Here is a 48,951-nt window from a genome sequence, read left to right on the forward strand (position 1 = left end):
GGTCTCTCCCCGGCCCGCCCCTTCTTGCGGCCGCCTCGGCGGTCGCCGCGCTTCTTGCTTCGGCGGTCGCCGCGGTTATCACTGCGGCGGTCGCTTCGGCGGCTGTGCCTCAGCTGCCGGAGGAGCTCGTGCCGGCCGCCTTCACCTGCGTCAGGTCGTACAGCGTCGTCGAACCCACCGTCACCTTCACGAACCGGCCCTCGACCCAGGACGTGATCTTCGAAGCGGTGCCGCTGCCGGAACCGCCGGGTCCCGTGCCACCGCCCATGCCACCGCCTGCGACGAAGTAGTGGATCTTCCCTTCCGTCACGTCCTTCTTGAACTGCGCGAGCGTGGGGGAGGGATCGCTGCCGTTGAAGCCACCGATCGCCATGACCGGCTTCTCGGTCGCGAGCTGGTAACTCGCGGCGTTCTGCGAGCCGATGGCTGCGGCCATCCAGGTGTAATCGTCCGCGTGGGCGCTGATCCTGGCCTTGACCTTGGCGCTGACCTGCTGACCGTCGAGCAGCCCGCCCATGCCACCGCCCCTGCCGCCGCCCGGGAAGCCGCCCTCGGCCATGCCACCCGCACCACGGCCCGCCCGGCCCTGGCCGTTCTGCGCCTGACCCTGCCCCTGACCCTGGCCGTTCTGGGTCTGGCCCTGCCCCTGGCCCTGCTGACCGGTCGGCGGCTGACCCTGCTGTCCGCCGGGACCACCGCCCGGGGCCTGACCGTTCCCCCCGGTCCGGCTATCCCCCCCGGCCTGGCCGTTCGTACCCGGCCGGCCGTTCATACCGGCTCCGCCGACCATCCCGCCGCCCTTCCCGTTCGGCAGCTTCCCCATCCGCGGGCCGCCCCCGCCGGGGCCGCCGCCCATGCCGCCCATCCGGCTCGCCCCCGCCGGGCCCGCCGTCACGATCGAGCCGGTGTGCGGGGTGGCCAGCGTGGAGACCGTGTACGCGAACGGCGCGGCCAGCGAGGCCACCAGCCCCACACCCGCGGCGCCCAGCGCCAGCCGGCGGTTCAGCCGGCCCGCCAACGCCAGGCCGAGCGCGGCGGCGAGCCCCGCGACCAGCACCGCCCAGCGCAGCCAGGGCAGATAGTCGGGCGTCCGGCCCAGCAGCACATACGCCCAGACGGCGGTCGCCGCGACCACGACACCCAGCACCGCCGACCAACCGAACCGGCCGCGCTCCTCCCAGAGCACCGAGACGCCCATTCCGACGAGTGCGGCGATGTACGGCGCCAGGGCCACCGTGTAGTACTGGTGGAAGATCCCGGCCATGAAGCTGAAGATCAGCAGGGTCATCAGCAGGGAGCCGCCCCACGCCAGGAACGCCCCGCGCGCGGTCTCCGTACGCTTCGCCCGCCAGGTGATGACGACGCCGGCCACCAGCAGGATCAGCGCGGCGGGCAGCAGCCACGAGATCTGGCTGCCGATCTCGGAGTTGAACATCCGGTCGAGACCGGTCTCACCCCAGCCGCCCATCCCCCGGCCGCCACCACCGCCACCGCCACCGCCACCGACGCTTCCGGTCTCGTCGCCGCTGATCCGGCCGAGCCCGTTGTAGCCGAAGGTCAGCTCCAGGAACGAGTTGTTCTGCGAGCCGCCGATGTACGGACGTGAGGACGCGGGCCACAGTTCGACGATCGCCGTCCACCAGCCGCCCGCGACGACCACCGCCACCGCGGACAGCCCGATCTGGGCCAGCCGCCTGCGTACCGTCGTGGGCGCGAACACCGCGTACACGACAGCCAGCGGCGGCAGGATCAGGAAGGCCTGAAGCGTCTTGGCCAGGAAGGCGAAACCGATCGCCACACCCGCCCACACCAGCCACTTGGTCCGGCCGTCCTCCAGCGCCCGCAGCACGAGGTAGACGGTGACCGTCATCAGCAGCGCCAGCAGAGCGTCCGGGTTGTTGAAGCGGAACATCAGCGCCGCCACCGGAGTCGTCGCCAGCGCACCCGCCGCGATGAGCCCGGCCGCCGCACTGAACCGGCGCCTGACCGCCGCGTACAGCACCGCGACCGTCCCCACCCCCATCAGCGCCTGCGGGACCAGGACCGACCAGGAACTCAGCCCGAAGATCCGCACCGAGAGCGCCATCGGCCAGAGGGCGGCCGGGGGTTTGTCGACCGTGATGGCGTTCGCCGAGTCGAGCGAGCCGAAGAAGAGGGCCTTCCAGCTCTCCCCTCCGGCCTGGACCGCCGCGGAGTAGAAGGAGTTGGCGTATCCGGACGCGCTGAGGTCCCAGAGGTACGCGACGAGTGTGAGCAGCAGCAGCCCGAGGAACGCGGGGCGCGCCCAGCGCGGGTCATCGGGGCGTCCGCGCCACAGCCGGACCAGGCGCGGAGACATGGCCGGCGGCGCGGCGGTGGTCGGGATCTGGTGAATGCCGGTGGTGGTCATCGTGCGGTCCTCGGGTCGTCGGTGCGCCGCTCGGGGAACACCCAGGCGCGGAAGAGCAGGAAACGCAGCACCGTCGCTGCGAGATTGGCCGCGATCAGCACGGCGAGTTCGGTGCCGTGCGAGGGGGCGTCGGACGCTGCGCCGAGCGCGGCGAGCGACCCGCTGGTGAGGGCGAGGCCGATCGCGAACACGACCAGCCCCTGGGCCTGATGGCGTACCGCGCTGTCGCGCCCGCTCACCCCGAACGTGAGCTTCCGGTTGGCGGCGGTGTTGATCAGCGCCGAGACCAGCAGAGCGCCCGCGTTGGCGATCTGGGGGCTCACGCCCGTACGGAACAGCGAGTAGAGCAGCAGATAGAGCAGGGTGGAGACCGCGCCGACGACGCAGAAACCGACCAGCTGGCGGGCCAGCCCGCCCGGTACACCCGGCAGTTCGCGGTCGCGGGGGTCTTCCCCGAAGGGGCGCGCAAGGCGGTCGAGCGGGAGCGCGCCGACTCCCAGCGCGCGCCCCACCCGCCAGACGCCCTTGAGGTCGTCGACGGCCGTCCGCACGATGCGCACGGTGGACTCCGGATCGTCGACCCAGTCGACGGGAACCTCATGGATCCGCAGCCCGGCCCGCTCGGCGACCACCAGCATCTCGGTGTCGAAGAACCACCCGGTGTCCTCGACCATCGGCAGCAACCGCTGCGCGACATCCCGGCGGATGGCCTTGAACCCGCACTGGGCGTCGCTGAACCGGGCGGAGAGCGACGAGCGCAGGATCAGGTTGTACGCGCGGGAGATGAACTCGCGCTTGGGGCCCCGCACCACCCGCGAACTCCTCGCCAGCCGGGAGCCGATGGCCAGATCCGAGTGGCCGGAGATCAGCGGGGCGACCAGGGGCAGCAGCGCGTTGAGCCCGGTGGAGAGATCGACGTCCATATAGGCGAGCACGGGAGATTCGGACGCGGACCACACACTCCGCAGCGCCCGGCCGCGCCCTTTCTGGTCGAGCCGGACGGTCCGCACCTCGTCCAGCGTGGCCGCGAGTCCGGCGGCCACATCGGGCGTCCGGTCGGTACTTGCGTTGTCGGCGATCGTGATGCGGAAGCTGTACGGGAACGTGCCGGCGAGATGGTCACGGAGCCGCAGCACACATGGTTCGAGGTCCTTCTCCTCGTTGTACACGGGGATCACCACATCGAGCACGGGCGCGTCGGGCACGGGCGCATCGGCCGCCGTCACGGGGAGGTGCTCCCGCGCAGGCAGGGCGCCTGGAGAAGTATCGGTTCGCATACCGACGACACTCGCCAGCCGCGCTGTCATCCCTGTGTGCTCAGCCTGTGGTGGGACTGTGAGTCGGGGGGTGTGAGGGTGGGGCGGCGGGGGGGCTGTGAGTTTGGGGGTGGGACGGCGAGGGGCTGTGAGTCGGGGGGACGGACAGCGGGGGTGGCCGGGACTGGCCCAGCCGGGGAGGCCGACGGGGCAGCGGGCACGGCCGACACCGTGGAGAACGGCGGGGCAGCGGGGACGGCCGGAGCCGCAGGGGTGTCGGGAACCGCAGGGGTGCCCGGAGCTGCACGAGTACCCGGAACCGCAGGGGTGCCCGGAGCTGCACGAGTACCCGGAACCGCAGGGCTGCCCGGAACCACACGAGTACCCGGAACCGCAGGGCTGCCCGGAGCTGCATGAGTGCCCGGAACCGCAGGGCTGCCCGGAACCGCACGAGTACCCGGAACCGCAGGGGTACCCGGGACCGCAGTGCCCGGAGTCGCAGGCAGCCGCACCGCGAACTCCGTCCGCCCCGGCGCGCTCCGTACCGTCACCGTCCCGCCGTGCGCCGCCACGACCGCCTGCACGATCGCGAGACCCAGCCCGGTCGAACCGGCGTGCCGCGACCGTGAGGCGTCCCCACGGGCGAACCGTTCGAAGACATACGGGAGCAACTCGGCCGGAATACCAGGCCCGTCGTCCAGCACCTCCACCACGATCCCACCCCCGCCGCCCCCGCCCCCGCCACCGGCGCCGGCGCCCGCGTCCCGGCGTACCCGGGCGGTGACGGTGGTGCCGGGCGGAGTGTGGGTACGGGCATTGGCCAGCAGGTTGACCAGGGCCTGCTGGATACGGGCCCCGTCGGCCGACACCAGGGCCGGTTCGTCGGGCAGTTCGAGCCGCCAGATGTGGTCCTGCCCCACCGCGCGCGCGTCGCTCACCGCGTCGATGACGAGCGGCGACAGATCAGTTCTCGCGTACGCGAGCGGGCGCCCGGCATCCAGCCGCGCGAGCAGCAGCAGATCCTCCACAAGGCCGGTCATCCGCCCGGCCTCCGACTCGATACGCGCCAGCGCGTGCCGGGTGTCCGGGCCGGTCTCCTCATGGCCGCGCCGGGTCAGTTCGGCATAGCCCAGGATGGCGGCCAGCGGGGTCCGCAGCTCATGGCTGGCGTCGGCGACGAACTGCCGTACCCGCGTCTCGCTCTCCTGCCGGGCGGCCAGCGCCGAACCCACATGGCCCAGCATCCGGTTGAGCGCCGCGCCGACCTGTCCGACCTCGGTCCGCGCATCGGCCTCCGCATACGGAACTCGTTCCAGCGGGGCCACTTCGCCGCTGTGCAGGGGGAGTTCGGAGATCCGGGTCGCGGTCGCGGCGACCCGTCGCAGCGGGCGCAGCGCCATCCCGACCAGCGCGGTCCCCGTCACGACTGCCGCCAGCAGCCCGGCCGCCGTGACACAGACCTCGACCACGATCAGGGTGGTGACGGTGGACTGGACACCGGTCAGCGGAAACGCAAGCACGAACGTACCGCCGGGGGAGTAGGCCGCCCGGAAGTCCCCGAGCCCGGGGAGCGAAACGGTGTGCGTGTGCCCGTCCCTGGGCACCGACTTCAGCGCGTCGAGCTGGTCGTCCCCGAGCGGCTCGCTACCGGGCAGCGCACCGGGCGCGGCCACACTCTTCACCCCGTCGACCAGGTCGCCGCTGCCGCCGACGGTGCGCCCGCCGACGGTTCCTATCGGCAGGCCGGGCTGCTGGACGATGGGACGGTCGGCGCCCATCGGATCGTGGTCCGGCCGCCGGGCCGCCGCCGTCAGCTGTTTGTCCAGCTGGTGCTCCAGATTGGAGTGCATGGCGATCGTGGTGACCGTACCGATCACGGCCACCACCACGGCGATCAGCGCCACGGCCGAGACAACGAGCCGAGTCCGCAGCGACCAGCTGCGACGCACCGACACCCGCGACTCCCCTATTCCCCGGGCTTGATCAGATATCCGGCACCGCGCCTGGTGTGGATCATCGGCGTACGCCCCGCGTCGATCTTGCGCCGGAGATACGAGATGTAGAGCTCGACGACATTGGCCTGGCCGCCGAAGTCGTACGACCACACCCGGTCGAGGATCTGCGCCTTGGACAGCACCCGGCGCGGGTTGCGCATCAGGAAGCGCAGCAGCTCGAACTCGGTCGCGGTGAGATGGATGTTGGTGCCGCCCCTGGTCACATCGTGGCTGTCCTCGTCGAGGGTCAGATCGCCGACGGCGAGCAGCGACTCGCTGCGCTGCGCCCCCGTACCGGACCGCCGGATCAGCCCGCGCAGTCTGGCCACGACCTCCTCCAGGCTGAACGGCTTGGTCACATAGTCGTCACCGCCCGCGGTCAGCCCCGCGATCCTGTCCTCCACGGCGTCCTTGGCGGTCAGGAAGAGCACCGGCACATCCGGCAGCTCACGGCGCATCCGGCCGAGCACGGCGATGCCGTCCATGTCCGGGAGCATCACATCGAGCACCACGGCATCGGGCCGGAACTCACGCGCCGCCCGCACCGCTCCGGCCCCGTCACCGGCGCTGCGCACCTGCCAGCCCTCATAGCGCAGCGCCATGGAGAGCAGCTCCGCGAGCGAGGCCTCGTCGTCCACGACGAGAACACGCACCGCGGTGCCGTCGGGCCTGCACATTCCGGTACGCCCCTGGGGCGAGGTCGTAGTCATGCACCCACCCTCCGAGCAACCTCTGAGAGACCCCTTTCCCCATCCTGTGAATTTCCTGAGAAACCCGGCCCCCACCGGACAGCAACCGCCCCGGCCCCGGATGGCCCCACACCCGCACCGGCATCCACACCGGCACCGCCCCGCGCTCACACCGCACTGCCCCGCACCGCCCCCCAGGGACAGGCCGCACCCTCACCGCCCCATGCCCTACCGCTCCACGGCACCCCCCTCAGAACAACCCCGGCTGCTCCACCTCCGCTTCTGCCGGCGCCGCACGCACCGGCACGGTCACCCCCGCGTCCGGCTCCGCACCCGTCAGCCCCCAGCCGGCCATCAGCCGGGTGTCGAGGACGGTCACCGAACCGTCCTCCCCGGCAAGATGCAGGTCAGGCCCTGCGGCAGCCACCAGCCGCCCGGCGACGGCCCCGCCCGCCACCAGTTCACTCACCACCCCCGCCGGTTCACCGAGCCCCGCAAGCCCGAACACCTCCCCGTGGTCCGCCACTTCGCAGACCATCCGCTCCAGCGAATCCGGCCACCCGGCCAGCGCGACGGCCCGCGCGTGCACCTCACGTATCTCAGCCGCCCGCTCCTCCCGCCCTGGCAGCCGGGACCGGACCGCCCGCTTGTCGGCGTACGGGATCCGGTCCGGCACCCCGAGCGCCGTGCGCAACAGTTCCTCGGTCCGCCGCGCTGCCATCAACGGCCCCCGCCCCAGCCAGCTGAAGGCCACCGCCCCCTGCTCCTTCAGCCGCGCCGGACCGCGCGCCTCCGCCGTGATCCCCACCTTGACCATCCGGGGCCCGAACCAGGCGAGATAGACGCGGTAGACCCGGGGGTCGTCGGCGATGGTGTCGGCCGCCACCGAGTGCGCCCGGTCGAGCCGCGCGCACTCCCCGCAGCGCGCCTGCGTACCGCGCCCCGGCACCCGCGCCCCCACCGGACAGGGGTGTCCCCGCGCGCCGACACACCTACGCTCCCCCGCCGCCTCGACCCGGAAGCCGAGGTCGGCCCCGTAGACCAGCGGACTGGCCCGGTCCCGCCCCTCCCAGACGAGGCACGGCCCCTCGTCCCCCCACCGCAGCCCACCGGAACGCCACATGACCCCGCCCCTCCCTTCCTGCTCTTCCGCTCTCCCGCCCCGCTCGTACACGGTGACCCGCTCGTACACGTTGATCCACCCGCACAGTGACGGTGGTTGATCCACCCGCACAGCCACGGTCGCAGTCCACTCGTACAGGGGTGATCCACTCGCACACCGACGGCGAATCCGAGTTACTCGCAGCATGCCACCCACCACTGACAGTGGGCCCTCACCCGGCAGCCGCCCGGCACGGAGACGCGTCGCGCGCCCAGATCCGATGGCGGCTCCGCGCCCCTCGGCTCAGACGAGTACGTAGACCGGCGCACCGTCCGCCGCGCACCCCGACTGACGTATGCATCCGCGCCGCAGCAGATGCCGGACACAGTCCCGGACCCGGGCGGGGGACAGGCCAGTACGTGCGGCGATCTCGTCCGTACTGCAACGGGCGGCCCCCTCCACCAGGCCTGGCGCCAGCACCGTCGCGACCGTACGGATGTCCTCGGTGATGACCAGATTCCGGTCCTGCCAGCACGCGAGCAGTTCGCGCGGAGTACCCGCCGAAGCAGCGGACGCCCCCGGCTGTGCGCGCTCGGCGAGCCGGTCCAGCGAGTCGGCGATCCGGTGGAAGGCCTGGGTCAGCAGGTGCTGTCCCCGGTTGACCTCACGCAGGAGCAGATGACGCTCCTCCTCCCGGGCCGCCCACGCCTCTTCGGCCCGGATGCTCCGCTCCTCCAGCCGTACGATCGCGTCGACGATCTCCTCCGGCATGACAAAGGCGGTACGCAGATCGGGTGCGGGCTGCACCGGGGCCGGGACGAGTGCGTAGCCGCCGTCGCGCTGCACCGTGGCCACCACATCGGCCACCCATCTCCTGAAGGGCGCGGCCTCCTGCTTCGTACAGCCGTTGACGAGCTGGACGAGTCCGGCGAGCGTCACCATCTTCATGGACTTCTTCAGGCCGTGACCGGCGATCCTGCGGGAAGCGTCTGCCCCGTAGACACTTCGCGCAAGATCGCCGAGGCTCTGCCGGCAGTCCGGCGAGACATGCCACAACAGCGCCTGCCGGGTGTTCGCGTAACCGAGACTCCCCGCGACATCCACCGCGGGAAACCAGTGCGTCCCGTCGGGCAACGTCAACCGCCGCACCCGCGCGCCGGTCGCCGCATACACGAAGTCGCTGACATCGACCGCGTCCCGGCAGTGCGCCATCGGCTCGTCACCCGACGTGCAATCCGGCGTGTCATCCGGCGTGTCCTGCTCGCGCATCGAGCACCACCTCCGCCCCGGAACCTAGCCGCAGGCATATGCAACTCCGCCCGGTCAAAGGCAAGTTCACTCGATAGGCGACAGCGACCCGGTCTCCGCAACTCCGGCCCGGACGGTCGGAGACGGCCACATAACCCGTTACGGGAGTCGGGGGGGGGGCGGCGGGACCGTGCGGCCGCGAAATTGGGGAGCGGGAGCCGCCAGGGTGCTGGCAGGATGGCCGCGCTCAGCACCCGAGGAGAAAGGCCCCGCGCCATGGCCCGCGCCATTACTCTGATCCGCTCCGCCTCCCTGTCCGACGTCGCCGAGTACGCCTACGCAGCCACCGCGCCGCCCGAGTCACGCCTGATCTTCCTCGCCGGGTCATGCCCGCTGAACGAGGACGGTTCCACGGCAGCGATCGGGGACTACGCGGGCCAGGCAGCGAAAGCCATCGAGAACATGCAAGCCGCTCTTACCGACGCGGGCGCATCACTCCAGGACGTCATCAGCACCCGGGTGCTCGTCGCATCAACCCGGCGGGAGGACCTGGTGGCCGCCTGGCAGGTAGTCCGCGACACCTTCGGCGACCACGACGTACCCAGCACCTTGATGGGCGTCACCGTGCTCGGTTACAGCGACCAGCTCGTCGAGATCGAGGCCGTGGCTGCCGTGCTCGATTCCTGAGACCTGCCCGGAGGAGACCGCGAACCCGGGATGGCCGGCCGAAGTGAGCGTCGCCATGCCCCGCCGTACCCCATCCCCATGCCGTATCACTCCGGATGGTTCAGCGCTTCCTTCTGGAATTGCACCGCCGCAAGGAGGCTCAGCTTCGGCTCGGCCCGGCGCAGCGCCTTCACCGCCGCGACCGAGTCGATCTCCCCGGTGAACCCGGCAGCCGCCAGCCGGGACCGTACCCAGCGGGCCCGCAGTTGGCTCTCGGTGGCCGCGGCGGTCGACTCCACGAGAGCGGCGGCACGTTCCAGCCCCGGGCGGTCCTCGGGCGACGCATCGGCCAGCGCCTGACTCAGGGCCGCCGCGACCACGTCCGCGTCCCGGATGACCAGCACGAAGTCGTTCTTCCTGTTCCATCCCGCCATAGCTGCCATGTGTATCACCGTGCCGGGCGTGCTCTTCGTACGGCAAGGGAATTGAGGGTTTCCAGAGGCTCAGCCTGGTGCCTCGCACGACCGCAAGTTCGAGGCGAAGTCGGCGACCATCCGGCAGTACAGAACTGGCCGGGCCGACAGCTGTTGTCGCGGATCAGGACGTTGCTGACACCGAAGGGCAGTTCAGTGTTGCGTGAGAGCTGCCAGGCACCGGCGCTCGGCACTGTCCGACTTCAGTCAGGTACTCGCTCATCGCATCACGGTTGCGGATGAGTACGTCGATCCGCTCGGTGAGCCGGTCCCGCTCGGCGGCCAGCAAGGCGAGCATCTCCGGTGTCGCATCGGGAAAGTGGATCGACCGAGGTTTGTCCAGGCACGGAAGGATCTGCTTGATGATGCGAGTGGGGAGCCCCGCATCCAGCAGGCCACGGATCTGGTTGACCCGGTCCACGTAGCGCTCGTCATACTCCCGATACCCGTTCGCGCCCCGGTCCGGGACAATCAGCCCCTGCTCCTCGTAGTAGCGAAGGAGCCGACGGGACGCACCCGTCAGTCGCGACAACTCACCGATCCTCACACCCACCGAAGCTACTCGGCGCACCCCGACTTGACCCTCACATCTATGTGAAGGTTTCAGGATTCGGCCCATGACCACCACGTCTTCTGACACACAGTCTCGTACGCGACAGGTCGGCCTGCCATGGTCGGCGCTGCTGGCACTGGGGACTGCCGTCTTCATCACGAGCTTGACGGAGACTCTGCCCGCCGGTGTGCTGCCTGAGATGTCGGCTTCACTGGGCACCAGTTCAGGCGCTACCGGCCAGGCCGTCACCGTCTATGCGGCCGGTACGGCGTTGACCGCGATCCCGCTCGCCAGGGCGACAGCGTCTGTTCCGCGGAAACCACTGCTGCTCGGTGCCATGGCCGTCTTCCTGGTGGCCAACACCCTGACTGCGGCTGCCCCGGGATACGCCGTCCTGCTTGCGGGCCGGTTCCTCGCCGGAGTGGCCGCCGGCCTGGCCTGGGCGATCCTCGCCGGCTATGCCCGCCGTATCGCACCTGCCGGCCTGGAAGGACGCGCCATCGCAGTGGCGATGACCGGGATCCCAGTGGCGTTGTCCCTGGGAGTCCCGGTCGGCACGCTGATCGGTGAACAGGTGGGATGGCGGGCGGCGTTCGGCGCTGTCTCCCTGGTCACTCTCGCCGTCATCGGCTGGATCAGCGCATCCGTCCCGGGCGTGCGGCAACCCGCCATGGAACAGACCGGCACCAACCGCCCGGACCCCGCACCAGAATCACCGAAATCGCCCCTGCGGCAGACCCTGGCGCTGCCCGGTGTCGCGCCGATCATGGTCACGGTCACGACATTCGTTCTCGGGCACACGATCATCTATGCCTACATCGCTCCCTACCTGCAGCACGCAGGGCTCGGGGCGGCGACCGACGCGGTTCTCCTCGCTTTCGGTGTCGCCTGCCTGGTGAGCATTTGGTACGTCGGACGCCATGTCGACCGCCGACTACGGACTCTGATGATCACCGGCTCGGCGCTGTTCACTCTCGCCACCGCAGCTCTTGCCGTCAGCACCACACACGCGATCGTCTGGGTCGCCGCTGTTCTTTGGGGACTGGGGTGGGGCGGCGCCCCGACCTTGCTGCAAACCGCAGCCGGACAAGCCGGAATGCGGCACAGCAGCGCTGCCGCCGACACCGCACAAGCCGTCCTCGTCACCCTCTGGAACGCCGCGATGGCCCTGGGTGGCATCATCGGTGGCCTCCTGCTGCAAAGCCTGGGCGTCACCGTGATCGCCGTATCGGCCGCCGCCCTCGGGGCAGTCGGCCTGCTCATCGTCGCCGGGGCCAGACACCACGGCGTTCCGGAACACTCGGGCCACGCCATGACCCACGCCCACACACCCCTGGGCGCAGGAAGAGGCGCGCCCGGCGATCGAGCTGCCCGGCGATCGAGCTGCTGTCCGGCGTGATGGGTGGCACCGGATGATCAAGTTGCTGCGCTTCGCCGCCGTACGCCAGTGAAACGCAAGAGGCCCCGGATCTCTCCGGGGCCTCTTGCCTGCTGTGCACTCGGCAGGATTCGAACCTGCAACCTTCTGATCCGTAGTCAGATGCTCTATCCGTTAAGCTACGAGTGCTTGGCGTTCCGGGCTTTTCTGCCCCGTCCGCGTTGCGAGAACAACATTACATGACCTGCGGCGTCAGGTGAAATCCATTGGCCGCACCCTCACTGAGCTGCGGAAACTCACCCAGCCCACGCCCTGCGGACCATGCCGCGGGACGACTGAAGCCCCGTCCTTCACGGACGGGGCTTCAGTGATCCAGCTGGCGGAGGCGGAGGGATTTGAACCCTCGATGGGCCGTAAAACCCAAACCGCATTAGCAGTGCGGCGCCATAGACCGGACTAGGCGACGCCTCCAGCACACCGAACACAGTCGCGCGAGCGCGAAGTGGTGCGTGCAGATGATGACACAGCTTTGCGGGCCGTCACCAATCGCGCCCCACGGTACTAGGCCGTGGGGCGGCAGAGCAAAGTCGTTCGTGGCGCGCAACGCACGGCGCTCAGGAGCGTTAGAGAGGCAGGGGCGCCACCGCCCCCGAGCCGTACCACTGATGAGTCGTACTGCGTAGCCGTACTCCTCATTCATGTCCGCCGACCCGACCCGCCGAGGAGTTACGTCATGCTGCGCCGCATCGCCCTCACCGCCGTCGTCTGTCTGTCCGCGCTGGCCGCCGCCCCCGTCGCCGCGACAGCCGAGACCACCGCACCGGCCGCCACCGCCCCGGTCCCGGCCCCCGTCACGCAACCCGGCCACCGGCTTCCCGATCCCCGGGTCCGTGACCGGCTCACCATCAGCGTCTCCGATTCCGGCGCCCGCGCCGCCGACGGCACGCGTCGGCTCGTCTGCGCGCCCGCCGGAGGGACGCACGCCTCGCCGCAGCAGGCATGCGACCGGCTGGACCAGCTCGCCGCCGACGGGCGGAAGCCGTTCGCGCCCGTCCCCGCCACGAGGATGTGCACGATGCAGTACGGCGGCCCGGCCACCGCGCACATCACCGGGGTCTGGCGGGGGCAGCCCGTCGATGCGACGTTCCGGCGTACCAATGGGTGCGAGGTCGCCCGCTGGGACGCGCTCGAACCTGTCCTTCCGCGTACCGTCGCCTGAAAGTTCAGCCGGAAGCGACCGGGAGGGCCCTGGAGCGACAACAGCGTCCCGGGACGGCCGGGAGCACCCGGGACCGGCCGTGCCAGACCGTTCAGACCTGCCGTGCCAGGCCGTTCGTGCACACAACCTTGGTGAGAGCTCCCCCTCATCCGCCGCATGTCCGGAGCGCCTGCCTTTAGACTTCCAGCAGTGACACACCGTGGCCCGAGGGGCAAGATGGGCCGGGTTGTCAGCAAGGTGCAGTAGTTCAGGGAGGAAGCGTCGTCGTGAGCAGCAGGCCATCCCGAGGCGCTGCTCGCCTCGCAGCCATACTTGACGCCCTCCCGGACGGGCTGTTGCTCGTCAATTGCAACGGCACGGTCGTCAACGCCAACTCCATCGCCCTCGAAGCCTTCGAGACACCGGGCACGGCACTCGTCGGCCGGGGACTGCTCGATCTGCTGCCGCACTTCGACTCGCGGCTGATCCCGGGTTCGATGCGGCGGCCCGAAGGCGCGGACGAGCGGGGCAGGACGAAGCCGACGCGGATGCTCGCGCGGCGCACCGACGGCGCGGAGTTCCCGGTCGAGGTGACCAGCGCGAACCTGGAGGACGGCCGGGAGGCCTACGACCCGCGCGCCGGCGGGTTCACCGGTGACGAACTGCTGATGCTCGTCGTACGCGATCTGTCGGGCACCATCGACACCGAGGCCGAACTGGCCCGTTCGCAGCGGCAGACCGAGATGATCCTCCGCGCGGCGTCCGAGGGCGTCGTGGGCACCGACACCGACGGGCGGGTCGTACTCGTCAACCCTTCCGTCGCGCAGATCCTCGGCTTCCGGGCGAGCGATCTCGGCGGCAAGGAGCTGCACCCGCTGGTGCAGCACTCCCGCGCCGACGGTGAGCCGTTCCCGTACGACGAGAGCGCCCTCGCCGACACGCTGAGGTCCGGGCGCAAGCACCGGGTGCGCGGGCAGGTGCTGTGGGCGAAGGACGGCAGCCCGGTGCCGGTCGATCTGACGACGGCGCCGGTACGGGACGGTGAGCAGCTCGTCGGCGCGGTGCTGACCTTCGCCGACCGCCGCCCGTACGAGAAGCAGGCCAAGCAGCACGCCGACGAACTCCGGGCCAAGGACGAGCGGAACGCCGCCGCCGATGCACGGCACACGGACGAACTCGCGGCCCGGGACAAGCGGCACGCGGACGAACTCGCCGCCCGCGACGAGCAGCACGCGGCCGAACTGGCCGCGCGGACCGAACAGTACGAGGCGCTCCAGGAGCGGCAGCAGCAGCTGACCGCGGTCCTCGGCGACGCCCTGCGCGGGCCGTTGGAGGAGCTGCGGGCCGAGCTGGGCACGCTCGCCGCCGATCCGGCCGGACAGCTGTGGCCCGAGGCCAACCAGATCCTGCACCATCTGGCCGCCGGATACGCCCGGATGACCACGCTCGTCGACAGCGTGCTCGGCTTCCAGCGGCTCGCCGCCGGGACCGAGGAGCTGACCAGGGCGAAGATCATGCTCGACACCGTGGTGGCGGCGGGTGTGGAGGGCGCGGTCGAGCTGATCGGGCCCGGCCGGGTGCAGTTCGCGGTGCACGCTCCGCCCATAGAGGCCGAGGTCGACGGTGGCCGGCTGGCGAGCGCTCTCGCGCATCTGATCGCCGATGTGGCCGGTGTGGACGCCACCGGCAAGGCGCGGGTCTCGCCCGGCGGCGCCTATGTGGACTCGACGATCGTGGTGGCCGCCGCGCAGCGCGGCGAGGTCGTACGGATCGAGGTGCGCGGGCCGTTCGGCGGCGGCGACCCGGTGCACGAACCGATCGTGCGCGGCATCGTCCGGGCGCACGGCGGCGTGCTCCAGACCCATGAGGTGCCGGGGACGACCGGCAGTGCGTACGTACTGGAGCTGCCCATCGGGAACGGTTCGGGGACGCTGGACCCGGCCGCCGCGAACGGTGCCGTACCGGCCGAGCCCGGCGGTGGCGGTACGGCGCAGGACCGGCCGAACGCGTCGGCGGGCGGCGGACGGCGGCGGGGCAGGCGCTCCTCCACGGATGCCTTCCTGGAGGGCTCCGGGGGCGACGGGGGCGCGAACCCGGCGGACGCCACGGGTGCCGGTGCGCCGGAGCCGCCCACGGGCCGACGCAGGGCACGCCGTGGGGAGGCCGGGCCGGGTGGCGCCGGTGCGCCTGGTGGCTCCGGTGGGCCGAGTGGTGCTGGTGGGCCGAGTGGTGCTGGTGGTATCGGTGGCTCCGGTGGTGCCGGTGGTATCGGCGTGGCGGTTCCCGCGCCCGGCCCCGCTCAGGCGTTGGCTCCAGCTCCGTCGGACGCTCCGGGTGCGGCCCGTACGGACGGGTCCGGTGCGGGTCCGACCGGCAGGGGCGGGCCCGGAACGGTGCCTTCCGGTGCCGACGCGGCCGGGGGCGGAGCCAGGGGTGTGCCGGGCAGTGCGGGCAGTGCGGCAGCGGGCCGCACCGGGCCGTCGATTCCCGCGCAGGAGAACGGCGCCGGTGACGGCGGGACAGGGCGCAGGCGCGGGCGTACGGACGCACCGCTCGGCGGACGTACGGAGCTGTCGGATGGAGCCGGCGGCCCCCAGGGCTCCATGGGCTCCATGCCTGCCGCAGGAGGCATGCCGTCGGAGGGGTCCGTGGTGACCGCCGCCGAGAACGCGCGGGGCGGCGCGCCCGGTGGCCACGCACAGCGCGGGGCGACGGTGCCGCCGCAGGGCGTACCGGCGGATGCGCCGGTGCCCACCGGGCGGCGCGCACGGCGCACGGACGGGGTGCGTGAGATCGAGAACACCCGCCCCGCCCTGGGCCCGGCGCCCGCCGCTCCCCAGCAGGAAATCGCGGCACACAACCAGCCGGGCCAGCCGGGCCAGCCGCAGACTCCACCCCCGGGCCGCCGGGCGCGCCGGGCTCTGGCCACCGCTTCGGCATCGGCGGCCGCAGAGGCCGAGCGCCCGCGTACGCCGTTCGCGCTTCCCCCTGCGGACGCCGACCGCGTACAGGGACAGCCGCAGCCGGGCCCCGTACCGCCCGAGGGCTCGCTGCCGGGCCGCCACGACTCCGTACGGGCGGACGGACGGACCGGCGGTGAACCGCTCGCGCCGCCGCAGCACCATCCGGCGGCGGGGATGGAGGCGGGTGAAGAGGTGCCCAAGGACGGCACGTTGTACGCGTCGCCCGAGGGCTGGGCCTCCGTCACCGAGCGGGCGGCGGCCGACGAGGCCGCGGCCCAGCCGCTGCCCGCCGAGGAGCCGGTGGCCGCCGATGGCACGCAGGGACGTGCCATAAGCGTGCGGACGCTCGGGCAGGGTATGCCGTTCGCCGAACAGTTCGCGGCACAGCAGAACCAGCCGCACTCGCTGGGTTCCGGACGCCGGCGCAAGCTCGCGGCCCCGCCGGAGGGCGAGCGCCCCGAACCGGCCGCCCGGCCACACCCCCAGGCCACCGGCGAGCAGGGCGCACCGCACGAACAGAGCGCACAGCAGCCGACCGCACAGCGGCAGGGCCGCTCGCCGCAGGGCCACCAGATGCAGCGCCACCAGATGCAGGGCCAGGCGCCGCAGGGGACGAACCAGAACCGGCCGGGTCAGATGCCCCCCTCGGCTCATACGGCCCAGCAGCCCCCCATGCCACAGCAGGCTCAGCTTCCCCAGCAGGCCCAGAAATCTCCACAGGCCGCGCAACCCTCCCAATCCCAGCAGCCGCCGCAGTCCCAGCAGGCCGCGCAGTCGCTGCAGAATCAGCAGTCCCAGCGACGCCTCTCACCGCAGTCGGAGGGCCGTTCGTACGCCATCGGCGCCCCGGACGAGGGGGCGGAGGGGCCCGAACCGCTGGACGGGCCCGGTGGCGCCGTGGAGGTGGCCAACCGGCCGCAGCCGCAGCCGGTGGACGACGAGTTGCCTCCCGAGCCGCTCGACAACCCGCGGCGGCTGCTCGTCTGGCCCGCGCCCGACGTCTCCACTCAGCAGGCGCTGAGCGACCGCGGCTACCGCCCGGTGATCGTGCACTCGCGGGAGGAGGTCGATGCCCAGATCGCCGCGTTCCCGGCGGCGCTCTTCGTCGACCCGCTGACCGGGCCGATCACCCGTAAGGCGCTGCAGTCACTGCGCCAGGCGGCGGTGGCGGCCGAGGTGCCGGTGCTGGTGACGGCGGGGCTCGGGCAGGCGACGCGGGAGGCGGCCTACGGGGCTGACCCAGCCGTCCTGTTGAAGGCGCTGGCCCCGCGCGACTCGGAGCAGCACCCGTCGCGTGTGCTGCTGATCGAGGAGCACGAGGAGATCGCGCTCGCCCTGACGGAGACGTTGGAGCGACGCGGTATGCAGGTGGCGCGGGCCGGCACCGACGCGGAGGCCGTCGCCCTGGCTGCCCAGATGCGGCCGAACCTGGTGGTGATGGACCTGATGCAGGTACGCCGCCGCCGCGCCGGGATCGTCGACTGGCTCCGCGCGAACGGGCAGCTGAACCGCACCCCGCTGGTCGTCTACACCTCGGCCGGGATGGACGCGGCCCAACTGCCGGGACTCGCGTCGGGCGAGACCGTGCTGTTCCTCGCGGAACGCTCCACCAGCGCCGAGGTGCAGGGCCGGATCGTCGACCTGCTGGCGAAGATCGGCACCAACTGAGGCCGTAGACCGGGCCGGGGCGATCAGGCGGGGCGGCGGTCGGGCCGGGGCGCTCTGATACCGGGCCTCTCCGGTGGGCCCGGCGTCGGAGCTGCCCCGGGCTCAACCCGGTTGGGCCCACCAGGCCAGGCCCGACCGAGCCGCGTCCACCTCAGTCAGCCGTGCGCAACTCGGTCGCGTCCAACTCACCGTCCGCGTACTGCTTCCTGAGCACCTTCTTGTCGAACTTCCCGACCGACGTCTTCGGCACCGACGGCACGACGGCCCATCGTTCCGGCAGCTGCCACTTGGCGACGGACCGGGCGAGGAAGGCCCTGAGCTCCTCGTACCCGACGCTTTCACCCTCCTTCAGCACCACCGTCGCGAGCGGCCGTTCGCCCCACTTCTCGTCGGGGACGGCGACCACCGCGGCCTCGGCCACGGCGGGATGGGCCATGATCGCGTTCTCCAGGTCGACGCTCGAAATCCACTCCCCGCCGGACTTGATGACGTCCTTCGCACGGTCGGTGAGCGTCAGATAGCCGTCCGGGCTGATGACCCCGACATCGCCGGTCTTCAGCCAGCCGTCGGCGCTGAACTTGTCGGCCGGCCGGAAGTTCTCGCCGCCCGCGCCGCCGTAGTACGCCCCGGCGATCCACGGCCCCCGTACCTCCAGCTCACCGGCCGATTCACCGTCCCACGGCAGGATGCCGCCACCGGGCCCGGCGAGCCGTGCCTCGATACCCACGGGGAAGCGGCCCTGGGTGACGCGGTACGGCCACTCCTCCTCCGGGGTCAGACCGGCGGGCGGGTTGGACGTCGTCCCCAGCGGTGAGGTCTCCGTCATGCCCCAGGCGTGGCAGAGCCGGACGCCCAGCTTGTCGTACGCCTCCATCAGCGCGGGCGGACAGGCGGCGCCGCCGATGGTGACCCGCGCCATCGAGCTCAGATCACGCGGATGGGCGGTCACCTCGGCCAGCAGCCCCTGCCAGATCGTGGGCACGGCCGCCGCGTGCGTCGGTTTCTCCTGCTCGATCATCTCGGCGAGCGGCTCGGGCTGGAGAAAACGGTCGGGCATCAGCATGTTGATGCCCGACATGAAGGTCGCGTGCGGCAGACCCCAGGCGTTGACATGAAACTGCGGCACGACCACGAGCGTCGTGTCCTGGTCCGTGAGCCCCATCGACTGGGCCGAGTTGACCTGCATGGAGTGCAGGTAGATCGAACGGTGGGAGTAGACGACGCCCTTGGGCTCGCCCGTGGTGCCCGAGGTGTAGCAGAGGGCTGCGGCCTGCCGTTCGTCGATCTCGGGCCAGTCGAACTTCGTCGGGCGGCCCGCGATCAGTTCCTCGTACTCATGGACGGTCGCCGTGGCCCCGGCGAGCAGTGAGCGGTCTCCCGGGCCGCTCACCACCACGTGCTCGACGGTCGGCAGGTCCGGCAGCAGGGGCGTGAGCAGCGGCAGCAGGGAGCCGTTGACGATGATCACGCGGTCGGCCGCGTGGTTGACGATCCAGGTCAGCTGCTCGGCGGGGAGCCGGATATTGAGGGTGTGCAGAACGGCGCCCATGGAGGGAACGGCGAAGTACGCCTCCACATGCTCCGCGTTGTTCCACATGAGCGTTGCCACCCGCTGGTCGCCTTCGACCCCCAGCTCGTCCCGGAGGGCGTTGGCGAGTTGTACGGCGCGCCCGCCGGTCTCGGCGAAGGAACGGCGCTGCGGTGTTGCGGCATCGCCGGTCCAGGTGGTGATCTGGGAGGCGCCGTGTACCAGCGTTCCGTGGACGAGGATGCGGGTCACTGTCAGCGGTACGTCCTGCATCGTGCTCAGCACGGCGTCCTCCTGGGGAGCAGCGTTGCCTACGCATGGGTAATGTGTCGCAATTCTGCGCACATACCAGCTGGTATGTCACTACCCGCCCTCAGGAAATCCACCGCTCTCCCGCCGCTCCGGCCCGCTGTCCGCTCTCACCACCCGCTCCGGCTCAGCACCCGTCGGCTCAGCACCCCGTCGGCTCAGCACAAGCCCAGGCTCCCGCCCTGGCCCCGCCCCGGTCCCGCCCCGGGCGGGCTCAGCGTGCGGGGGAGAGCTCCGGGTCCTCACGGAGCTTGCCGAGCGCACGGGACACCGCGCTCTTGACCGTACCGATCGAGACCCCGAGCACCTCGGCGGTCTGCTGCTCGCTGAGGTCCTCGTAGTAGCGGAGCACCAGCATGGCCCGCTGCCGGTCGGGCAGCTTCATCACCGCGTGCCACATCGCGTCGCGCAGTGCCTGCTGCTCGGCCGCGTCGGGCTCCGGCGCGGCCTCCGGCTCGGGAAGGTCCTCGCAGGCGAACTCGTCGACCTTGCGCTTGCGCCACTGCGACGTACGGGTGTTCACCAGCGCCCGCCGGACATACCCGTCCAGCGCACGATGGTCCTCGATCCGCTCCCACGCGACATAGGTCTTGGTCAGCGCGGTCTGGAGCAGATCCTCGGCATCACTCGGATTGGCGGTCAGAGAACGGGCTGTACGCAGCAGAACGGGCCCCCGGGCACGCATATAGGTGGCGAACGACGAGTACGGCGTCGCTGCCTTCGCTGCGCTGGTACAGACTGGCGTGGTCATAGCTCCACGCTAGGAGCCGAAGCCCCTGAGCAGATCGCCCACAGGTGCCGAAGGCGGGTCCCCCTCAGGTTGTAGGAGTGGTGGTAGCCCCACCTCCTGAAGGTGGAGGACGGCCCTCCCCTCATCGGGGTTCCCGTGATGGACCGGTACGGATTCCGGGGAGGGCGTGGGGGCGAGCGAGGGCGGCCGCGGCCGCCGGGTCAGCAAGGCTCGCTGGGTCGGTTTGCCGCAGGGGGCCGGGGCCCACCAGGTCCGGTCCTGTCCGGGCTAGTCGGCGATGCGGGCCACCGGGGCGTCGACCCGGTTCCGGTCGATCGTGAGTTCCTGGCCTCCGTGCTCCTCCTTCACCTCACCCGCGTACTGGTGGATCCGCTGATGCGGCGACCAGTCCTCGCTCCGCAACGACGGCTCCTCCGCCACCGACGGTTCGCCGTTCCAGCGGGCGAACCACATCACCGAGGGCAGGTCCGACGTACCCGCCCTGCGTTCCGCACCCAGCTGCGCCACTCCGGAATCCGCGCTGCTGTAGAAGCCGGCGACATAACCGAGCCGCTCCACCTCCCGGTCCCAGGAACGGATGAACGAGAGGGTGGTGGCCGCGCAGTCGCGGTCGCCCTGGTCGTACGCCTCCATGTCCAGGTAGAGCGGTGACCCTTTCACCATCCCGAGCGCCCCGGCCTGCTCGACCGCGTCGCGGGCCTCTTCGGCTCCCTGGCCGGCGGGATCCGAACCGATGGCGACCTTCCGTTTACTGTCGGCCGCCACACAGGGCGACTGCGAGCCGACGAACACCGGCAGCACCTTCCAGCCCATCCCGTACACGCTCGACACCCAGTCCCTGGTGAGCTCGGGCTGGTTCGGACAGCCCCGGCCGCGGCCTCCGTAGTAGACGCCGATGCTCCGGTACCGGGAGGACTTCCAGGCGCGCATCGTCGCGAGAGACGGTGTGACGCAGGTGTCGAACCCGTAGCCGTCGAACCGGTCGGGCCCGGCAGCGGCGGCAGACGCGGAAGAGGCTGCGTCCCTGTCCCCGGCACCCGGCTCACCGGCCGCTGTCTCTCCGGTCGACGGCTCCCTGGTCAACGGCTCCCCGGCCTGCGGCTCACTGGCCTGCCGCTCGTCGGCCCGCGGCTCTCGGGTGCCGAGCACCGGGTCTCCCAGGGTGTCGGTCTCGGCGGCTGCCCCCGTACCGGGCTGCCCGCCCGGCTGGGCACCGCCTGCTGCGTCGGCCGCCGCACCCGCCGGTACGCCTGGCAGGGAAGAGGTGACGGCCGGTGCGGCATCCGCGGTAGGGGCTGTGAGAGCCATGACGACGGCTGCGCCGAGAAGATGGGACAAGAACATCTTTTGTCGTTGCATAGGGCGCAGTGAACGGCCCGCCTCCCCGGACCGCCCAACGTCCACGCCGCAGTGTCAGCCGTCCGTGCCGAGGATGAGCCCGGATGTGGGTACGCCGGTCCCCGCGGTGACAAGCGTGGTGGCCGCACCGGATATCTGGTTCACCGAAGTGCCGCGCACCTGCCGCACCGCTTCCGCTATGCCGTTCATGCCGTGCAGATACGCCTCCCCCAGCTGACCACCGTGGGTGTTCAGCGCAAGCGCCTCCTCCGCGACGAAGGCCCCCGCCTCACCCGGCTTGCAGAAGCCGAACTCCTCCAGCTGCATCAGTACGAACGGGGTGAAGTGGTCGTAGAGGATGCCCACGTCGATGTCGGAGGGCCGCAGCCCGGAGGTCTGCCAGAGCTGTCGGGCCACCACACTCATCTCGGGCAGCCCGCTCAGATCGTCCCGGTAGAAACTGGTCATCTGCTCCTGTGCCCGGCCCGCCCCCTGCGCCGCAGCTACGATCACCGCCGGCGGACGGCGCAGATCACGGGCCCGCTCGGCGCTGGTGACGACGATCGCCTGCCCGCCGTCGGTCTCCTGACAGCAGTCCAGCAGCCGCAACGGCTCCACGATCCACCTTGAGGCGGCGTGATCGGCGAGGGTGATCGGCTTCTCGTAGAAGTACGCCGCCGGGTTGCGCGCCGCATACCGGCGGTCGGTCACCGCGACGTGGCCGAACACATCGGGTGCGAGGCCGTACGTGTGCAGATACCGCTGGGCGGCCATCGCCACCCAGGAGGCGGGTGTGAGCAGACCGAACGGCAACGCCCAGCCGAGTGCGGCGCCCTCGGCCGACGGCTCCCGGTGCTGGACGCCCGAACCGAATCGCCGCCCGGAGCGCTCATTGAACGCCCGATAGCAGACGACCACGTCCGCCACTCCGGCGGCGACAGCGAGCGCGGCTTGCTGCACAGTGGCGCAGGCGGCGCCACCTCCGTAGTGGATGCGGGAGAAGAAGGACAGCTCCCCGATACCGGCGGCCTGGGCGACCGTGATCTCGGGGCTGGTGTCCATGGTGAAGGTGACCAGACCGTCCACGTCGGCGGGGGTGAGGCCCGCGTCGTCGAGGGCAGAGTGGACGGCTTCCACGGCCAGCTTGAGTTCGCTGCGCCCGGAGTCCTTGGAGAACTCGGTCGCCCCGATCCCGGCGATGGCGGCCTTACCGCCGAGTGAGTCACGCCTGTTCCTGCTCACGCGGCCACCCCACTCCCGGGGTGCGCCCCGCCGCCGGTACCGGAGGAGCCGGTGCTGGAGCCGGCGACGGTGCTGGAGCCGGTGCCGGTATCGGTATCGGATCCGCGGCAGGAGCCGGAGCGAATGTTCACTTCACCGGCTTCGTCCGCGCCCGCGGTCGCCTCCCCGCTCCGGGCGGTGACCGTCACACGGCCCGTGACATGGCGGCCCAACCCGTTGGCGCCGGTGATCCGGACCTCCGTGTCGTCCCCCTCGACCGCCGTGACCGTACCCGTCAACACCATGGTGTCCCACGGGTAGTTGGGCGCCCCAAGACGGATCGCGACCTTCCGCAGCCTGTATCCGGGGCCGAATCGATCGGTGATGTATCTGCCGACCAGCCCATTGGTGGTGAGGATGTTCATGAAGATGTCCGGGGAGCCCTTCTCCTTGGCAGCCTCCGCGTCGTGGTGCACGTCCTGGAAATCGCGGGAGGCGACGGCGCCCGCGACGATGAGCGTGCGGGTGATCGGGATCTCCAGCGGCGCCAGTTCATCGCCGACTCTCATACCGGCTCCTCCCTCTCTGCGGTTCCCGCCGTATCTCCATCCACGAGCAACACCCCCAGCTGGTCCAGCACTTCGCTGCCACAGCCCAGATACGCGTCGAGCTGCCGCCCCCAGAGAAAGTGCCGGTGCACGGGGTGTTCCAGATCGGAACCCAGCCCGCCGTGCAGATGCTGGCCCGTGTGCACAACCCGCTTGCCGGCCTCCGATGCCCACCAGGCGGCGGTGAGGGCATGGGCCGCGAACGGCAGCCCCTCGTCGTGCCGCCAGGCAGCCTCGTACGCCGTGACCCGTATCGCCTCGGTGTCCATATACGCGTCCGCGGCCCGCAGTTGCACCCCCTGGTTCGTGGAGAGCGGCCGTCCGAACTGCTCCCGCTCCGAGGTGTACGACACGGCACGTGCGAGCGAACCCGCGCACACTCCGGCCTGGAGCCCCGCGAACGCGACCCGCGCCACGGCCAGCACCTGCTGGTACGCGCCCGGACCACCCAGCGCCTCGGCCGGTGTCCCGGAGAGGACCAGCCGCCCTCCCGACCAGGGCGCGGTGCTCTCCACCGGCTCCGTCCGCGCGTCCGCCACCCGCACCAGCCAGAGCCCGAGGTCCTCGTCGGCCACCAGCACCAGAGTGGCGTCCCGCAGCCATGGCACGAACGGCACCGTCCCACTCAGCCTGCCGGAGGCGTCCGCCCGTACACCTCCTCGCGCGGGGAGCGCACCCGTCGCCACCGCTGTCCCCTCCCGCAGCGCCGGCAGCAGTCTCCCGCGCTGCTCGTCCGTGCCGTGGGCGGCCACCGCCAGCAGCCCGTAGACACAGGTCACGGTGAAGGGGACCTGTGCCGTGGCCCGGCCCTGCTCCTCCAGGAGCAGCACCAGACCGAGCAGCCCCGTCTCCTCGGCCGCCCCCACCAGCCCCGCCGCCACCAGCGTCTTCCACAGCTCGGCATCTGTCCCCGTGCCCGCCGCGGTCAGCCGCTGGTGCGTGGAGAGGTCCCCGAAGATCCGGGCGGCCAGGTCGCGCGCCGCTTCCTGCTCCTCCGTCGGTGTGAAGTCCATCTCAGCCCCCGCCTCCCCTGAACACCGGCAGCTCCCATTCCTCGTCCACGCGCAGGAATTCGAGGCTCACGGGCATACCGACCCGCACCTCGTCGTACGGCACCCCGGTCACGTTGCTCACCATGCGCACCCCCTCGGCCAGCTCGATCAGGCCCACCGCGTAGGGCGGGTCGAAGGCCGGAAAGGGCGGATGGTGCATGACCACGTACGAATAGACCGTCCCGGCACCGCTCGCCGCGACCGTGTCCCACTCGGGCGAGCCGCACGCATTGCAGCCCGGCAGCCAGGGGAAGCGCAGCGCCGAACAGGACACACACCGCTGGATCAGCAGCTCATGCCGGGCCACCCCCTCCCAGAACCCGGCATTGTCCCGGTTGATCACCGGTCGCGGCCGCCGCGCCCCCGGACCACGGCCCCCGGCCCCCGGCGCTCCCGCCGCCGGAGCCGGTGGCTTCGTCCTCGCCCCGGGTGCGTACTTGAGGATCCGGAAGCGGTGCGTCCCCGCCAGCTCGCCATCGCCCCGGACATCCATCCGCGTGGTGACGAAATATCCGGTCCCCAGGGCAGTCTTCTTGCGCTCGGACACCGACTCGATGACCGCGTCGAAGGTGATCCGGTCGCCGGGCCGCAGATCCCGCAGATACTCCTGTTCGCAGTCGGTCGCGACGACCGCCGTGCATCCCGCTCCGTCCAGCAGCGCGAACAACTCGTCATAGGCAGTGGTCCTGCCCGTGTGCCCCGACAGCCCGCCCATCGTCCAGGCCTGGAGCATGGTGGGTGGCGCTACAGCCGGATAGGCCGGGTTCGCGTCTCCCATCGCCTCGCACCAGTGCCTGATCATCGGCTCGTTGACGGTGTCCTTGCCCACCCCGGAAGTCGCGGCGGGCCGCCCTTCGTACGCCTTCAGCTGCTCGTACAGCGGGTCCCCTCCGTTCACCGACCCGCCGCTCGCCGAGCCGCCGTTCGCCGACCCGTCACTCCCAGCCCCTCCGCCCACCGACCCGTCACTCCCAGCCGCCCCGCTTGCCGCCCCACCGCTCACCCCGCCGTTTCTCACAGCACCGGCGCTCGCCGCCCCGCCGCCGCTCCCGTCGACGTCTGTCACCGCCTCATTCCCCACCACCTCACCGCTCACCTCTTCCGGCTCCTCATCCCGAGTCGCATCGTCGCGACGATCTCCCGCTGCACCTCGCTCACCCCGCCCCCGAAGGTGTTGATCTGCGCCGCCCTGTTCATCCGCTCCAGCTCCCCGCCCCCGAAGGCCCCCGGAGACCCCGCCCGGATGAGCGCTGTTTCACCCGCAATTTCCTGACACATTCGATACACCTCTACGGCGCATTCGGTTCCCAGAAACTTGACCCCACTTGCGTCACCCGGTGCGAGAGCCCCGGCCCCCACGTCCCCGACCAGCCGCCAGTTGAGCAATCTGACGGCCGCGAGCCGGGCGTGCACCTCCGCGAGCCGCGCTCTGACCCACGCCTGGTCGGCCGGCCGTGCGCCGGTGTACGGGTCGCGTGTGCGGGCGTACGCCAGGACATCGGCGTAGCAGTCCTCCGCCTGCATACCGATCGCTGCCAGCGCCACCCGCTCGTGGTTGAGCTGGTTGGTGATCAGCTTCCAGCCGGCGTTCTCGGCGCTGACCAGATGACCCACGGGCACCCGGATCCCGTCGTAGTACGTGGCGGTCGTGGTCTGCCCGCCCACCGTCTCGATCGGGGTCCACGAGAAGCCGGGGGCGTCGGTGGGGACCAGGATGATCGAGATCCCGCGGTGCTTGGGCGCCTCGGGGTCGGTCCGGCAGGCGAGCCAGATCCAGTCCGCGTTCTGGGCGTTGGACGTGAAGACCTTCTGTCCGTCGATCACCCACGTATCGCCGTCGCGCACCGCGCGTGTGCGCAGCGAGGCGAGATCGGTACCGGCCGACGGCTCGCTGTACCCGATGGCGAAGACGATTTCGCCGGAGAGGATGCGCGGCAGAAAGTAGTCCTTCTGTGCCTGCGTCCCGTACTTCATCAGCGTCGGCCCGACGGTGTTCAGCGTGACCATCGAGACGGGTGCGCCCGCCCGGTACGCCTCGTCGAAGAAGACGAACTGCTCGTCGGGGCCCCGCCCCTTGCCGCCGTACTCGACGGGCCAGCCGAGTCCCAGCATTCCGTCCGCGCCGATGCGCCGCAGCAGCGCCCGCTGTTCCTCGGGGCGTGCGCCGGAGCCCGTAGGGGAGCCACCGCCTGGTCCGGGAGCGCGTTCACCTGGGGGGCCGGGAGCGAATCCACCGCTGGGCCACGGGCCGGAGTCGGCGCCGGGACCACCGCCGGGCACTGGCTCCCGGCGCATCAGATCGGCGAAATAGGAGCGGAGTTCGGCACGGAGTTCCAACTGCCTCTCCGTCGGGGCGAGGTGCACGTCGGCGGCCTCCCTGGCTTCCGGATCAGGGCTTCTGACTGTCCGTCAGATACACGTCCAGTGTCAAGACCGGAACCCGGCCGCAACTTCCGCCGCAGCACGCAGAAAACCGTCCGGGCGGCGATGCCTCAGCACCGTCGCCCGGACAGTCATTCACCCCGTGCAGTACTCGTGCGGTCCCCGCACGCCCCCCACACCCCCGACCCCCATCGGGCCGGTCCTCACCAGAGCCGGGTGAAGTTCACCGTGTAGTGGGCCTGGTCGATCGAGGTGAAGGCCGAACCGTTCACACTCGCCGTGCTGTTCTGGTTCGACGCTCCGGAGCCGGTGGCGACCTGCTGCGTGGTGGTCGAGTTGCCGTTGTTGTTGTGCCCGACGCCGCTGCCGACGACCCCGGCCACACTGGCGTTGGATCCGCTGCCCGCGACGGCGCCGTTGTCCGCGGTCGCCACACCGGTGAAGAGGGCCGCTGCCAGCGGCAGGGCTGCGACGGCGGCAAGGACGCGAACGGTACGGATGTGTGCCATGTCATTTCCTCCAGGAACCAGAAGTGCGGCTGATTCCGGGGTGGTTGGCCGACCGCCCCGGTGAGTGGTTCACGACTGTCGCGAGATCAGAGTTGCCCACGGGACCCCCACCGAACCAGCCTGGAAGACCTGATTCCCTCGCAAGCATGACCTTAAGTCGATAAACCCCCCTCACGTCACGAACCTGATCCACGACGGGCCCCAGGCGACAGAACCCGGGCACCCCAGGAGGTGAAGCGTTCCTGCATCACGCCAAGGAAGGGCGCGAACCGGCCTTGCGCCCCACTTTCCGTATTCGAACGCATGCGCGATGATGAACGTATGGCCGCCATTGACAGGCACTCCGCCACCCTGGCCCTCGCCCATGCGCTCTCCGCCGCCGAGCTCGGGCTCCCCGTCATCCCCCTGACCCGCACCAAGCTCCCGGCGATCCCCTCGCCGCACCACGGGGAGGCGGGCCCGGTCCGCTGCCGCGGCGCCTGCGGCCGTACGGGACACGGCGTCCACGACGCGACGGCCGACCCCGCAGCCGTGCGCGCACTGTTCGCCGCCGCCCCCTGGGCCACCGGCTACGGCATCGCCTGCGGCCGGCCGCCGCACCATCTGATCGGCATCGACCTCGACACCAAGGCGGAGACCGACTCCACGGCCGCTCTGCGACGCCTCGCACTCACGCATCTGTTCAAGATCCCGGAAACCGTCACCGTGCTCACGCCGAGCGGCGGCAGCCATCTCTGGCTGACCGGACCACCCGACAGGATCGTCCCCAACTCGGCGAGCCGGCTCGCTCCCGGTATCGACATCCGGGGCGCCGGTGGCTACCTCGTGGGGCCCGGCTCACTCACGGCCCACGGTGTCTACCGCCTCGCGCCCGGCACGGCACATCTCGCGCCCGCGCCCTGTCCTCGTGCTCTGCTCCGTCTGCTCACGCCTCCCGCGCGTTCCCCGCACTCCACCGGCCGGCCCGCTCAGGGCCAGGGCCTGGTGCACTTCGTACTCGCCGCCCATGAGGGTCAGCGCAACACCCGTCTGTTCTGGGCCGCCTGCCGCGCCTATGAGAACGGTCTCGGCGACCAACTCGCCGACCGGCTCACCGCCGCGGCTGTCCGTACCGGACTCACCGAGCATGAGGCCCGTGCCACCATCGCCTCGGCAGCCCGCCTGGCGATGCCCACACTGTGATCGCTTCTGTGGTCGCTGTGATCGGTGCGGCCTGTGTGGCCTGTGTGGCCTGTGCGATCGAAGGGATCGGTACGACCTGTGCGGTCGGAGTGATCGGTTCGACCTCGTTGATCGGTGCGACGTCTTTGATCGGTGGGGCAGCCTCTTTGATCGGTGGGGCCTGTGTGATCGGCGTGACCTGTTCGATCCGTAGGGCCTGCTCTGTGCGGCCTACCTGATCCCTGCGGCCTACCTGATCCCTGCGGTCTGCTCGATCCCCGCGGTCTGCTCGATCCCCGCGGTCTGCTTGATCCGGGCAACCTGCCCGATCCGTGCAGCTCCTGCGCCCCGTGCAACCCCGGTCGCACGATCAGGCCGGCTGGAGTACCGCTTCGCCGACCGCGGCGTCCGTGATCGCGTCGTCCGACGAGGTGTCGGTGTCGAGCGGGAGGTGCCGCGTGCTGGGCGTGGACCCGTGGGCCTCGGCGCGGATGCGCTGCTTGATGGTGGGCGGCAGCGCACGGTCCTTGGGCAGCGCCCACCAGGCGACCTGCGCCGGTTCGACGTCGACCGGCTTCCGCTCGGCGGAGGCCGGTGCTGGTGCTGGTGCCGGCACCGCAGCCTCCGGAGCAGTTCGCACGGCGGGAATGCCCGTCGTACGGACAGCGCGCCCCGCCAGATCAGCGGGGGCCGGGGCGGCCGCACCGGCGGGGACAGTGGTGGCGCGAGCCGAGGTGGAGAATCCGAGCATCGCGACGAGCGCGAAGAACGCGCTGGTGAAGGCGGCCCACGCCTTCTTGGCCTGGCTGGTCATGACAGCCCCTCATTTCTGTGCTTTACAGCGGTTTTTACGGTGGGACGTTCTACGTACTTTTCACATGATGCGGATGTGGTTCGGACAGACAGGGACCAACGCACAGATAGTGGCGTTCTTCCGATCAACACCACCCGGTTGGCCCCTCCCGGCTGGGCGGATTTCCGAAGCCGGGTTCCGATGGGACGTCAGGTAAGCGCGCGTCAGGCAGAGGAGCGTCATGTCCCAGGCAACGGAACCAGGCCCCCGGAAGCGCCGCCTGCTCCCCCGCAGAAAGGCCACCCGGGCGGTGCTGGCGGCCCTTCTGGTCTGCGTCGGAGCCCTCGGCTGGTCGGTCAGCGGGGCCCTGACCTACCCGGGCGACGACAGCACGGCAGCGCGGCTGGCGGGCTGGGCCCGCGAGCACTCACTCGGCGTCGTGGTCGACAAGCTGGAGAACATCAGGTACGACCTCGACCCCCCGAAGGTCGGCGGCGCACTGTCGGCCGACGCCCAGGCCCGGATGAACCAGACCGCCGCCGCGCAGGCACCCCCGCACGGCGTCCACCCCGAGGTACCGCTGCGCGCCCCGATGCGCCCGCTCGTAGCACCGGCGCTCAAGGGCGAGGGCGTCTACCGCACGCTCGTCAACGACAGCAAGGGGCGGCCGGTCGTGCAGGGGACGTACGTGCGCCCCGACGCCCAGCACACCTCGTACGAAGCGGCCGTGGCCTGGATCAGCGCCAAGAACGCCCGCTTCCGGCTCCACCCGGGCGTACGGGAACCCGGCGGCACCTTCTCGGTCCCGCCCAACATCCCCAGGGGGCAGCGCACCGGGCTCATCGCCACCTGGAACGGCGGCTTCAAGGTCACCGACGGTGGCTCCCACGGCGGCTTCTACCTGAATGGACGTACCGCCGGATCCCTCCGCGACGGTGCCGCATCCGAGGTCTTCTACCGCGACGGCTCGTTCAAGCTCGGCGTCTGGGGCCGTGACGTGCGGATGACACCGGACGTCGTCGGCGTACGCCAGTGTCTGGAGCTGATGGTCGACGGCGGGAAGGTGGTCCCGGACATCGACAGCGACTCCAAGTGGGGCGCCACCGACCAGAGCAGGATGTTCGTGGAACGCTCAGGCGTGGGTGTCACCGCCAAGGGCGACATCGTCATGGTGGTCGGCCAGGCGCTCACGGCCCACACACTCGCGGACCTGATGCAGCGCGCCGGAGCCGTACGGGCCATGCCGCTGGACATGAACCGGGCCTGGCCGTCCTTCATGAGCTACGACGGCAAGGCCGACCCGGCCAATCCGAAGCCGACGAACATCCTCGACTTCGAGAACCCGCCGGAGCGCTACTACAACCAGGCGACGCGGGATTTCGTGGCGGTGTACGCACGCTGAGGTCGTGTGTGCCGGTAAAGGTATGCGCCCGCTCGAAGTGGAAGGGGCGCCCCCGCGAACGGGGACGCCCCTTCTCTACTGTCCGTACTCGGACCTGCAAGCGGTGGGTGTGGGATTTGAACCCACGGTGACTCTCGCCACGACGGTTTTCAAGACCGTTCCCTTAGGCCGCTCGGGCAACCCACCCCGCGCCACCCCGTCGGGGTGATGCGGGAAACAGACTAGCGCGTCAGCTGTCGCCCTTGCGCTGGCCCAGGGTGACCTCGACCGTGTGCTCCTTGCCGTCGCGCTTGTAGGTGAGCTGGACCTTGTCGCCCGGCTTGTGCGTCCAGATCGTGCCGATCAGGGTCGGGCCGCTGTCGATCGCTGTGTCGTCCAGCTTGGTGATCACGTCGCCGGGCTTGAGGCCGGCCTTGGCCGCCGGGCCGTTGGCCGTCACCGAGGCCGTGCCGCTCGCGCCCTGGTCGGAGATCTTGGCGCCGTTGCCCTGCTCGTCCATGGCGACCGTGGCACCGATCACCGGGTAGACCGGCTGGCCGGTCTTGATCAGCTGCTGGGCGACGTTCTTCGCCTGGCTGATCGGGATGGCGAAGCCCAGGCCGATCGAGCCGGCCTGTGAATCGCCGCCGCCCAGGCTGCCGCTGCTGGCGGACTGGATGGCCGAGTTGATGCCGATGACCGCCCCGCGGTCGTCGAGCAGCGGGCCGCCCGAGTTCCCCGGGTTGATCGAGGCGTCGGTCTGCAGGGCGCTCATGTACGAGGCCTTGCTGCCCGAACCGTCACCGGAGGCGACCGGGCGGTTCTTGGCGCTGATGATGCCGGTCGTCACCGTGTTGGACAGGCCGAACGGCGCACCGATCGCGATGGTCGAGTCGCCGACCGCCACCTGGTCCGAGTTGCCGAGCGCGAGCGGGGTCAGCCCGGAGGGGGCGTTCTTGAGCTTGACGACGGCCACGTCGTAACCCTGCGCACGGCCGACCACCTCGGCGTCGTACTTCTTGCCGTTGGAGAACGTCGCCGTCAGGGTGCCCCCGTCGGCCGCCTCCGCCACCACGTGGTTGTTGGTGAGGATGTGGCCCTGGGTGTCGTAGATGAAGCCGGTACCGGTGCCGCCGTCGCCGTTGCCGCTCTTCGCCTCGATGGTCACCACGCTCGGCAGCGCCTTGGCGGCGATCCCCGCCACGGTGTTGGGGGAGCGCTTGACCTCCTGGCCCTTGCCCGGCGCCGACACGGTCGTCGAGCCCGTCGCGTTGTCGCTGTGCTCCGCGGCGAAGTACCCGATGCCACCGCCGATACCGCCCGCGACCAGCGCCGCCACGACCACCGCCGCGATGAGACCGCCCGCGCGCTTCTTCGGCGGGGCGGGCGGAGGCGGTACGGGCGCACCCCATACGGGGCCGCCGCCCTCTCCGTATCCGCCGTTGCCGCCGCCCCCGTACGAGGGGAGGGAAGGCGGCGGCGGGGGCCAGCCGGCGTCCGCGGCCCGGACGGGCTCGGGCGCGGATGCGGGCACCGGCCCGGGGAGCTGCGCAGTGGCTTCGGTGGCGGAAGCGGGCGTGCCCTCAGGAGCGGCAACCGGCACGGGAGGTGCGGACGGGGCGGGTGGTGCGGTCTCGGCCGACGTGCCCTCGGTGCCCTCGTTCTCGGTGCTCACAGCTCTTTCTCCTCGGTTCCACGTCGTCTCGGTCAGAGTCCCGCTGTGCAAGTGTCTGCGGACAGCTTTTCCCACAGCACGTCGGGGCACTGTAAGCGGGAGCTGTGCATCTTCGTCATCTCAGTGGGTTGTCGTACTCGACTGTTTCACTGGTCTTCTCCCCGCACCCTCTCCGCACATCCTTTATTTCGGATGAGAAGGATGAGAACGACGAGAAGGAGACGAGGAGGACGAGAAGGAGAAGAAACCGCGCCTTCACACACCTGCCCGTACGCTTCCGCGTTCGCCTGCCCCGCCACGGTGGCACCATGACGCGGTGACCCACGTACGACAGCACAGCATCCAGGTCGTCGCCCACCGGGGGGCCTCCGAGGACGTTCCCGAGCACACCCTCGCCGCGTACACGCGCGCCATCGAGGACGGCGCCGATGCCCTCGAATGCGATGTGCGGCTCACCGCCGACGGCCATCTCGTCTGTGTGCACGACCGGCGGGTGAACCGTACGTCCGACGGCCGGGGCGCGGTCTCCGCGCTGGAGCTGTCCGATCTCGCGGCTCTCGACTTCGGGTCCTGGCGGGACTGGAGGGACCGGGAGGAGTCCCCGGACTGGGACCGGGAGAGTACGTCCGTCCTCACCCTGGACCGGCTCCTGGAGCTGGTCGCCGACTCGGGCAGGCGCGTTGAGCTGGCCATCGAGACCAAGCACCCCACCCGGTGGGCGGGCCAGGTGGAGGAGAAGCTGCTCGCTTCGCTGGCCCGTTTCGGCCTGGACTCACCGGGGGCGGGTGAGTCGTCGCCCGTACGGATCATGAGCTTCTCGGCCCGCTCACTGCACCGGATCGCCGCCGCCGCGCCCGCCATTCCCACCGTCTATCTGCTGCAGTTCCTCTCGCCGCGGCTGCGTGACGGCCGGCTGCCCGCCGGTGCCGGGATCGCCGGCCCCGGTATGCGGATCGTGCGGAGCCACCCCGACTACGTCGAGCGGCTGCACCGGACCGGGCACCAGGTGCATGTGTGGACGGTGAACGAGCCCGAGGACGTCGCTCTCTGCGCGGAGCTGGGCGTGGACGCCATCATCACCAACCGCCCCAAGCAGGTACTGTCCCAACTGGGCCGTATCTGAGGCTTCTTGAGGCCTTTGACCCATTGAGGCCGTTCGATGCCCTACGGGTTATTAGCCCTTTTTGATGGTATTTCGGCCGGATTAATGCCCTGACAGGGAGTGCACCGGCGCGTTCGGTCCGTATTCGAGCACGTCGAATGCGTCACCGGGCCTCCTTTGGCCGGTTTCCGGCCCAGTCCACTGGGGCATCCAATCGGTGGCGTGGGGGCAAAGGAGGTCTCGGGGGTGGCGTTGGTGGTGGCACAGGAAGTGCCCGCGTCGTCGAGCATGGCCGTACCCCATGGCCCTGCGGGCGTGGGGGAAGCAAGGCACCGGATGCGCGATCAGCTGCGCAGGACCGGAGTGTCCGACTCGGTCGTCGACGATGCGGTACTGATCCTTTCCGAACTGCTCAGCAATGCCTGCCGGCACGGCAGACCGCTGGGCCGGGCGGAGATCGGTGACGGTGACGTCCGCGCTGCTTGGCGCGTGGACAAGGCAGGCAGACTGACCGTTGAAGTGACGGACGGGGGCGGTCCGACCCGACCGGTTCCGGCCACTCCCTCGGTCACGGCACGGGGCGGCCGGGGGCTCAACATCATCAGTGCGCTGGCCCAGGAGTGGGGTGTACGGGACAACGCGTCGGGCGAAGTGACCGTCTGGGTGCTCCTCACCGAGGCGCGCCGTGAGGACTTCACCGCGGCCGGGCCCGCCCAGGGGCCGGAGACCACCGGCTTCCCGGCACAGGCCCAGGCCCAGGCCCCGACCGCATCCGTCGCTTCGGTCGTGCCGGCCGTTCCGGTCGCGCCGGCCGCTCCCGTCGTCCCGGCTGTCGCGGGCTTCGCAGCGCTGTCGGAGGTCACCGAGATCTCGCAGTTCCCGGAAGTCTCCGGCTTCTCGGACGCGTTCGAGGCATTCGACGCCTTCGAGGGATTCCCGGGCTTCGACGGGGGCGACGGGACCGACTGACCGGGCTCCGGACGGGTGGGCGGCAGCGGCCCGCTCTCCGTGAGCCCCCGCGCGAACGGGCGGACATCCCATAGGCTCGCGCCAGACACAGGTCCAGCGCAGTCGGGAGAGAGCCGCACCATGGCGAAGAAGCGTCCTCAGACGAAGGCCCCTCACGGAACCAAGGGGGCCCGCTCCGCAGGCGCCGCTGAGCACGTACCCGTGGTGGGGGCCCGTGAGCCCTGTCCCTGCGGCTCCGGCCGCCGCTACAAGGCCTGCCACGGCCGGGCCGCCGCGAACGCCGTGACCGAGCTGGTCCAGCGCCCCTTCGACGGGCTGCCCGGCGAGGGCGACTGGGTCGCGCTGCGCGAGCTGGTGCCCGCGGCGACCGTGGAACTCACCCTCAAGGGCGGACTGCCCGACGGCGTGCCGTCCGTGACTCTCGCGACCGTGCTGCCGATGGCCTGGCCCGCGCTGCGCCGTGACGACGGCTCCGTCCTGCTCGGCCTGCAGAACGACACCCCCTCCGGCGACCTCAGCCGCGACCTGGCCGACACCCTGCAGCGGGCGCTGGCCGCCGATCCCGGCACCCCCGTCGCCGGTCAGCAGGCCGCGCCCGACGGGCCCCGGCTCCAGGAGCTGTTGGACCCGGGCGCGCCCTTCGAGCCGGTGGTGCACCCCGGGTTCGATTTCTGGGTGCCCGGCTCGGAGAACGCCACCCCGGAGGTCTCCGCCTCGCTGGAGCGCGCGAACGAGGCGGCCATCCCCACCGCGAGGCTCACGTCGGTGGACTCCGCGTACTGGTGCGAGACCCCCGAGAAGAACCATCTGCGCTGGGTGATGCTCCACCCCGAGGAGCAGCTTCTGGACGCCCTGGCCCGGTTGCACGCCGCGGGCACTTCCTCGCTCGGCGTCGGCACCAGGCTGGTCGGGTCCTTCCGGGCCCACGGGCTGACGGTCCCGGTCTGGGACCTGCCGAGCGCGATGAACGCCGAGGAGTGCGAGAAGCCCGCAGCCGAGTTCGCCGAGCGGCTCACCGCCGCCCTGGCCACCGACGCCCCGCTCACCCCGGACGAGCGCCGGGCCCGTGGCGGCCTCACCAACCGCCAGGTGACCCTCAGCTGAGAGTGACGAACGGGGCGGGACAGCAGGTGACTCCGATCACAACTGGCCGTACAGACAGGTAAGTCGCTGTCCGAATACGTGAGATCGAATTTGCGAACCGCCGATCTCTTGTTACCGTTCTAGTAGCCCGGTCGTTGGTGCATCCCCCGTCGCCAACGGCCGGGCCTTTCCATGCCCGGGTTGTCAATGCCCGGCGGGGAGCGCGTAGTTGCCTCGCGGGCACTGCCGTAGCGCGCCATCCCTGCGCCGTCCGCCCGCGCGCTGTCGGCCGCGCTCCCGCACCGTGTGCGCGTCGCGCGCACCGGCTCACGCGGGGGCGGGGCTCCTTTCACGGAACGCGGGGCCCGGTCCGTCACCGCGGATCCGGCGGTCCCGCGCCCTCACGGTGTGTACGCGGGGATCCGCAGGTACGCAGTTGTCCGCAGCGCACACAGGCCGGTTGACCACAGACTCGGGCCGCTCCGCGCGCCGGGCGTGCGCGTACAGGACCGGGCGTGCGCGTACAGGACCGGGCGTACGGGACCGGGCGTACGGGACGGCCCCCGGCTGTGCGCGCACAGGGCGCCGCCCGGCCCCCGGGGACGAGTTGTCGCCGCCGCGCGACCGCCGGTCCGGCCGCCCGGCTGTCAGTAGGCGAGTCTGCTGCCGCCGCCGGGAGCGCCGGTGCTCGCCTCGACCAGCGCGTCCACCACCGTCTCCACATCCGGCAGCCAGGGCGCCGCAGTTCCGCGGGCGGCGGGGCCGTCCGCGCCCGGCAGCGGCCGTGCGGCCGGGGCAGGTGCGGGGGCCCGCTCCCACCAGACGGGGCCCTTGCCGGTCTCGGACGGCGGCAGCACCAGATACCCGCCCTCCCCGTGGAACCGCAGCGAGCTGGGCACCCACTCCTTGGCGTGCAGCAGTTCACCGAGTCGTTCGAGTGAGTACGGGGCGACCAGCAGCGACCAGCGGGTGGGCGTCGCCACGACCGGTCCGAGCCGCACGCCCATGCGGTCGAGCGCCACCAGGGCGCGCGCGCCCGCGACGGCGGGAAGGCTGAGCGCACACGGCGCACGCCCCCCGGTCGCCATGATCACGGGGGCTTCGGGGCGGCTGGTCCACCACCAGCGCACCATGCGCTCGTCCGTGGTCGCCGTGAGGAGTCCCGGGTCGAAGGGGTGTGCGCCGGGCACGACGCACTCCGGGTCGGGGCAGCCGCAGCCGCGCTCCCGGCCGGCGGGGGCAGCCGTGTGCCCCACGCCGGGAACGACGGGCCACTGCCAGCCGGTTGCGCAGGTCAGCGCCGCATCGAGCTGGGCGTGCCTCCCGCTGCGCCGGAACCGGAGTCCGCGTCGCCTTCCGAGGATCTCGCGCATGGGCGCTCGTTCCTTTCCGTTGAACGCCGAGGTCCGCATCGCGCCATGGATACGTCGCGACACTGTCCGTACACACACTGTTGGCCTGCGGTGACGATGACCGGCAGGACGGAGCCTGGACCGAGTTCACTGCTCAAGCATGGCCAGGAGTGGCGCTGCGTGGCGCGTACTTGTCCCGTGCTGTCTGTGCTTGCTGTCTGTGCTGTGCGCTGTGCCGGTGAATCGCCGTGCCGCTGAAGAGCTGTGCCACTGTGCCGCTTGCGCGGACCCCGCCATTCGGGGATGGGGAGTGACCCACAGCGGTATAGACGTCCGGGCCTGCCGCCAGGTTCCGGGGCGGTCTCAACTGCCCCTGGCCATCACCGATTACGTACCCACCGCAGTCGGTGTGACGCTCTGCCGGACGACCTCAGTCGACATCAAATAGCCGCACAGGGGGGCACTTTCCAGCCAAGTTGGTTATCTACTGGAGAGAGACAGGATCCTCCCGCGGACACCGGGGGCCGAAGGGGACAATGCTGGACATCTCCTCGCTTCTGCGTGTACATGTGGATCCATTGGTAGCTACGCAGAATGGCAGGGGGATTTGCGATGCTATGGAGAGAAACGCACCAGTCAGAAAGCCGGCTGCCATGAGCGCATCTCACCTGCCGAAAGTGGCTGGAATCGACTCCACCGTCCCGGCCTCCGCGCACACTGCCGCACCGCTCCCCGCCCCCGTTCAGGCCCCCGGCGCCCTGATCCAGGACCGGCTGGCCGGCTGGGTCTTCGACCTCACCACCCTGCACGAGCTCACCGAGAGGCTGGCCGCCACCCGCACCCTGGACGAAGCGCTCCAGGAGTTCCTGCGCGCGGGTGCCTCCCTGGCCGGTGCCCGCCGCGGCCTGGTCGTACTGGAGCCCGCGGACACCCCGGCACCCGACGGCCCCGCGTACGGCCCCTGCCCCGCCCGCACCGCGGGGCTCGGGCTCACCCATGCCGAACTCGGCCACATCGAAACGGTTCCCCGCGGCGTCACCGCGTACGGACGCATGCTCGACGGCGTCGCGGGCGCTCCCCCCGGCGCACACTCCGGCGCGCAGCGCGGCTCCCACACCAACACCGCCACCGCCGCCCCGGCCGATGCCGACGCCACCGCCGATGGCGTCGCCACCCCCGACATCCTCGGCGACAAGCATCTCGACCCGCGCCACCGCGAGGTCGCCGTCCGCGTCGGCTACGCGGCCAGCTATGCCGTCCCGCTCTCGACCGCGACGGCCGGACCGCTCGGCGCGGCCGTCTGGCTCTACGACGAACCGGCCGAACCCGCGGACCGCCACCGGCGTCTCATCGGCCTCTACGCGCGGTACGCGAGCGAACACCTGGCCCGGCTGGTCGAACTGACCCGTGCCCGCGCCCGCGTGACCGCCCTCACCGATGAACTGCTGCCCCGCCGGCTGCCCCGGGTGCCCGGAGTCCGGCTCGCCGCCTGCCACCGCACCGGGCCACTCGGCGGCGGCGACTGGTACGACGCGCTGCCGCTGGCCGACGGCGCACTCGGTCTCGCCGTCGGATCGGTCACAGGCTCGGGCCCCAGTGCCATCGCGGCGATGGGACGGCTGCGGGCCGGGCTGCGGGCGTACGCCGTCATGGAGGGCGAGGACCCGGTCGCGGTCCTGTCCGACCTCGAACTGCTGCTGCGGCTCACCGAGCCCGCCCGCTCGGCGACCGCGCTCTTCGCCTACTGCGAACCGGCGCGGCGCACGGTCGTGTTCTCCGGCGCGGGCCACACACCGCCGCTGATCACGGGCGAGCGGCGCACCGAGTTCGTCGAGACCTCGCTGTCGGCGCCGCTGGGGATGCTCGCCTGCTGGGAAGCGCCGGGCGCGGAGTTCTCACCCGCACCAGGAGAGACGGTTCTGCTCTGCACCGACGGGCTGCTGCGCCGCACCGGTGACCCCGCGGACCGGGCGTACGCCCGGCTCCACTCGGCGGCGGCGAACCTGCCGCGGGCGCTGCGGGACGATCCCGCGGCGCTCGCGGACCACATCCTCCGGACGATGCTCCCCGACGGTCCCGACCAGCGGGAAGACGCCGAGGACGTGGTCATTCTGGCGGCCCGTTTCGACTGAGGTCCGCACGGGTTCCGCCGGACTCGGCAGGTGCGGGGAGCCGCCCGGTAAGAGGCCTTTCGGCCCTGGGCCCCCTTCCGTACACCCGTACGATGGAGGGGGCCCAGTGTCGTACTCAAGGAGACAGAAACGTGTCTGAGGAGCTCACCCCGGAGAACCCGGAAACCCCGGAATCCCTGGAGAACCCGGCGGCGGAAGCCGTCAAGCCCCGGAAGAACGGCCTCTACCCGGCCGTGTCCGAAGAGCTCGCCGCGAACATGAAGTCCGGCTGGGCCGACACCGAGCTGCACGGTCTGGAGCCGATCGCCCAGGCAGCACACACCGCCGCCCGCCGCGCCGCGCTCTCCGCGCGCTTCCCGGGTGAGCGTCTGGTGATCCCCGCCGGCCGTCTCAAGACCCGCTCCAACGACACCGAGTACGCCTTCCGGGCCGCGAGCGAGTACGCGTACCTCACCGGCGACCAGACCCAGGACGGCGTCCTGGTCCTCGAACCGGCCGCTGACGGCGGGCACACCGCCACGGTCTATCTGCTGCCCCGCTCCGACCGGGAGAACGGCGAGTTCTGGCTGAGCGGCCAGGGCGAACTGTGGGTCGGCCGCAGGCACTCGCTCGCCGAGGCCGAGCAGCTGCTGGGGATCCCGGCGAAGGACGTCCGCGAGCTGCCCGCCGCGCTCACCGCGGCCACCGGGCCGGTCCGCAACGTCCGGGGTTACGACGCCGGCATCGAGTCCGCCCTCACCGACAAGGTCACCGCCGAGCGCGACGAGGAGCTGCGCGTCCACCTCTCCGAGGCGCGCGCGGTGAAGGACGACTTCGAGATCGGCGAGCTGCAGAAGGCCGTCGACGCGACGGTGCACGGCTTCGAGGACGTCGTGAAGATCCTCGACAAGGCCGAGGCCACCTCCGAGCGCTACATCGAGGGAACGTTCTTCCTGCGCGCCCGCGTCGAGGGCAACGACATCGGCTACGGCTCGATCTGCGCCGCCGGACCGCACGCGACGACCCTGCACTGGGTGCGCAACGACGGTGACGTCCGCTCCGGCGAACTGCTGCTGCTCGACGCCGGCGTGGAGACGCACTCCCTCTACACGGCCGACGTGACGCGCACGCTCCCCATCGACGGACGCTTCAACGCGCTCCAGCGCAAGATCTACGACGCGGTGTACGAGGCGCAGGAGGCGGGTATCGCGGCCGTCAAGCCCGGCGCCGCCTACCGTGACTTCCACGACGCGTCCCAGCGTGTGCTCGCCGAGAGGCTCGTCGAGTGGGGCCTGGTCGAAGGCCCTGTGGAGCGGGTGCTCGAACTGGGCCTGCAGCGCCGCTGGACCCTGCACGGCACCGGTCACATGCTCGGACTCGACGTCCACGACTGCGCGGCCGCGCGCACCGAGGCGTACGTCGACGGCACGCTGGAGCCCGGTATGTGCCTCACGGTCGAGCCCGGTCTGTACTTCCAGGCGGACGACCTGACCGTGCCCGAGGAGTACCGGGGCATCGGGGTCCGGATCGAGGACGACATCCTCGTCACCGCGGACGGCAACCGGAACCTGTCGTCGGCGCTGCCGCGCCGGGCCGACGAGGTCGAGACCTGGATGGCCTCGGTCAAGCAGGGCTGATCCGCCCGCGGGCCTGGTGAACCGGGCAGCGGGACCAGTGGGGGTGAGTCCGGCCGTGTCATGGCCGGCCCCCCACTGACCCGGCGCGCCCCGGTCAAGTTCGTACGTTCACACGGGCCGGGAGGTCACGAGGGCCTCGCCGGCGCGGCCAGGTGACCGAACCGGCCCGTACGGTCGCGCCGCGGGCCGGTCACGAGGCCCTGAGGAGTGCGTCCTCGCGCCATTTCAGGACCTTGTCGAAGCGGACCATCGCGCCTCGGCCCGGCCTGTTCCGGAAGTCGGCGTGGTCGGAGAGTTCCGCGATCAGCTCCAGGCCCCGGCCGCTCTCGGCGCAGGCCGCGGCCGGTGCCGGTGCCGCCGGATGTGCCAGTACGTTCTGAGGTGCGGCGCGGCGCTTCTGCCGGGCGGGAAAACCCGGACCGGAGTCGGTGACCTCGATACGGCAGCGCTCACCGTCGAGGAACGCCGTCACCCGGTACCCCGGTGACGTGGCGCCCGGCCCTCCGGTCCCCCCGTGCTCCACCGCGTTCGCGCAGGCTTCGCTGAGTGCGAGGGACAGCTCGAAGGAGATCTCGGGATCGACGCCGGCGGTCTCCATGGCACCGAGCAGAAGACGGCGGGCGAGCGGGACGCTCGCGGCTTCACGCCGCAGATGCAGAGACCACCAGATGCTCATGCTCCAGCCTCCTGGCTGCGGCTCGACATTACGGTTACGTATTGCCGCGGTCCGGGGGCGTAAGCACACAGTTGACGTGATAACGCTCATTCGGCGGACGCGCGTGCACCGTGCGTCGGTGTAAGGCGGGTGTGTCCCGGGTGCGCCGTGGGGTTCATGGGCGCGGAAGCCGGGCCCCGCGGGGCGCGAGTGGGACCCGGCGGGACGGATGGTGACCTTCCGGACCTGCCGTATGCGGGTCCCGGGCCCAGTGCGATGATGGCCCGGCCATGCTTACCTCTGCCGTACGCGCCGGAGCCGGTCCACGGCTTCTGAGGACCGCGGTCTTCACCGCGGTCTGCGTCGTGCTGGCCGGGACGGGGCATGCGCTGGCCTCCGGCGCGGCCGTCCCCTGGTGGCCGCTGGCCCTCGGGTTCGCCGGGCTGTTCGTCGTGGCCGCGCCCTTCGCCGGGCGGGAGCGCTCGCTGCCCGGCATCGCCGCGGCGATGACCGCGGGCCAGCTGGCGCTGCACACGGTGTTCGGGCTCGGCCAGCACGGCGCCATGGCGATGGGCGCCATGAGCATGGGCGGGGCGTCCGGAACGGGCGGTACGGCCGGGTCAGGTGGCTCCGGAAGCGACAGTTCCGCCCTGGTCCTGCTCGCCGGGAAGCTGGTCTGCGGCGCGGGCGCCGCCCCGATGAGCGCCGCCAGGGCCCACAGCATCGTCGCCGCCGCCGGCCTCGACCCTGCGGCGGGTGCCGCCGCCCCCACCGCACCGCACCACATGGCGGAAGCCACGGCCTCGACGGGCCTCTTCATGCTGCCGAGCCTCCCCATGGTGCTCGGCCATCTGCTGGCAGCCCTGGCAACCGGCTGGGTCATGCGGCGCGGCGAGATCGCGCTGTTCCGTCTGACCCGGCAGTCGCACGGTGTTGCCGAGGGGGCGCTCGTACGTAATCTGCGCGGCGCGCTCGCGCTGGTACGCGCCCTGCGTTCCGGGCTTCCGGGAGCACCCGCCCAGGGGCCGCGCGCCGGGTACGCGCCTCTCCCCGCGCCCCTGTGGAGAGCGGGCGAAGCACTCCAGCACACGGTGATCAGGCGCGGGCCGCCCGCGGTCTACGCGTTCGCAGCCTGACGCGGCACCTCCCCACGCGAGAAGCGACGGGAGCGGGTGCCGTGCTGTCCGCGCGCACCGGCGCGCGGGTCGCCACCTTCCTTTTCGCACCGTGGAGTGTGTTCCGTATGAGCATCAACCCGCTGAACGCCGGCCCGTCGAGCACCGACTCGCCGAGCACCGACTCGCCGAACGCCGGCTCCCTCAGGAACGGGCGCCCCCGGCTCACCCGCCGTATCGCCGTGGTCGGCGGTGTCGCCGCCACCTCCGTCCTGCTGCTCGCGGGTACCGCGTTCGCGCACGTCACCGTCCAGCCGCAGGGCGACGCGGCCAAGGGCGGCTACGCGACGATCGCGTTCAAGGTCCCCAACGAGCGCGACAACGCGTCGACCACCAAGATCGAGGTCAACTTCCCGGCCGACCACCCGCTCGCCTCGGTGATGCCGGAGCCCGTGCCGGGCTGGAAGGTCGACGTCACCACATCGAAGCTGCCCAAGCCGCTGACCATCGAGGGCAAGCAGATCGACAAGGCCGTCACCAAGGTCACCTGGACCGGCGGGAAGATCGAGCCCGGACAGTTCCAGCAGTTCCCGGTGTCCGTGGGCCAGCTGCCCACCAACACCGACCAGCTGACCTTCAAGGCTCTGCAGACGTACTCGAACAAGGAGGTCGTGCGCTGGATCGAGGAGCAGAAGCCCGGCGCCGACGAGCCGCAGAACCCGGCGCCCGTACTCAAGCTGACCCCGGCCGCCGACACGGCCGGCGCCACACCGGGCAGCGCGTCCGGCAAGACATCATCGGGCGACAGCGGCGCGCCCGCCAAGACTGCCACCGCCTCGTCCTCGGACAGCAGTGACAACACCGCCAGGATCCTCGGGGTCATCGGCATCGTCATCGGCATCGCGGGCGTCGCCTTCGGTGTCCTCGCCGGCCGCCGCCGTACCGCCTGACGGGCCCACACCACCCACAGCACTTGGGACGTTCTTCCATGCACAGCACGACACGCAGCACGTACATGAAGTCGCTCACGGCCGCCGCCCTCGCGGTGGCGGCCGCCTTCTCCCTCGCGGCCTGCGGCAGCGACAGCGGCAGCAGCTCCGGCAAGAGCGCGGTGGCCGATGTGTCCGGCCAGAACAAGACGCAGGCGGCGACGGTGCTCGACACCCCGTTCACCAAGCCGGACTTCGTCCTCACGGACACCCACGGCAAGAAGTTCGACTTCCGCAAGGAGACCAGGGGCAAGCCGACGCTGATCTACTTCGGCTACACGCACTGCCCCGACATCTGCCCGCTGACCATGGGCAATCTCGCCGTGGCGAAGAAGGCGCTGCCCAAGGACGAGCAGAAGAAGCTCCAGGTCGTCTTCGTCACCACCGACCCGGGCCGGGACACCCCGTCCGAGCTGGGCAAGTGGCTGAAGGCGCAGGACCCGTCGTTCATCGGGCTCACCGGCGACTTCAAGAAGATCCAGGCGGGGGCCCGCCAGATCGGCATCGGCATCTCCCCGACCAAGAAGGAGAAGGACGGCACGATCGTCTCGATGCACGGGGCTCAGGTCGTCGCCTTCTCACCGAAGACGGACAAGGGCTACCTCCTGTACGGCGAGGACACCACGGTCAAGGACTACACGAAGGACCTCCCGAAGATCGTCAGGGGTGAGAAGCCGTGAACCGGGGCAGGCGGGCGGCCTCCGTCTGCGCCATAGCCGCCGCGGCGGCCGTGGCGCTGGCCGGCTGTTCCTCGTCCGGATCGGGATCGGGGTCCGGTTCGGGCTCCGGATCGGGATCGGGTTCGGGTTCGGGTTCGGGTTCGGCCGACAGCCGCTCCGGTGGCAGGCCCGAGCTGAAGGTCACCGAGTCCTTCATGCCCGAGCCGGTCGGGGGCAGCGGGATGGCCGCCGGCTTCGTAACCGTCACCAACAGCGGCGGCACGGCCGACCGGCTCACCTCCGTCACCAGTGATCTCTCCGACGACGTCACCATGCACACGACCAAGAACCAGCAGATGCTCGCGGTGAAGTCCCTCCCGGTCCCCGCCCACGGCGAACTGGACCTGGAGCGCGGCGGAAACCACCTCATGTTCATGCACCTCAAGAAGCAGCCCAAGCGCGGCCAGAAGGTCGCCGTGGAACTGCACTTCGAGAAGGGCGGCGTGCTCAAGGCCGAACTTCCCGTCAAGCAGCCCACTTACAACCCGCAGCACAGTTGAGGAGCTGACACCATGACGGCGACCACCGCCCCACCGCGCTCCGGGCCTCCGCTCGCATGGCTGCTGCTCGTCGCGGCGGCGGTCCTCGGCGCACTGTTCGCCGCGGCCGCCCCCGCCTCCGCGCACGCGGCCCTGCTCGGAAGCGATCCGAAGGCCGGAGCGGTGGTCGCCAAGGCTCCCTCTGATGTCGCGCTCACCTTCTCCGAACAGGTCGCCATGGACAACAAGTCCATCCGCGTCCTCGACCCGAAGGGCAAGCGCTCCGACACCGCGAAACTCCGCAACCTCTCCAAGGGCAGCAAGGTCACCTACGGTGTCGACCTGCGCCCCGGCCTCGCCAACGGCACCTACACCGTGGCCTGGCAGGCCATCTCCGCCGACAGCCACCCCGTATCGGGCGCCTTCACCTTCTCCATCGGCGCGCCGTCGAAGACCACCGTCTCCGCGACCGGCGAGAACGTGGGCGGCGGGCTCGTCGGCGTCCTCTACGGCGCCGCGCGCTACGCCGCGTACGCCGGATTCATCATCCTGGTCGGCGGCGCCGCCTTCGTCATCGCCTGCTGGCAGCGCGGGGCGAACGAACGGGCGCTGCAGCGCCTCGTCGTACGCGGCTGGCTGACCCTGACCGCGGCCACCCTCGTTCTTCTGCTGCTCAGAGCGCCCTACACGGGATCGGGGCACCTGGCGGACGTCTTCGACCTGAGCGCGCTCAAGGGTGTGCTCCAGACCAAACCCGGCGCCGCGCTCGTCTCCAGACTGCTGCTGCTCGGCGCATCCGCGCTCTTCGTCGCCGTGCTCTTCGGGGCGTACGCCCGGCGCGCGGCGGCCACGGAGCCGGAGGCGGCGAAGGAGCGGAAGGACCTCACCTTCGGCCTGGCCGTCGGCGGGACCGTCGTCGCCGCCGGGATCGCCGCGACCTGGGCGCTCACCGAGCACGCGTCGGTCGGCCTCCAGCCCGGGATCGCGATGCCGGTCGACATCGTGCATCTGCTCGCGGTCGCCGTCTGGCTCGGCGGACTGGCCGCGCTGCTCGTCGCCCTGTTCCGTACGCCGTCCATCGAACGCGCCGCTGTGCGCCGGTTCTCCCGTATCGCCTTCGCAGCCGTCTGCACCCTGGCGGCGACCGGCCTCTACCAGTCCTGGCGGCAGGTCGGCTCCTGGTCCGCGCTCTTCGGTACGGGATACGGGCAGCTGCTCATGGTCAAGGTGGGGCTCGTCGCGGTGGTCGTCTGCATCGCGTACTTCTCCCGGCGCTGGACGGCGCGGCTCTCCGAGACGGCTGTCGCCGCGCAGCCGGCCGTCACCGCGCAAGCGGCTGTCGCCACGCAGCCGCCGGCTGTTGCTTCCGGGAGCGCGGCCGTCCCGGAGGCCGTCGCTTCTTCCGGGACCGCTGTTGTCCCTGAGACCGCTGTGACGGGAGAGGCAGAGGGCGGTGAGAGCGCCACCGCCCCCGGTGGCCCGCCGGCCGATCCCCCCGCCGATCCGCGACGCGCCGCCCAGCTCGCCCGGCAGCGGGCCGCCAGGGACGTGGTGCGCGAGCGGCGGGTACGGGACGCCGACCCGCACCGCACCGGGCTCCGGAAATCGGTGCTCGCCGAGACCGTGGTCGCCGTGGCGCTGCTGGCCGTGACGACGGTCCTGACCACCACCGAGCCGGGCAGGACCGAGGAGGAGGCCGGACGGAGCACCTCGTCGTCCACCGCCGCGGTGCCTTCGGGACCGGTCAATGCCACGCTCCCGTTCGACACCGGCGGCCCCAGGGGCAAGGGGACAGCGGCGCTCGAACTCACCCCGGGCCGCAGCGGAAAGAACCAGCTGCACCTCTTCGTGAACGACCCGGCGGGCAAGCCGTACGACGTCCCCGAGGTGCGGGTCGCCCTCACCCTCAAGGCGAAGAGGATCGGGCCGCTGCCCGTCGCGCCCGACCACCTGTTCACCGGACATTGGAGCGCGGACAACGTCCAGATCCCGATGGCGGGCGCCTGGGACGTCGCGGTGACCGTACGGACGTCCGACATCGACGAGACCACCGTGAACAAGACGGTGGAGATCGGCTGACCAGCAATGAACGACATCTCCAGGAGGCGGCTGCTCGGGACCGCGGGCGCGGTGGGGGCGGGCGGCCTCGTCGTGGGCGCCGCCGGCGGAGCCGCAGCGCACGCGGCGACCGAGTCCGACCCGGCGGCCGCGCTGACGACCGTCGGGTCGACCGAGGTGGCCTTCCACCCGGCGCCGAACACCGCCGGAGGCGGCGATTCCGGCGGATCCGCGCACGCGGCGCACCAGGCGGGCATCACCACGCCCGCCCAGTCCACCGGGTATCTGATCGCCTTCGACCTGGCAGCCGGCGCCGGCCGCAGCCAGGCCGCGGCGCTGCTGCGCCGCTGGTCGGCGAGTACCCAACGGATGATGGCGGGCGAGCCGCTCGGCGACGACACCGGGATCGCACTCGACGCGGGACCCTCGTCCCTCACGGTCACCTTCGGTTTCGGACGCTCCTTCTTCACCCGTACCGGACTGACCGCGCAGCGCCCAAGCCAGCTCGACCCGCTGCCGGACTTCTCGTCCGACCACCTCGACGCCAAACGCAGCAACGGCGATCTGTGGGTGCAGATCGGCGCGAACGACCCGCTCGTCGCCTTCCACGCCCTGCGCGCACTCCAGAACGAGGCGGGTTCGGCGGCCCGGGTCCGCTGGCAGATGAACGGTTTCAACCGCTCGCCCGGTGCGACCGCGAAGCCGATGACCACCCGCAATCTGATGGGCCAGATCGACGGGACGGGGAACCCCAAGCCCTCGGAGAGCGACTTCGAGCGGCGGATCTTCGTGCCGGCGGGCGGCGGCAAAGGCGCGGAGGCGCAGCCGGAGTGGATGGCGGGCGGCTCGTACGCCGTCGTACGCCGGATCAGGATGCTCCTCGACGACTGGGAGAAGCTCCCGCTGGGGAAGCAGGAGCAGGTCATCGGGCGGCGGAAGAAGGACGGCGCCCCGCTGACCGGGGGCACCGAGACGACCGCCATGAACCTGACCAAGGTCGGCCCCGACGGCAAGTTCGTCATCCCCGACAACGCGCATGCGCGGATCTCGGCCCCCGAACAGAACGGCGGTGCCGCTCTGCTGCGCCGCACCTTCTCGTACCACGACGGAATCGGCGGGGACGGCACACCGGACGCGGGGCTGCTCTTCGTCTGCTGGCAGGCCGATCCGAACCGGGGCTTCGTGCCGGTGCAGCGGAAACTGGACCGCGGAGACGCGCTGTCGGACTTCATCCGGCACGAGGCCAGCGGACTCTTCGCGGTGCCCGGGGCACCCGGCCGCGGCGAGTACGTGGGCCAGCGCCTGCTCGAAGGCCACTGAGGCTCCGGTCCGGGGCCCCGGGACCTCGGGACCCGGGGCGTACGGGCCATTAGGGTGACCGTATGTCAGCCACTCGCTTCACCTATCTGGGCCCCGAAGGCACCTTCACCGAGGCGGCTCTGCGTACGCTCCCCGAGGCCGCCACCCGCGAACTCGTTCCGATGGTGTCCGTGCCGGCCGCGCTCGACGCGGTACGGACGGGGGAGGCCGCCGCGGCGCTCGTACCGATCGAGAACTCCGTCGAGGGCGGTGTCACGGCGACCCTCGACGAGCTGTCGGGCGGCGAGCCGCTGATGATCTACCGCGAGGTGCTGCTGCCGATCGCCTTCGCGCTGCTGGTGCGTCCGGGCACGAAGCTGACCGATGTGAAGACGGTGACCGGGCACCCCGTCGCCCAGCCCCAGGTACGGAACTGGCTGCGGGCGAACCTCCCCGAAGCGGTGTGGGAGTCGTCCGCGTCCAACGCCGACGGCGCACGGCTCGTCCAGGAGGGCCGGTACGACGCGGCCTTCGCCGGAGAGTTCGCCGCCGCCACGTACGGGCTCGAACCGCTGATCACCGAGATCCACGACGCGCAGAACGCGGAGACCCGCTTCGTCCTGGTGGGCCGCCCCGCCAGGCCCGCGGCGCCGACCGGCGCGGACAAGACATCGGTGGTCGTCTGGCAGCGCGAGGACCACCCCGGCGCGCTCCTCGAAATCCTGCAGGAGTTCGCGGTGCGGGGGGTCAACCTGATGCTGCTCCAGTCGCGGCCGACCGGTGAGGGCATCGGCAACTACTGCTTCGCCATCGACGCGGAGGGCCATATCTCGGACCGCAGGGTGGGCGAGGCGCTGATGGGGCTCAAGCGGAGCTGCCCCGAGGTGCGGTTCCTCGGTTCCTATCCGCGGGCCGGGGTGACGGCGCAGGACGTACGGGCGCTGCGGTCCGGTACCTCGGACCCGGGGTTCGTGGCGGCTTCGGACTGGCTGGCGCGCAGCCAGGACGGCCGGGTCTGAAGGACTGCCAGAGCACGGGGGGTGGGGGGGGGGGGGTCTCCCCCCCCCCCCCGCCGCGGGGGTGTGGGGTCGAGTTCTC

The 48,951-nt window shown here is 71.2% G+C and carries 36 protein-coding genes, 3 tRNA genes and 3 pseudogenes; 18 read left to right on the top strand and 24 right to left on the bottom strand.

Annotation, left to right across the window (positions count from 1 at the left end; all coding sequences use genetic code 11):
• Positions 1 to 109: 109 nt before the first annotated feature.
• From ACFXBC_RS21290 to ACFXBC_RS21315, 6 genes and pseudogenes are all read right to left on the bottom strand, one after another.
• On the bottom strand, positions 110 to 2,389 hold the full coding sequence (locus tag ACFXBC_RS21290) for an ArnT family glycosyltransferase (RefSeq protein ID WP_385026496.1): 2,280 nt from the start codon (positions 2,387 to 2,389) through the stop codon (positions 110 to 112).
• Positions 2,386 to 3,666: a glycosyltransferase gene (locus tag ACFXBC_RS21295; RefSeq protein ID WP_385026499.1), complete on the bottom strand. Its 1,281-nt coding sequence runs from the start codon at positions 3,664 to 3,666 to the stop codon at positions 2,386 to 2,388. Before ACFXBC_RS21295 ends, ACFXBC_RS21290 begins: the two co-directional genes overlap by 4 nt.
• 452 nt (positions 3,667 to 4,118) lie before the next feature.
• A pseudogene (locus ACFXBC_RS21300) lies at positions 4,119 to 5,594 on the bottom strand (ATP-binding protein); the annotation flags it as partial.
• A gap of 17 nt (positions 5,595 to 5,611) precedes the next feature.
• Positions 5,612 to 6,349 carry a response regulator transcription factor gene (locus ACFXBC_RS21305; RefSeq protein ID WP_385026502.1) on the bottom strand — a complete coding sequence of 246 codons (738 nt, stop codon included), beginning with the start codon at positions 6,347 to 6,349 and terminating at the stop codon, positions 5,612 to 5,614.
• Between the two features lie 229 nt (positions 6,350 to 6,578).
• On the bottom strand, positions 6,579 to 7,451 hold the full coding sequence (locus ACFXBC_RS21310) for a DUF2797 domain-containing protein (RefSeq protein WP_385026505.1): 873 nt from the start codon (positions 7,449 to 7,451) through the stop codon (positions 6,579 to 6,581).
• 282 nt (positions 7,452 to 7,733) lie between these two features.
• On the bottom strand, positions 7,734 to 8,699 hold the full coding sequence (locus ACFXBC_RS21315) for a BRO family protein (protein WP_385026507.1): 966 nt from the start codon (positions 8,697 to 8,699) through the stop codon (positions 7,734 to 7,736).
• A gap of 255 nt (positions 8,700 to 8,954) precedes the next feature.
• On the opposite strand from ACFXBC_RS21315, the gene ACFXBC_RS21320 reads away from it, so the two are divergent.
• Entirely contained in the window at positions 8,955 to 9,365 is a 411-nt protein-coding gene (locus ACFXBC_RS21320) for a RidA family protein (RefSeq protein WP_385026510.1), read from the top strand.
• Positions 9,366 to 9,451: 86 nt separating this feature from the next.
• Here the strand turns inward: ACFXBC_RS21320 and ACFXBC_RS21325 are convergent, their stop codons facing one another.
• Entirely contained in the window at positions 9,452 to 9,787 is a 336-nt protein-coding gene (locus ACFXBC_RS21325) for a hypothetical protein (RefSeq protein ID WP_385026513.1), read from the bottom strand.
• Between the two features lie 154 nt (positions 9,788 to 9,941).
• The gene (locus ACFXBC_RS21330; RefSeq protein ID WP_385026516.1) at positions 9,942 to 10,364 is read right to left on the bottom strand and encodes a MerR family transcriptional regulator; all 423 of its coding nucleotides are present in this window, start codon (positions 10,362 to 10,364) and stop codon (positions 9,942 to 9,944) included.
• 70 nt (positions 10,365 to 10,434) lie between these two features.
• Here ACFXBC_RS21330 and ACFXBC_RS21335 point away from each other — a divergent pair, with 70 nt between their 5' ends.
• Positions 10,435 to 11,769 carry an MFS transporter gene (locus ACFXBC_RS21335; protein WP_385026519.1) on the top strand — a complete coding sequence of 445 codons (1,335 nt, stop codon included), beginning with the start codon at positions 10,435 to 10,437 and terminating at the stop codon, positions 11,767 to 11,769.
• 95 nt (positions 11,770 to 11,864) lie between these two features.
• On the opposite strand, the gene ACFXBC_RS21340 is transcribed toward ACFXBC_RS21335, so the two are convergent.
• Both ACFXBC_RS21340 and ACFXBC_RS21345 read right to left on the bottom strand, forming a co-directional pair.
• Positions 11,865 to 11,937: transfer RNA gene (locus ACFXBC_RS21340), tRNA-Arg, on the bottom strand.
• Positions 11,938 to 12,125: 188 nt separating this feature from the next.
• Positions 12,126 to 12,219, bottom strand: a tRNA-Ser gene (locus ACFXBC_RS21345).
• Positions 12,220 to 12,481: 262 nt separating this feature from the next.
• On the opposite strand from ACFXBC_RS21345, the gene ACFXBC_RS21350 reads away from it, so the two are divergent.
• Both ACFXBC_RS21350 and ACFXBC_RS21355 read left to right on the top strand, forming a co-directional pair.
• The gene (locus ACFXBC_RS21350) at positions 12,482 to 12,967 is read left to right on the top strand and encodes an SSI family serine proteinase inhibitor (RefSeq protein WP_385026522.1); all 486 of its coding nucleotides are present in this window, start codon (positions 12,482 to 12,484) and stop codon (positions 12,965 to 12,967) included.
• Positions 12,968 to 13,233: 266 nt separating this feature from the next.
• Positions 13,234 to 17,577, top strand: coding sequence for a PAS domain-containing protein (locus ACFXBC_RS21355; RefSeq protein ID WP_385026525.1), 4,344 nt, complete (start codon positions 13,234 to 13,236; stop codon positions 17,575 to 17,577).
• 151 nt (positions 17,578 to 17,728) lie between these two features.
• Here the strand turns inward: ACFXBC_RS21355 and ACFXBC_RS21360 are convergent, their stop codons facing one another.
• The 9 genes and pseudogenes from ACFXBC_RS21360 to ACFXBC_RS21400 all read right to left on the bottom strand — a co-directional run bounded on the left by ACFXBC_RS21360 (position 17,729) and on the right by ACFXBC_RS21400 (position 27,275).
• On the bottom strand, positions 17,729 to 19,390 hold the full coding sequence (locus ACFXBC_RS21360) for a long-chain fatty acid--CoA ligase (RefSeq protein ID WP_385026528.1): 1,662 nt from the start codon (positions 19,388 to 19,390) through the stop codon (positions 17,729 to 17,731).
• Between the two features lie 238 nt (positions 19,391 to 19,628).
• Positions 19,629 to 20,165, bottom strand: coding sequence for a SigE family RNA polymerase sigma factor (locus tag ACFXBC_RS21365; RefSeq protein ID WP_385026531.1), 537 nt, complete (start codon positions 20,163 to 20,165; stop codon positions 19,629 to 19,631).
• A 267-nt stretch (positions 20,166 to 20,432) separates the two neighbouring features.
• Complete coding sequence (locus ACFXBC_RS21370; protein ID WP_385026534.1) at positions 20,433 to 21,473, bottom strand: DUF1906 domain-containing protein; 1,041 nt, start codon at positions 21,471 to 21,473, stop codon at positions 20,433 to 20,435.
• A 105-nt stretch (positions 21,474 to 21,578) separates the two neighbouring features.
• Positions 21,579 to 22,745 (bottom strand): lipid-transfer protein, encoded by a 1,167-nt coding sequence (locus ACFXBC_RS21375; protein ID WP_385026537.1) that lies wholly within the window; start codon positions 22,743 to 22,745, stop codon positions 21,579 to 21,581.
• Positions 22,746 to 22,909: 164 nt separating this feature from the next.
• Positions 22,910 to 23,293 (bottom strand): annotated as a pseudogene (locus ACFXBC_RS21380) (MaoC family dehydratase); the annotation flags it as partial.
• Complete coding sequence (locus ACFXBC_RS21385) at positions 23,290 to 24,345, bottom strand: acyl-CoA dehydrogenase family protein (protein ID WP_385026540.1); 1,056 nt, start codon at positions 24,343 to 24,345, stop codon at positions 23,290 to 23,292. The gene ACFXBC_RS21385 and the pseudogene ACFXBC_RS21380, both read right to left, overlap by 4 nt.
• Before the next feature lies 1 nt (position 24,346).
• Entirely contained in the window at positions 24,347 to 25,282 is a 936-nt protein-coding gene (locus ACFXBC_RS21390) for a bifunctional MaoC family dehydratase N-terminal/OB-fold nucleic acid binding domain-containing protein (RefSeq protein WP_385026543.1), read from the bottom strand.
• 194 nt (positions 25,283 to 25,476) lie between these two features.
• A complete protein-coding gene (locus ACFXBC_RS21395) occupies positions 25,477 to 26,748 on the bottom strand; it encodes an acyl-CoA dehydrogenase family protein (RefSeq protein ID WP_385026546.1) in 1,272 nt (423 codons plus the stop codon).
• 221 nt (positions 26,749 to 26,969) lie between these two features.
• Entirely contained in the window at positions 26,970 to 27,275 is a 306-nt protein-coding gene (locus ACFXBC_RS21400; protein WP_327296549.1) for a hypothetical protein, read from the bottom strand.
• Between the two features lie 321 nt (positions 27,276 to 27,596).
• Here ACFXBC_RS21400 and ACFXBC_RS21405 point away from each other — a divergent pair, with 321 nt between their 5' ends.
• Positions 27,597 to 28,457 carry a bifunctional DNA primase/polymerase gene (locus ACFXBC_RS21405; protein ID WP_385026551.1) on the top strand — a complete coding sequence of 287 codons (861 nt, stop codon included), beginning with the start codon at positions 27,597 to 27,599 and terminating at the stop codon, positions 28,455 to 28,457.
• A 349-nt stretch (positions 28,458 to 28,806) separates the two neighbouring features.
• Here ACFXBC_RS21405 and ACFXBC_RS21410 read toward each other — a convergent pair whose 3' ends face one another.
• On the bottom strand, positions 28,807 to 29,250 hold the full coding sequence (locus ACFXBC_RS21410) for a DUF6344 domain-containing protein (RefSeq protein ID WP_385026554.1): 444 nt from the start codon (positions 29,248 to 29,250) through the stop codon (positions 28,807 to 28,809).
• Between the two features lie 220 nt (positions 29,251 to 29,470).
• Here ACFXBC_RS21410 and ACFXBC_RS21415 point away from each other — a divergent pair, with 220 nt between their 5' ends.
• The gene (locus tag ACFXBC_RS21415; protein ID WP_385026557.1) at positions 29,471 to 30,631 is read left to right on the top strand and encodes a phosphodiester glycosidase family protein; all 1,161 of its coding nucleotides are present in this window, start codon (positions 29,471 to 29,473) and stop codon (positions 30,629 to 30,631) included.
• Positions 30,632 to 30,732: 101 nt separating this feature from the next.
• Here ACFXBC_RS21415 and ACFXBC_RS21420 read toward each other — a convergent pair.
• Positions 30,733 to 30,817: transfer RNA gene (locus ACFXBC_RS21420), tRNA-Ser, on the bottom strand.
• 43 nt (positions 30,818 to 30,860) lie between these two features.
• Entirely contained in the window at positions 30,861 to 32,285 is a 1,425-nt protein-coding gene (locus tag ACFXBC_RS21425; protein WP_385026560.1) for a S1C family serine protease, read from the bottom strand.
• 316 nt (positions 32,286 to 32,601) lie between these two features.
• Between ACFXBC_RS21425 and ACFXBC_RS21430 the strand changes: the two genes are divergently transcribed.
• The 3 genes and pseudogenes from ACFXBC_RS21430 (at position 32,602) to ACFXBC_RS21440 (ending at position 35,460) form a co-directional block, all read left to right on the top strand.
• Entirely contained in the window at positions 32,602 to 33,408 is an 807-nt protein-coding gene (locus ACFXBC_RS21430) for a glycerophosphodiester phosphodiesterase (RefSeq protein ID WP_385026563.1), read from the top strand.
• Positions 33,409 to 33,545: 137 nt separating this feature from the next.
• A pseudogene (locus ACFXBC_RS21435) lies at positions 33,546 to 34,089 on the top strand (ATP-binding protein); the annotation flags it as partial.
• Between the two features lie 387 nt (positions 34,090 to 34,476).
• A complete protein-coding gene (locus tag ACFXBC_RS21440) occupies positions 34,477 to 35,460 on the top strand; it encodes a DUF5926 family protein (protein ID WP_385026566.1) in 984 nt (327 codons plus the stop codon).
• Positions 35,461 to 36,086: 626 nt separating this feature from the next.
• Here ACFXBC_RS21440 and ACFXBC_RS21445 read toward each other — a convergent pair.
• A complete protein-coding gene (locus tag ACFXBC_RS21445) occupies positions 36,087 to 36,812 on the bottom strand; it encodes a bifunctional DNA primase/polymerase (RefSeq protein WP_385026569.1) in 726 nt (241 codons plus the stop codon).
• A gap of 515 nt (positions 36,813 to 37,327) precedes the next feature.
• Between ACFXBC_RS21445 and ACFXBC_RS21450 the strand changes: the two genes are divergently transcribed.
• Together ACFXBC_RS21450 and ACFXBC_RS21455 are read left to right on the top strand one after the other, a co-directional pair.
• A complete protein-coding gene (locus tag ACFXBC_RS21450; RefSeq protein ID WP_385026572.1) occupies positions 37,328 to 38,923 on the top strand; it encodes a PP2C family protein-serine/threonine phosphatase in 1,596 nt (531 codons plus the stop codon).
• A gap of 131 nt (positions 38,924 to 39,054) precedes the next feature.
• Entirely contained in the window at positions 39,055 to 40,539 is a 1,485-nt protein-coding gene (locus tag ACFXBC_RS21455; protein WP_385026575.1) for an aminopeptidase P family protein, read from the top strand.
• A 190-nt stretch (positions 40,540 to 40,729) separates the two neighbouring features.
• Here the strand turns inward: ACFXBC_RS21455 and ACFXBC_RS21460 are convergent, their stop codons facing one another.
• Positions 40,730 to 41,215: an ATP-binding protein gene (locus ACFXBC_RS21460; protein WP_385026578.1), complete on the bottom strand. Its 486-nt coding sequence runs from the start codon at positions 41,213 to 41,215 to the stop codon at positions 40,730 to 40,732.
• Positions 41,216 to 41,484: 269 nt separating this feature from the next.
• Between ACFXBC_RS21460 and ACFXBC_RS21465 the strand changes: the two genes are divergently transcribed.
• From ACFXBC_RS21465 to pheA, 7 genes are all read left to right on the top strand, one after another.
• Positions 41,485 to 42,330, top strand: a complete 846-nt coding sequence (locus ACFXBC_RS21465) for a hypothetical protein (protein WP_385026581.1) — start codon at positions 41,485 to 41,487, stop codon at positions 42,328 to 42,330.
• Positions 42,331 to 42,437: 107 nt separating this feature from the next.
• Positions 42,438 to 43,259, top strand: a complete 822-nt coding sequence (locus ACFXBC_RS21470; RefSeq protein ID WP_385026584.1) for a YcnI family protein — start codon at positions 42,438 to 42,440, stop codon at positions 43,257 to 43,259.
• 38 nt (positions 43,260 to 43,297) lie between these two features.
• Positions 43,298 to 43,978, top strand: a complete 681-nt coding sequence (locus ACFXBC_RS21475; RefSeq protein WP_385026587.1) for an SCO family protein — start codon at positions 43,298 to 43,300, stop codon at positions 43,976 to 43,978.
• Positions 43,975 to 44,517, top strand: a complete 543-nt coding sequence (locus tag ACFXBC_RS21480; protein WP_385026590.1) for a copper chaperone PCu(A)C — start codon at positions 43,975 to 43,977, stop codon at positions 44,515 to 44,517. Before ACFXBC_RS21475 ends, ACFXBC_RS21480 begins: the two co-directional genes overlap by 4 nt.
• 12 nt (positions 44,518 to 44,529) lie before the next feature.
• Positions 44,530 to 46,575 (top strand): copper resistance protein CopC, encoded by a 2,046-nt coding sequence (locus tag ACFXBC_RS21485; protein ID WP_385026593.1) that lies wholly within the window; start codon positions 44,530 to 44,532, stop codon positions 46,573 to 46,575.
• A gap of 6 nt (positions 46,576 to 46,581) precedes the next feature.
• Complete coding sequence (gene efeB / locus ACFXBC_RS21490; protein ID WP_385026596.1) at positions 46,582 to 47,874, top strand: iron uptake transporter deferrochelatase/peroxidase subunit; 1,293 nt, start codon at positions 46,582 to 46,584, stop codon at positions 47,872 to 47,874.
• Positions 47,875 to 47,936: 62 nt separating this feature from the next.
• The gene (gene pheA, locus ACFXBC_RS21495; RefSeq protein WP_385026599.1) at positions 47,937 to 48,872 is read left to right on the top strand and encodes a prephenate dehydratase; all 936 of its coding nucleotides are present in this window, start codon (positions 47,937 to 47,939) and stop codon (positions 48,870 to 48,872) included.
• The last annotated feature ends 79 nt before the right edge of the window (positions 48,873 to 48,951 follow it).

The sequence above is a fragment of the Streptomyces sp. NPDC059398 genome (assembly GCF_042751845.1).
GTDB lineage: Bacteria > Actinomycetota > Actinomycetes > Streptomycetales > Streptomycetaceae > Streptomyces.

Coding starts and splice junctions, on each gene's coding strand:
- ACFXBC_RS21290 (WP_385026496.1), bottom strand. CDS start 2,389: ATGACCACCACCGGCATTCACCAGATCCCGACCACCGCCGCGCCGCCG.
- ACFXBC_RS21295 (WP_385026499.1), bottom strand. CDS start 3,666: ATGCGAACCGATACTTCTCCAGGCGCCCTGCCTGCGCGGGAGCACCTC.
- ACFXBC_RS21305 (WP_385026502.1), bottom strand. CDS start 6,349: ATGACTACGACCTCGCCCCAGGGGCGTACCGGAATGTGCAGGCCCGAC.
- ACFXBC_RS21310 (WP_385026505.1), bottom strand. CDS start 7,451: ATGTGGCGTTCCGGTGGGCTGCGGTGGGGGGACGAGGGGCCGTGCCTC.
- ACFXBC_RS21315 (WP_385026507.1), bottom strand. CDS start 8,699: ATGCGCGAGCAGGACACGCCGGATGACACGCCGGATTGCACGTCGGGT.
- ACFXBC_RS21320 (WP_385026510.1), top strand. CDS start 8,955: ATGGCCCGCGCCATTACTCTGATCCGCTCCGCCTCCCTGTCCGACGTC.
- ACFXBC_RS21325 (WP_385026513.1), bottom strand. CDS start 9,787: ATGGCAGCTATGGCGGGATGGAACAGGAAGAACGACTTCGTGCTGGTC.
- ACFXBC_RS21335 (WP_385026519.1), top strand. CDS start 10,435: ATGACCACCACGTCTTCTGACACACAGTCTCGTACGCGACAGGTCGGC.
- ACFXBC_RS21350 (WP_385026522.1), top strand. CDS start 12,482: ATGCTGCGCCGCATCGCCCTCACCGCCGTCGTCTGTCTGTCCGCGCTG.
- ACFXBC_RS21365 (WP_385026531.1), bottom strand. CDS start 20,165: ATGACCACGCCAGTCTGTACCAGCGCAGCGAAGGCAGCGACGCCGTAC.
- ACFXBC_RS21370 (WP_385026534.1), bottom strand. CDS start 21,473: ATGGCTCTCACAGCCCCTACCGCGGATGCCGCACCGGCCGTCACCTCT.
- ACFXBC_RS21385 (WP_385026540.1), bottom strand. CDS start 24,345: ATGGACTTCACACCGACGGAGGAGCAGGAAGCGGCGCGCGACCTGGCC.
- ACFXBC_RS21400 (WP_327296549.1), bottom strand. CDS start 27,275: ATGGCACACATCCGTACCGTTCGCGTCCTTGCCGCCGTCGCAGCCCTG.
- ACFXBC_RS21405 (WP_385026551.1), top strand. CDS start 27,597: ATGGCCGCCATTGACAGGCACTCCGCCACCCTGGCCCTCGCCCATGCG.
- ACFXBC_RS21410 (WP_385026554.1), bottom strand. CDS start 29,250: ATGACCAGCCAGGCCAAGAAGGCGTGGGCCGCCTTCACCAGCGCGTTC.
- ACFXBC_RS21415 (WP_385026557.1), top strand. CDS start 29,471: ATGTCCCAGGCAACGGAACCAGGCCCCCGGAAGCGCCGCCTGCTCCCC.
- ACFXBC_RS21440 (WP_385026566.1), top strand. CDS start 34,477: ATGGCGAAGAAGCGTCCTCAGACGAAGGCCCCTCACGGAACCAAGGGG.
- ACFXBC_RS21445 (WP_385026569.1), bottom strand. CDS start 36,812: ATGCGCGAGATCCTCGGAAGGCGACGCGGACTCCGGTTCCGGCGCAGC.
- ACFXBC_RS21450 (WP_385026572.1), top strand. CDS start 37,328: ATGCTGGACATCTCCTCGCTTCTGCGTGTACATGTGGATCCATTGGTA.
- ACFXBC_RS21460 (WP_385026578.1), bottom strand. CDS start 41,215: ATGAGCATCTGGTGGTCTCTGCATCTGCGGCGTGAAGCCGCGAGCGTC.
- ACFXBC_RS21465 (WP_385026581.1), top strand. CDS start 41,485: ATGCTTACCTCTGCCGTACGCGCCGGAGCCGGTCCACGGCTTCTGAGG.
- ACFXBC_RS21470 (WP_385026584.1), top strand. CDS start 42,438: ATGAGCATCAACCCGCTGAACGCCGGCCCGTCGAGCACCGACTCGCCG.
- ACFXBC_RS21475 (WP_385026587.1), top strand. CDS start 43,298: ATGCACAGCACGACACGCAGCACGTACATGAAGTCGCTCACGGCCGCC.
- ACFXBC_RS21485 (WP_385026593.1), top strand. CDS start 44,530: ATGACGGCGACCACCGCCCCACCGCGCTCCGGGCCTCCGCTCGCATGG.
- efeB (WP_385026596.1), top strand. CDS start 46,582: ATGAACGACATCTCCAGGAGGCGGCTGCTCGGGACCGCGGGCGCGGTG.
- pheA (WP_385026599.1), top strand. CDS start 47,937: ATGTCAGCCACTCGCTTCACCTATCTGGGCCCCGAAGGCACCTTCACC.